The sequence below is a fragment of the Mesorhizobium sp. P170090 genome (assembly GCF_057786115.1).
The window spans coordinates 3786633-3840853 of record NZ_JBYNWH010000001.1 but is presented as its reverse complement, the minus strand read 5'-3'; the positions used below and the strand labels follow the sequence as shown (position 1 = coordinate 3840853).

62 protein-coding genes and 5 pseudogenes (2 of these 67 cut by a window edge) are annotated in these 54221 nt (G+C 59.4%); 26 read left to right on the top strand and 41 right to left on the bottom strand.

Annotated elements, in window-relative coordinates:
• The 4 genes from AC3EML_RS18525 to AC3EML_RS18510 form a co-directional block, all read right to left on the bottom strand.
• Window positions 1–113, bottom strand: the start of a protein-coding gene (locus AC3EML_RS18525) for a type II toxin-antitoxin system RelE/ParE family toxin (RefSeq protein ID WP_031199999.1). It extends 235 nt beyond the left edge of the window; 113 of the gene's 348 nt are visible here — the first part of the coding sequence; the start codon lies at window positions 111–113; its stop codon lies off the left edge, out of view.
• Between the two features lie 356 nt (window positions 114–469).
• Window positions 470–925: a ribbon-helix-helix domain-containing protein gene (locus AC3EML_RS18520; protein ID WP_023673519.1), complete on the bottom strand. Its 456-nt coding sequence runs from the start codon at window positions 923–925 to the stop codon at window positions 470–472.
• Window positions 926–932: 7 nt separating this feature from the next.
• Window positions 933–2918, bottom strand: coding sequence for a conjugal transfer protein TraG (locus AC3EML_RS18515; RefSeq protein ID WP_023690472.1), 1986 nt, complete (start codon window positions 2916–2918; stop codon window positions 933–935).
• Between the two features lie 26 nt (window positions 2919–2944).
• On the bottom strand, window positions 2945–4684 hold the full coding sequence (locus AC3EML_RS18510) for a relaxase/mobilization nuclease domain-containing protein (protein ID WP_023697513.1): 1740 nt from the start codon (window positions 4682–4684) through the stop codon (window positions 2945–2947).
• A 105-nt stretch (window positions 4685–4789) separates the two neighbouring features.
• On the opposite strand from AC3EML_RS18510, the gene AC3EML_RS18505 reads away from it, so the two are divergent.
• Window positions 4790–5209 carry a hypothetical protein gene (locus tag AC3EML_RS18505; protein WP_352557342.1) on the top strand — a complete coding sequence of 140 codons (420 nt, stop codon included), beginning with the start codon at window positions 4790–4792 and terminating at the stop codon, window positions 5207–5209.
• Between the two features lie 58 nt (window positions 5210–5267).
• On the opposite strand, the pseudogene AC3EML_RS18500 reads toward AC3EML_RS18505, so the two are convergent.
• The 9 genes and pseudogenes from AC3EML_RS18500 to AC3EML_RS18460 all read right to left on the bottom strand — a co-directional run.
• Window positions 5268–5786: pseudogene (locus AC3EML_RS18500) on the bottom strand (DUF2840 domain-containing protein); the annotation flags it as partial.
• A complete protein-coding gene (locus tag AC3EML_RS18495; protein WP_156936056.1) occupies window positions 5783–6025 on the bottom strand; it encodes a hypothetical protein in 243 nt (80 codons plus the stop codon). The gene AC3EML_RS18495 and the pseudogene AC3EML_RS18500, both read right to left, overlap by 4 nt.
• A complete protein-coding gene (locus tag AC3EML_RS18490) occupies window positions 6022–7182 on the bottom strand; it encodes a replication initiator protein A (protein WP_023690467.1) in 1161 nt (386 codons plus the stop codon). The genes AC3EML_RS18495 and AC3EML_RS18490 overlap by 4 nt, the downstream gene beginning before the upstream one ends.
• A gap of 17 nt (window positions 7183–7199) precedes the next feature.
• Window positions 7200–7481 (bottom strand): helix-turn-helix transcriptional regulator, encoded by a 282-nt coding sequence (locus tag AC3EML_RS18485; protein WP_023690466.1) that lies wholly within the window; start codon window positions 7479–7481, stop codon window positions 7200–7202.
• Window positions 7482–7621: 140 nt separating this feature from the next.
• The gene (locus AC3EML_RS18480) at window positions 7622–8167 is read right to left on the bottom strand and encodes a DUF2285 domain-containing protein (RefSeq protein WP_023673528.1); all 546 of its coding nucleotides are present in this window, start codon (window positions 8165–8167) and stop codon (window positions 7622–7624) included.
• Window positions 8139–8387, bottom strand: coding sequence for a transcriptional regulator domain-containing protein (locus tag AC3EML_RS18475; RefSeq protein ID WP_084013101.1), 249 nt, complete (start codon window positions 8385–8387; stop codon window positions 8139–8141). The genes AC3EML_RS18480 and AC3EML_RS18475 overlap by 29 nt, the downstream gene beginning before the upstream one ends.
• Window positions 8388–8521: 134 nt before the next feature.
• The gene (locus AC3EML_RS18470; protein WP_023673529.1) at window positions 8522–8782 is read right to left on the bottom strand and encodes a DNA -binding domain-containing protein; all 261 of its coding nucleotides are present in this window, start codon (window positions 8780–8782) and stop codon (window positions 8522–8524) included.
• Window positions 8783–8957: 175 nt separating this feature from the next.
• Window positions 8958–9284, bottom strand: a complete 327-nt coding sequence (locus AC3EML_RS18465) for a DUF736 domain-containing protein (protein ID WP_023673530.1) — start codon at window positions 9282–9284, stop codon at window positions 8958–8960.
• A gap of 613 nt (window positions 9285–9897) precedes the next feature.
• Window positions 9898–10635 carry a hypothetical protein gene (locus AC3EML_RS18460; protein ID WP_023673531.1) on the bottom strand — a complete coding sequence of 246 codons (738 nt, stop codon included), beginning with the start codon at window positions 10633–10635 and terminating at the stop codon, window positions 9898–9900.
• A 351-nt stretch (window positions 10636–10986) separates the two neighbouring features.
• On the opposite strand from AC3EML_RS18460, the gene AC3EML_RS18455 reads away from it, so the two are divergent.
• The gene (locus tag AC3EML_RS18455; RefSeq protein WP_023694917.1) at window positions 10987–11265 is read left to right on the top strand and encodes a hypothetical protein; all 279 of its coding nucleotides are present in this window, start codon (window positions 10987–10989) and stop codon (window positions 11263–11265) included.
• Window positions 11266–11318: 53 nt separating this feature from the next.
• On the opposite strand, the pseudogene AC3EML_RS18450 reads toward AC3EML_RS18455, so the two are convergent.
• Window positions 11319–11538 (bottom strand): annotated as a pseudogene (locus AC3EML_RS18450) (DUF768 domain-containing protein).
• 1445 nt (window positions 11539–12983) lie between these two features.
• Between AC3EML_RS18450 and AC3EML_RS18445 the strand changes: the two are divergent.
• The 5 genes from AC3EML_RS18445 (at window position 12984) to AC3EML_RS18425 (ending at window position 15526) form a co-directional block, all read left to right on the top strand.
• A complete protein-coding gene (locus tag AC3EML_RS18445) occupies window positions 12984–13190 on the top strand; it encodes a CsbD family protein (RefSeq protein ID WP_023690464.1) in 207 nt (68 codons plus the stop codon).
• 70 nt (window positions 13191–13260) lie between these two features.
• Complete coding sequence (locus AC3EML_RS18440) at window positions 13261–13440, top strand: hypothetical protein (RefSeq protein ID WP_023697507.1); 180 nt, start codon at window positions 13261–13263, stop codon at window positions 13438–13440.
• 54 nt (window positions 13441–13494) lie between these two features.
• Window positions 13495–13785, top strand: coding sequence for a helix-turn-helix domain-containing protein (locus tag AC3EML_RS18435; protein ID WP_031203328.1), 291 nt, complete (start codon window positions 13495–13497; stop codon window positions 13783–13785).
• A gap of 84 nt (window positions 13786–13869) precedes the next feature.
• Complete coding sequence (locus AC3EML_RS18430; RefSeq protein ID WP_488505287.1) at window positions 13870–14211, top strand: hypothetical protein; 342 nt, start codon at window positions 13870–13872, stop codon at window positions 14209–14211.
• Window positions 14212–14377: 166 nt separating this feature from the next.
• Window positions 14378–15526: an ATP-binding protein gene (locus tag AC3EML_RS18425; RefSeq protein WP_023690463.1), complete on the top strand. Its 1149-nt coding sequence runs from the start codon at window positions 14378–14380 to the stop codon at window positions 15524–15526.
• 706 nt (window positions 15527–16232) lie between these two features.
• On the opposite strand, the pseudogene AC3EML_RS18420 reads toward AC3EML_RS18425, so the two are convergent.
• From AC3EML_RS18420 to AC3EML_RS18410, 3 genes and pseudogenes are all read right to left on the bottom strand, one after another.
• A pseudogene (locus tag AC3EML_RS18420) lies at window positions 16233–17428 on the bottom strand (IS256 family transposase).
• A gap of 808 nt (window positions 17429–18236) precedes the next feature.
• Window positions 18237–18407: a hypothetical protein gene (locus tag AC3EML_RS18415; protein ID WP_245262835.1), complete on the bottom strand. Its 171-nt coding sequence runs from the start codon at window positions 18405–18407 to the stop codon at window positions 18237–18239.
• Window positions 18408–18547: 140 nt separating this feature from the next.
• Window positions 18548–19288: an SDR family NAD(P)-dependent oxidoreductase gene (locus AC3EML_RS18410; protein ID WP_023673881.1), complete on the bottom strand. Its 741-nt coding sequence runs from the start codon at window positions 19286–19288 to the stop codon at window positions 18548–18550.
• A 359-nt stretch (window positions 19289–19647) separates the two neighbouring features.
• On the opposite strand from AC3EML_RS18410, the gene AC3EML_RS18405 reads away from it, so the two are divergent.
• On the top strand, window positions 19648–19860 hold the full coding sequence (locus tag AC3EML_RS18405) for a hypothetical protein (protein ID WP_023695016.1): 213 nt from the start codon (window positions 19648–19650) through the stop codon (window positions 19858–19860).
• Window positions 19861–19949: 89 nt separating this feature from the next.
• On the opposite strand, the gene AC3EML_RS18400 is transcribed toward AC3EML_RS18405, so the two are convergent.
• A complete protein-coding gene (locus tag AC3EML_RS18400) occupies window positions 19950–20189 on the bottom strand; it encodes a hypothetical protein (RefSeq protein ID WP_023695015.1) in 240 nt (79 codons plus the stop codon).
• A 219-nt stretch (window positions 20190–20408) separates the two neighbouring features.
• Between AC3EML_RS18400 and AC3EML_RS18395 the strand changes: the two genes are divergently transcribed.
• Window positions 20409–21407 carry a hypothetical protein gene (locus tag AC3EML_RS18395; protein WP_460221720.1) on the top strand — a complete coding sequence of 333 codons (999 nt, stop codon included), beginning with the start codon at window positions 20409–20411 and terminating at the stop codon, window positions 21405–21407.
• A 146-nt stretch (window positions 21408–21553) separates the two neighbouring features.
• On the opposite strand, the gene AC3EML_RS18390 is transcribed toward AC3EML_RS18395, so the two are convergent.
• From AC3EML_RS18390 to AC3EML_RS18380, 3 genes and pseudogenes are all read right to left on the bottom strand, one after another.
• Window positions 21554–21859, bottom strand: a complete 306-nt coding sequence (locus tag AC3EML_RS18390; protein WP_023673877.1) for a hypothetical protein — start codon at window positions 21857–21859, stop codon at window positions 21554–21556.
• Window positions 21856–22014: a hypothetical protein gene (locus AC3EML_RS18385; protein WP_155929886.1), complete on the bottom strand. Its 159-nt coding sequence runs from the start codon at window positions 22012–22014 to the stop codon at window positions 21856–21858. The genes AC3EML_RS18390 and AC3EML_RS18385 overlap by 4 nt, the downstream gene beginning before the upstream one ends.
• A gap of 275 nt (window positions 22015–22289) precedes the next feature.
• A pseudogene (locus tag AC3EML_RS18380) lies at window positions 22290–23155 on the bottom strand (ATP-dependent DNA ligase).
• Between the two features lie 126 nt (window positions 23156–23281).
• Here AC3EML_RS18380 and AC3EML_RS18375 point away from each other — a divergent pair.
• The 3 genes from AC3EML_RS18375 (at window position 23282) to AC3EML_RS18365 (ending at window position 24124) form a co-directional block, all read left to right on the top strand.
• Window positions 23282–23467: a DUF3606 domain-containing protein gene (locus tag AC3EML_RS18375; protein WP_023815822.1), complete on the top strand. Its 186-nt coding sequence runs from the start codon at window positions 23282–23284 to the stop codon at window positions 23465–23467.
• Window positions 23468–23660: 193 nt separating this feature from the next.
• A complete protein-coding gene (locus AC3EML_RS18370; RefSeq protein ID WP_023699326.1) occupies window positions 23661–23855 on the top strand; it encodes a hypothetical protein in 195 nt (64 codons plus the stop codon).
• Window positions 23856–23896: 41 nt separating this feature from the next.
• Window positions 23897–24124, top strand: coding sequence for a KTSC domain-containing protein (locus tag AC3EML_RS18365; RefSeq protein ID WP_023673160.1), 228 nt, complete (start codon window positions 23897–23899; stop codon window positions 24122–24124).
• 134 nt (window positions 24125–24258) lie between these two features.
• Here AC3EML_RS18365 and AC3EML_RS18360 read toward each other — a convergent pair whose 3' ends face one another.
• The 6 genes from AC3EML_RS18360 to AC3EML_RS18335 form a co-directional block, all read right to left on the bottom strand.
• Entirely contained in the window at window positions 24259–24543 is a 285-nt protein-coding gene (locus AC3EML_RS18360; RefSeq protein ID WP_023673895.1) for a hypothetical protein, read from the bottom strand.
• 825 nt (window positions 24544–25368) lie between these two features.
• A complete protein-coding gene (locus tag AC3EML_RS18355; RefSeq protein WP_352522209.1) occupies window positions 25369–26247 on the bottom strand; it encodes a YihY/virulence factor BrkB family protein in 879 nt (292 codons plus the stop codon).
• A 1140-nt stretch (window positions 26248–27387) separates the two neighbouring features.
• A complete protein-coding gene (locus tag AC3EML_RS18350; protein ID WP_023669677.1) occupies window positions 27388–27630 on the bottom strand; it encodes a DUF982 domain-containing protein in 243 nt (80 codons plus the stop codon).
• Window positions 27630–27860 carry a hypothetical protein gene (locus tag AC3EML_RS18345; RefSeq protein WP_023690600.1) on the bottom strand — a complete coding sequence of 77 codons (231 nt, stop codon included), beginning with the start codon at window positions 27858–27860 and terminating at the stop codon, window positions 27630–27632. Before AC3EML_RS18345 ends, AC3EML_RS18350 begins: the two co-directional genes overlap by 1 nt.
• Before the next feature lie 574 nt (window positions 27861–28434).
• On the bottom strand, window positions 28435–29190 hold the full coding sequence (locus AC3EML_RS18340) for a Crp/Fnr family transcriptional regulator (RefSeq protein WP_023706251.1): 756 nt from the start codon (window positions 29188–29190) through the stop codon (window positions 28435–28437).
• A gap of 464 nt (window positions 29191–29654) precedes the next feature.
• Complete coding sequence (locus tag AC3EML_RS18335) at window positions 29655–29777, bottom strand: hypothetical protein (protein ID WP_245261978.1); 123 nt, start codon at window positions 29775–29777, stop codon at window positions 29655–29657.
• Between the two features lie 368 nt (window positions 29778–30145).
• On the opposite strand from AC3EML_RS18335, the gene AC3EML_RS18330 reads away from it, so the two are divergent.
• The gene (locus AC3EML_RS18330) at window positions 30146–30418 is read left to right on the top strand and encodes a hypothetical protein (protein ID WP_023690703.1); all 273 of its coding nucleotides are present in this window, start codon (window positions 30146–30148) and stop codon (window positions 30416–30418) included.
• Between the two features lie 646 nt (window positions 30419–31064).
• On the opposite strand, the gene AC3EML_RS18325 is transcribed toward AC3EML_RS18330, so the two are convergent.
• The 6 genes from AC3EML_RS18325 to AC3EML_RS18300 form a co-directional block, all read right to left on the bottom strand.
• A complete protein-coding gene (locus AC3EML_RS18325) occupies window positions 31065–31433 on the bottom strand; it encodes a VanZ family protein (RefSeq protein ID WP_245261975.1) in 369 nt (122 codons plus the stop codon).
• Window positions 31434–32136: 703 nt separating this feature from the next.
• Complete coding sequence (locus AC3EML_RS18320) at window positions 32137–32382, bottom strand: hypothetical protein (protein ID WP_023673947.1); 246 nt, start codon at window positions 32380–32382, stop codon at window positions 32137–32139.
• A gap of 663 nt (window positions 32383–33045) precedes the next feature.
• A complete protein-coding gene (locus AC3EML_RS18315; protein WP_023690706.1) occupies window positions 33046–33426 on the bottom strand; it encodes a hypothetical protein in 381 nt (126 codons plus the stop codon).
• Between the two features lie 381 nt (window positions 33427–33807).
• On the bottom strand, window positions 33808–34218 hold the full coding sequence (locus AC3EML_RS18310) for a TadE/TadG family type IV pilus assembly protein (protein ID WP_023716265.1): 411 nt from the start codon (window positions 34216–34218) through the stop codon (window positions 33808–33810).
• Window positions 34208–34648: a TadE/TadG family type IV pilus assembly protein gene (locus AC3EML_RS18305; protein WP_031204579.1), complete on the bottom strand. Its 441-nt coding sequence runs from the start codon at window positions 34646–34648 to the stop codon at window positions 34208–34210. Before AC3EML_RS18305 ends, AC3EML_RS18310 begins: the two co-directional genes overlap by 11 nt.
• A 4-nt stretch (window positions 34649–34652) precedes the next feature.
• Window positions 34653–35894 carry a pilus assembly protein TadG-related protein gene (locus tag AC3EML_RS18300; RefSeq protein WP_488505285.1) on the bottom strand — a complete coding sequence of 414 codons (1242 nt, stop codon included), beginning with the start codon at window positions 35892–35894 and terminating at the stop codon, window positions 34653–34655.
• 111 nt (window positions 35895–36005) lie between these two features.
• Between AC3EML_RS18300 and AC3EML_RS18295 the strand changes: the two genes are divergently transcribed.
• The gene (locus AC3EML_RS18295; RefSeq protein ID WP_084013115.1) at window positions 36006–36230 is read left to right on the top strand and encodes a hypothetical protein; all 225 of its coding nucleotides are present in this window, start codon (window positions 36006–36008) and stop codon (window positions 36228–36230) included.
• Between the two features lie 581 nt (window positions 36231–36811).
• On the opposite strand, the gene AC3EML_RS18290 is transcribed toward AC3EML_RS18295, so the two are convergent.
• Together AC3EML_RS18290 and AC3EML_RS18285 are read right to left on the bottom strand one after the other, a co-directional pair.
• Complete coding sequence (locus AC3EML_RS18290) at window positions 36812–37024, bottom strand: hypothetical protein (RefSeq protein ID WP_023690461.1); 213 nt, start codon at window positions 37022–37024, stop codon at window positions 36812–36814.
• A gap of 132 nt (window positions 37025–37156) precedes the next feature.
• The gene (locus AC3EML_RS18285) at window positions 37157–37315 is read right to left on the bottom strand and encodes a hypothetical protein (protein ID WP_245265714.1); all 159 of its coding nucleotides are present in this window, start codon (window positions 37313–37315) and stop codon (window positions 37157–37159) included.
• Between the two features lie 414 nt (window positions 37316–37729).
• On the opposite strand from AC3EML_RS18285, the gene AC3EML_RS18280 reads away from it, so the two are divergent.
• The 3 genes from AC3EML_RS18280 (at window position 37730) to AC3EML_RS18270 (ending at window position 39353) form a co-directional block, all read left to right on the top strand.
• Window positions 37730–38365 (top strand): class I SAM-dependent methyltransferase, encoded by a 636-nt coding sequence (locus tag AC3EML_RS18280; RefSeq protein WP_023670654.1) that lies wholly within the window; start codon window positions 37730–37732, stop codon window positions 38363–38365.
• Between the two features lie 585 nt (window positions 38366–38950).
• Window positions 38951–39175, top strand: coding sequence for a hypothetical protein (locus AC3EML_RS18275; RefSeq protein WP_023690459.1), 225 nt, complete (start codon window positions 38951–38953; stop codon window positions 39173–39175).
• Window positions 39165–39353 (top strand): hypothetical protein, encoded by a 189-nt coding sequence (locus tag AC3EML_RS18270; protein ID WP_245261925.1) that lies wholly within the window; start codon window positions 39165–39167, stop codon window positions 39351–39353. Before AC3EML_RS18275 ends, AC3EML_RS18270 begins: the two co-directional genes overlap by 11 nt.
• A 109-nt stretch (window positions 39354–39462) precedes the next feature.
• Here the strand turns inward: AC3EML_RS18270 and AC3EML_RS18265 are convergent, their stop codons facing one another.
• The 3 genes from AC3EML_RS18265 to AC3EML_RS18255 are packed head-to-tail and all read right to left on the bottom strand — an operon-like array spanning window position 39463 to window position 40684.
• Complete coding sequence (locus tag AC3EML_RS18265) at window positions 39463–39741, bottom strand: hypothetical protein (protein ID WP_023670652.1); 279 nt, start codon at window positions 39739–39741, stop codon at window positions 39463–39465.
• Window positions 39742–39783: 42 nt separating this feature from the next.
• Window positions 39784–40152, bottom strand: coding sequence for a LysR substrate-binding domain-containing protein (locus tag AC3EML_RS18260; RefSeq protein WP_084013112.1), 369 nt, complete (start codon window positions 40150–40152; stop codon window positions 39784–39786).
• Entirely contained in the window at window positions 40058–40684 is a 627-nt protein-coding gene (locus AC3EML_RS18255) for a LysR family transcriptional regulator (RefSeq protein WP_023690457.1), read from the bottom strand. Before AC3EML_RS18255 ends, AC3EML_RS18260 begins: the two co-directional genes overlap by 95 nt.
• Window positions 40685–40796: 112 nt before the next feature.
• Between AC3EML_RS18255 and AC3EML_RS18250 the strand changes: the two are divergent.
• From AC3EML_RS18250 to AC3EML_RS18240, 3 genes and pseudogenes are all read left to right on the top strand, one after another.
• A pseudogene (locus AC3EML_RS18250) lies at window positions 40797–41334 on the top strand (VOC family protein).
• Between the two features lie 584 nt (window positions 41335–41918).
• Window positions 41919–42092, top strand: a complete 174-nt coding sequence (locus AC3EML_RS18245) for an exopolysaccharide production repressor protein (RefSeq protein WP_023690455.1) — start codon at window positions 41919–41921, stop codon at window positions 42090–42092.
• 294 nt (window positions 42093–42386) lie between these two features.
• Window positions 42387–42689, top strand: a complete 303-nt coding sequence (locus tag AC3EML_RS18240) for a DUF1330 domain-containing protein (RefSeq protein ID WP_023670645.1) — start codon at window positions 42387–42389, stop codon at window positions 42687–42689.
• A 1568-nt stretch (window positions 42690–44257) separates the two neighbouring features.
• On the opposite strand, the gene AC3EML_RS18235 is transcribed toward AC3EML_RS18240, so the two are convergent.
• The 3 genes from AC3EML_RS18235 to AC3EML_RS18225 form a co-directional block, all read right to left on the bottom strand.
• A complete protein-coding gene (locus AC3EML_RS18235; RefSeq protein ID WP_023694064.1) occupies window positions 44258–44989 on the bottom strand; it encodes a hypothetical protein in 732 nt (243 codons plus the stop codon).
• A 1068-nt stretch (window positions 44990–46057) separates the two neighbouring features.
• Window positions 46058–47134: an FAD-binding oxidoreductase gene (locus AC3EML_RS18230; RefSeq protein WP_084013113.1), complete on the bottom strand. Its 1077-nt coding sequence runs from the start codon at window positions 47132–47134 to the stop codon at window positions 46058–46060.
• A gap of 90 nt (window positions 47135–47224) precedes the next feature.
• The gene (locus tag AC3EML_RS18225; protein WP_488505284.1) at window positions 47225–48082 is read right to left on the bottom strand and encodes a LysR family transcriptional regulator; all 858 of its coding nucleotides are present in this window, start codon (window positions 48080–48082) and stop codon (window positions 47225–47227) included.
• Between the two features lie 129 nt (window positions 48083–48211).
• Between AC3EML_RS18225 and AC3EML_RS18220 the strand changes: the two genes are divergently transcribed.
• The 6 genes from AC3EML_RS18220 to AC3EML_RS18195 all read left to right on the top strand — a co-directional run.
• Window positions 48212–49294 carry an amidohydrolase family protein gene (locus tag AC3EML_RS18220; protein ID WP_031201701.1) on the top strand — a complete coding sequence of 361 codons (1083 nt, stop codon included), beginning with the start codon at window positions 48212–48214 and terminating at the stop codon, window positions 49292–49294.
• Window positions 49295–49305: 11 nt separating this feature from the next.
• Window positions 49306–49659: a Rieske (2Fe-2S) protein gene (locus AC3EML_RS18215; protein ID WP_023690448.1), complete on the top strand. Its 354-nt coding sequence runs from the start codon at window positions 49306–49308 to the stop codon at window positions 49657–49659.
• Between the two features lie 22 nt (window positions 49660–49681).
• Entirely contained in the window at window positions 49682–51388 is a 1707-nt protein-coding gene (locus AC3EML_RS18210; protein ID WP_245262808.1) for an ABC transporter substrate-binding protein, read from the top strand.
• Between the two features lie 87 nt (window positions 51389–51475).
• Window positions 51476–52522: an ABC transporter permease gene (locus AC3EML_RS18205; protein ID WP_352522207.1), complete on the top strand. Its 1047-nt coding sequence runs from the start codon at window positions 51476–51478 to the stop codon at window positions 52520–52522.
• On the top strand, window positions 52519–53403 hold the full coding sequence (locus AC3EML_RS18200; protein ID WP_023690446.1) for an ABC transporter permease: 885 nt from the start codon (window positions 52519–52521) through the stop codon (window positions 53401–53403). Before AC3EML_RS18205 ends, AC3EML_RS18200 begins: the two co-directional genes overlap by 4 nt.
• Window positions 53393–54221 carry the 5' portion of an ABC transporter ATP-binding protein gene (locus AC3EML_RS18195; protein ID WP_023694068.1) on the top strand. The gene runs 803 nt beyond the window's last position, so the window shows 829 of its 1632 coding nt (coding positions 1–829); it begins with the start codon at window positions 53393–53395; its stop codon lies beyond the right edge, outside the window. Before AC3EML_RS18200 ends, AC3EML_RS18195 begins: the two co-directional genes overlap by 11 nt.

The following is a 54221-nucleotide window of genomic DNA, read 5'->3' as shown; positions in this document are numbered from 1 at the left end:
AGGGCTTTGACAGCCGGGTGCTCCTCACCATTCTGGGCGTCGTTGATTGCGACACCCATCAACCGGCGAACATCGACCGGAAACTCGCGCAGGTCGCCCTTCGAGGATCCCATCCACACCGTGGGCTTTTGGTTTTTCATTCGCCCTTTGCCTTATAGCATACAGACTATAATTTTCAACGAAAAGATCCTGACACCGCCTAGCCACTGAGATAACTGGTTCGGCTCAGACGGCTGCTTTTTCTAGAAGCTCATAAAGGCGTGGTCCCTCATGCAATCACGGATCTTGAATTGCGGATTTCGCGCCCAACATGGTTCCCGTATCAGCGACCCTGCCCTGCGGCTGTCTAGCTCTTGTCTGCCAAACCCCCCGACAGGTTGGCAACGCGAGTTCCATGACAACATATCGTTACAATACTTTGATATGCTTGACATATCGATGCTTGCAAAATCTCGGTCCGCCAGTCCGTTCAGCGCGCGGGCGTGCCGGGCTGGTGTGTGTCCAGACCGCCATCGATGTCCTCGGAGATCTCCTGCCGAAGCTTTGGACCTCTCGCCAGGCGCCGGCCGAGCGCGGTGACGAAGGCATCATAGCGCTCGCCAGCCTTGGAGTGGGCTGCCTGTGCCGCGGGCTCGGGCAAAGCCGGCGTTGTCGCCAGCCAGAAGCGGACGAAAACAGCGAGCGTCTCCACGGCAATCGCGACATCGCGCTCCTGGCGCGTCATACGGCGGTCCAGCTGGTCAAGCCGCTTGGTGATCGCCGCCTCCTGCCGCTCGGCGGCATCGGGTGAGAGGAACGACTCGATTGCCGCCTCCGCGACGAGCGACCGTGAAAAATCACGGCGCGCCGCATGTTCGGCCAGCCTGCTCATGACCTTCGGATCGAGATAGACGGACAGGCGTTGCTTGCGAGGTGGCTTTACCATGGGAGCCTCACATATCCACGCCGTCGCCGGGGTCGAGCGACGCCTGCCGCGCAACGCCCTGCATCAGGCGCGTCAGTCGACGGTTGCGGGCAACCTCGTCCTCCACGTCATCCAGGTGATCGATCTCGAATTCGTTCTCGGTCGAAGGCTTCACGACCTGCTCGACGCGACTGAGCTCGGGTTGCCGACGACGCTCGGAATCAGTTGTGTCGTCATCCGTGGCCAACGGCGCCGACATGGCTTCAGCAATCTGCGGACGAGAAGGCAGAGGCAGGTTCGTCCAGTCGTCCGGCCTCCCCTCCTCCGCCGCCGCCCTCAGCAGCGGCGGCGGCAGGATACGTTCCCGGAAGCGAGCATCCTCATGATAGCGCGCCTTTTTGGCGCGGATCGGCGGCGCACCCGCGACCATGACGATCTCGTCGGTCGCCGGCAGCTGCATGACTTCACCCGGCGTGAGCAGCGGGCGAGCCGTCTCCGAGCGGGAGACCATGAGATGACCGAGCCACGGAGACAGCCGGTGGCCGGCATAGTTCCTCATGGCCCTCATCTCGGTCGCTGTTCCCAGCGCGTCGGACACGCGCTTGGCGGTGCGCTCGTCATTGGTGGCAAAGCTTACCCGGACATGACAGTTGTCGAGGATCGAATTGTTGGCGCCGTACGCCCTCTCGATCTGGTTGAGGGATTGAGCGATCAGGAAGCTTTTCAGCCCGTAGCCGGCCATGAAGGCGAGCGCCGATTCGAAAAAATCGAGGCGGCCAAGCGCCGGGAACTCGTCGAGCATCAGGAGCAGCCGGTGCCCTTTCGCCCTGACCTGCAGATCTTCAGTCAAGCGGCGGCCGATCTGATTGAGGATCAGGCGAATGAGCGGCTTGGTCCGATTGATGTCGGACGGCGGCACGACGAGGTAGAGTGTCGTCGGATGCTCGTCGTCGATAAGGTCGCTGATGCGCCAGTCGCAGCGGCGCGTGACCTCTGCCACGACAGGATCGCGATAGAGGCCAAGAAATGACATGGCGGTGGACAGCACGCCGGAGCGTTCGTTGTCTGATTTGTTCAAGAGCTCTCGCGCGGCGCTGGCGATGACCGGGTGCGGACCAGCCTGCCCCAGATGCGCGGTTTTCATCATCGCGGACAACGTCGATTCGATCGGACGCTTTGGATCGGAGAGGAATCCGGCGACGCCGGCAAGCGTCTTGACCGGCTCGGCGTAGAGGACGTGCAGGATCGCGCCGACCAGCAGGGCATGGCTGGTCTTCTCCCAATGGTTTCGCCTCTCGAGCGAGCCTTCGGGATCGACCAGGATGTCGGCGATGTTTTGAACGTCGCGGACTTCCCATTCGCCGCGACGCACCTCGAGCAGCGGGTTGTAGGATGAGGATTTGGGATTGGTGGGATCGAACAGCAGGACCCGCCCATGCATGGCGCGGAAGCCCGCGGTGAGTTGCCAGTTTTCGCCCTTGATATCGTGAACGACGGCGGAGCTCGGCCAGGTCAGCAGCGACGGGACGACCAGGCCGACACCCTTGCCCGAACGTGTGGGCGCAAAGCACAGCACATGCTCCGGTCCATCGTGGCGCAGATAGGCGCCGTCAAAGCGCCCAAGCACCACCCCATCGGAGCCGAGAAGGCCCGTTGCCTTGACCTCCTGCTTGTCGGCCCAGCGGGCGGAGCCGTAGGTCTCGACCTTCTTGGCCTCTCGAGCCCGCCAGACCGACATGCCGATGGCGACGGCGACGCAGGCGAAACCGCCGAAAGCCGCGATAAAGGCTCCCTCTACGAAGATCGACGGCGCGTAGGCATCGAAGCCATACCACCACCAGAAGAATGACGGCGGAAGGTAGAACGGAAAGCCCAGGACACGGAACCATGGCCTGCCCAGCTCGGGCTGGAATGCCAGGCGCCAGGCCACCCACTCCGTCGCGCCCCAGGTCGTGAACAGTACGATCATCAAGACGGCGAGGATCTGGCCCCAGAGAATTTTGGTGGCGGACATGCTGCAGTCCTTTCTTCAAATTGAGACTAGATGCCGAGGCCTCGCTTGCGGCCAAAACTCCAGTCGATGCCGTCGTCATTGCGAGCGACGCCAGAGACGTGGCTGCCAAGATGTTTTTCCAGGGACGGCGTCCAAGGCACCAGTTGGAAACCGAGGCCGTCATCGATCATGGCGAAGCGGCCGGAGGCGAGCGTGAAACGTTGCCGGTAGGAACCGGCCACAAACTCACCACTGCGAACGCGGTTGAACGGCTGGCCGGTTTCGGCCGAGAGCTTTTCGCCGAGCGCCTCCAACTCGCAGCGACGCAGCGTGTCTATCAGGTTGCGGGTGAAGGTTGTGCGTTGGCCATGCCGCTCGCCGAGGCCCCGTTGGACGAGGTGGTCGGCACGGAGCTGCATCGCCTGCCGCACCTCGGCGCCGAAGCCGCCTTCCGACAACGCAGTCGGTTCGCGGGCGATGTTCTGGCGATCGAGCCAGGTGGCGCCGGCGGCGGTAACCTGCCGCTCAATATCGAGATCGGAACGGACAGCGAGTGCTGCGCGCCCATGTCCCTGCGCGTCATGGAACTTGCGCAGCTCAACGATGGAACCCGGAGCGCTGTCGCCGGCGGCATCGAGATCGGACAGCTTGATGTGATGGGTGCGGCCGTCGGTGCCATCGATCACGGCGTAGGCACTGCCCTTCAACTCGTCATCGAGACCACGGTCGACCAGCCGACCGACGATTGGCGTGTCGAGGCGCTCCGCCGCGAGCACATAGGTCGCCGACCCGCGCTCGATGCCCTGTTCTGTCAGGGCGCGGTGCATCCGCTTGATGATGTCACCGCGTTCGCCAAGCTCGCGCAGCGTCGCCTCGGCCTTTTCGTCGATCCTCCATTGGCCTGGGCCGACCTGTTCGGCAAGGCCAAGCGTTTCGAGCTTGCGCGCCCGCCCGACCTTCAGCACGTGATACTCATCGGGCTGAGCGCTCGCCGGGGACGCAAGATCGACAACGCCTGTGTCGCGGCAATCGCGAACAAGCTGCCGGTCAAGCTGGGTCCAACGTTCGGCCTCGACCTGACGCTGCAGATTGCGGCGGATGTCGAGATCGGTGCGCGGGCCGAGCTCCTGGGTAACGAGGTCGGCGGCGCGGGCGCGCATTCCCTCCTTGATGTAATCGCGGGAGATCACGAGATCCTGCCCGTCATCAGTGCGGCCGCGCAGGATGATGTGAAGGTGCGGATTGTCGGTGTTCCAGTGATCGACGCCAGCCCAATCCAGTTTCGTGCCGAGGTCCTTTTCCATCTGACCCATCAGATCGCGGGCGAAGGATTTGAGGTCCGCCATGTCGACGGCATCTTCCGGCGAGACGATGAAACGGAAGTGGTGCCGATCATCGCCGCACCGCTCGGCAAAAGCACCGCCATCCACCTCCCCGTCCTCCGGCCCGAACAGCCTTGCCTTCTCCCCGTCCCGGGTGACGCCCTCGCGGCGCAGATAGGTGAGATGAGCGGCAAGCGGGGCGCCGCGCGCGTGATGGCGCACCAGCCGTGTCTTGATGATCACGGCTCGCGAGCGGCCGGTGAGGAGACGATTGGCGCGCACGCTCGCCGAGCGGCCACGCCCGAAGGTCGAGCGATTGCCCGGGCTGATCCGGCCGGAGCGAGAGATGCGGGCGCCGGCCTTCCGGGCGGCGGCAAGCGCCTGCGCGATGAAGGGCCTGGCGCGCTGGGCACTGGGCGAGCGGATGCGGCCGGGCCGGATGCGGAAACCATCCTCGTCAGTCATCGTGAAGATCCGCACATCGTCTCAAGGCACCGAAATCACAGGTGAAACGGTGTTCCGGCGAGGTGCGCCACTTGTTCGCACCTCGCGGAAATGCCACATAACCTCTTGAAACAGCACAACCGATCGACGCCGCACCTCGCGGCCTTTTATCTCGCCATCCTTCGGTTGTTCTGCACATTTTCCGCCTCCACCCACGCCATGGTGCGCTGGAGCTTGCGGTTGCGCAAAGACGCCCATGTGCGCTCATGGCTGTATCCCTTCGCCCGCTCGCGCCACGAAGAGGCCTTCGGACAGCGGCACGATGGCGGACACATCGCGCACGGTGGGCGCAGAGCTCGCGTCATTTGGTGGTCGCTCGGTTGGCACCCGAGCGACAGCTTGTTTGCGATCCGGCTGACCGACGAACAGCGAGCCGCGCTTCCAGGGAATGGCCTCGACAGACGTAACGGCGAAAGGGCGCATACCCTCGCTTTCACCGATCAGGGGCGCAAATGCGGCGACATAGGCGCGGGTCTCGGCCGGTAACGGACGCCCAGTGAGGTAGGCCTGGTAGCGTGCAGGTCCCGCATTGTAGGCGGCCAGAAGGCTCAGTCCTCTTGCGCAGCAGGAAGGCACGATGTTGGTCGAGTGTGTAGCTGCGCGGCGCATTGCCGGCGGTTATCCGGTTGTGGATGTGCCGCCAATGATCAGGCGACACCAACTCAGGCTCGATGCCGAGGCGCTGGATGGCGTCAATCGCCTGCAGCACGCGTTCGACCTTGGGCCAGCTCTCGACCTTCAGCAGGATGTCGCCGCCGGGTCGCACGAAGGGCAGTGTCTGATAGGCTTCGCCAGACGCGACCGCACGCACGATGTCGATGCGTGAGATGATCGTTCCGAAGTCGTTCGCCGCCCATCGCACGAAGGCGAAGACCACGCCGGGACGATAGGACAGGATCCGCCGGCGACGATCGACGATCTGTTCCTGGGCGGGCGTGCCGAACCGTATCCAGTTCTCGATCCTCTTCTCGACCCAGGTCAGTTCGACATGGACGAGATTATCGGCAGCGTGGTGCGTGGCCGGGAATGCGCCGCGCGTGCGGGGAGCCGCAATGCCAGTCATTTCGGTTCTCCTGATGTGGTGGGAATTTCGCGCGCGAGCCTCGCGCGCAGCGTTTCGGCGACGATGACGTCGTTCTCGAAAGCGGCGATGCGTGCGCGCTCCTGAGTCGTCATGTCGGTGGTGGGGCGCACGACGAAGGTCGCGAACTGATTTCCCTTGCAGGCCAATTCACCGGCGAGATGCAGCGTCAAAGTTGCCTTCCCGACACGGCTCTTTCGATTTAGGGGTGCGGCGCTCATCGGGCGGCTCCCGAGCGCGGATCAAGCGGCGGAGTCGGACCTTCGGAAGCGCTGGTTGCCGTGATGCGACCGCCAGAAACCGTCGACGTGTTGGGGGTGTTGTTGGTGGTTACGCTGAGTGCGTGGCTGGCTCGCCGTACGAGCCTCTGCCCATCTTGCGCACGCGCTTCAAAGTTAGAATCTGGGTTAGAGTCTAAGTTAAGGGCGCGATTTCGGCTTTGCTTTCCCAGGGTTAGGCGCCGTTTCGGTTCCTGATAGCACGAGCCTGCGGTTCCCGATGGCACGATAGGTCCGGTTCCCGATAGCACGAGGCCGTCCACAGGCCTTCCACAGGAGCCGATCCGCTCGAAGGCAAGCAGAACCCGGCCGCCAATCTCCACTTCCAGCGCAAGGGTGTAGCCGGGCAGCGGCTGGCGGCGGATGATGTCGCGCAGCTCGAAGGCAAAGCGCTTGTGGGGCGACAGGCTGCCGGATTTCTGGTGAAGGTGACGGAAGTCGAAGCGCCAGCCGTCGGGCTGGCGTCCGCCGTGCTTGCGCACCAGCCGATAGAGCCAGCGCTCCAGCCCGCCAGTCAGGTCGAAATAAGCGCGGTCGATCGTCAGCACGAGCGCGTCATCGAGGACTGCCTGGTAGAACCAGTCGGGGACGATCAACTCGATCCCCGCGGGTTTGCCATGGCGATCGATGCGCTCCTGCCACTCATTGATCCATGAGAAGCGGTGACGCCGGCCTTCGGCGGGCTGACGAATCGTCGTCGAGACGGTGGTCGACTGCAGCCGGTCAAGCCCCGCCTTCAGGCGCTGATAGTCGCGCAGGCTCTTGCCGCGGCCGACGAAGGTGAGAATCTCATAGGGTGTGGCGGCCATCAGGCGCGAGGTGCGAAGGCCCGCGTCGCGCGCCTCGACGATCTGGCTTGCGGCCCAGATCAGGATGTCGGCGTCCCAGATGGTCGCCATGCCATGATCGGGCACGGCTTCGACCCGGATCGTGACGTTGCCGGCCGCAAAATCGATCGGGGTGATGCGATGCGTCTTGGAAAGGGAGAAGAACGGATAGGCCATGAGATCCTGCGCGTCTCGTGGGGCGAAGTCGCCAGGCAGCGCCCGGAACAGGTCGAGCTGCCCGCGCTCCGAAAGGGATTGGTTTCGAGCCACCATTGGAAATCCGCGCGCGGTCAGCGTGCGTATCGTCCGCCGTGCGTCGGCGGCGTCGGCGTGTGACGCTTGGCCGGCAGGACCGACCCCCGCGGATCGGATGTAGACGTGACAGCGCCGCGTTCGGCCCACGCCTGAAGATCGTCGACGGCATAGACGACACGGCCGCCGAGCTTGCGGTAGGAAGGACCAGTGCCATAGGTCCGGTGCTTTTCGAGCGTGCGGGCGGACAGGCTGAGGAAATCCGCGGCCTCCTTGGTGCGCAGGAAGCGCGGCGGCAAAACGGCGATATCGGGTCGCATGGGTCGAACCTCCGTGGGGTCTTGGGCAGCCGCTGGCGTTCAGCGGTGGGCGGAGACCACGGTGGCGGAGAGTAAGCTTCGTCAGGGATGGGGAAGTTGAGGGGGGCTAAAACTCCACCCCTTTTGCGCGGCCAGACCCGCTAGGATCGGCGGCGATGACGCAGGATTTGCAAATAGCCACCGCCGATCATGGCGGTGGCACCTTCGACCAGGCCGATCACCGCGTCGCGCAGTGCGGAAGTTTTCCAGGGATCGGCAGCGACGCGCTTAGACCCGTAAAGGGCGACGGCAATGTCGCGGTAGCTCGCGCCATTCGAATGGCCGTCAGCGGCCTGCATCATCAGACGAAAGCGGCGGCGCTGCTGCGGGGTCATCCGCGTGTCCGAAGGTTTGGGGCGCCCCTGCAACGAACGCCAGAAACGGGTGAGTGCTTCGATCCGTCCCAATGTTTCTGCGTCCAAGGGGATCAGCGCCGCCAGGTGACCGTGCGGGTCACTGCCGGGCAGAAGGAGAAGTTGGGTGACGACACCTGCACTATGGACAGTGTGGCGTCCTTCCGGGCTGTCGTGGACCACGCCCAGGCCGGTCAACGGCGCCGATCGCAAGGACGACAGGAATTCCGGCGCCGGCACGAGAGAAACCACAGCTGGATCGACGTCAGGCGACCACAGAACGTCTTGCGCCAAGGCGGACAAATCCGGCGTGGCCGGGAAATCGCAACCCCCACTGCCGCTGTGCCTCAGGGTGGAAGGGTGCTTTTTCGGATCTTGTGGTAAGGAGCGCTTGGTAGTGCCGTTGATAGGGTTGGTGACGCCGCAGACACTCCCAGGCGAGCCCTTCGATAGGTAATGTATCAAAATAATCATAGCTGGCATTGTCTCGCCAATGCGACGTATCCGGCCTCATCCAAGAGCTCCTCGCAAACAACGCGTAGACCCCGCCTCCAAACGATTCCGGGTTGTAGCGATTGGCGGAAGACCCTTGCCGGGCATCGGGTGATGCCACTTCGGCATCACCCGCGAACCACAGGCGCTGTGGTGCTAGTTGCCGGGTCGACGCAAGAGATGACGGTAGCCTGCACGCGCCATCCAGCGCGCTCGCGCCAGATGGCTGTCGTGGATGCGCCGGGCGCGTTGTGGCTCCTTCGTCAGATCAATGCCGAAGAGGATTTCGACCACCTCGCGCCAGTCCGCGCCGTCGTCGGCGGCGTCAAGCAGGCGCACATAGAGCTTGACGTGTTCCCGATCGTATTCGGTGAGTTCGTCACTGGTCGGCGCGGTTTCGTCAAACGGCTCGATCATCGCTTGCCTCGTCTTCACAGTGAAAGCCTGCATTTTATAGAAACAACAGCGCCGATGGAGGACGGTTGATAAGCATCAGGCGATGCGGTTTCGGCATCGCTCTCGGCTTGAGTGAATCGAACCGGACGTCCGCGGAAGAAGGCCCCGGCCTTCCGGCCGGGGCCTGCGCGGGTCCTTAGTCACCCCGCCGCGCGTTCGGGCGGGACCAGATGAGCGAGAAACCCTCCCCTTCCTCGTCGTCGAAGAGGTTGGCGTAGATCGGGGCGTTGAAGCTCGGATCGTCGAGCTTGAGACCCAGGTAATCGCGGCCTTCGTTGGAGGTCTTCGACCAGGCGGCGCCGATCTCGGCGCGGCCGACCAGCACCCGGTGGCTGGGAGCGTTCTCGCCGGTGGCGCGTGTGTCTGGGACGATGCGCACGTTCTTGGCTTGGACGCTGAGGGTGACGATGTCCCCGGTGAATTCGTTCGAGGCGGTCTTCTTGAAGGTGCCGATGGTAGCCATTGTAAGTCTCCGTTTTCTGTTCCCGAGCCCGCACCATGCGGCCTCGATGGCGATCGGGTGGCCGAAGGCGACCGACGACGCATCGCTTGCGACCGGAGCAACGCGGAGGACGGCGCAGGAACGACTTTCTTGTCTCGCGAGGAATGGCGGCGCTCGGGGTCCCCATGCGCTTGCGGCATGCGGTGGGAGCCGGCAGGGGAAGAAAGTCGAGATGCGCCGTTGCGGCCTAGGCGGTCGAGGCTTCAGCCGTCGTTCGGCCAGATCAGCCCATTGAAGAGGCCGTTTGGAGCGCTCTTGGGACAGATTGGGAACGGAGACGTTGGCGTGCAACGCGCCTCCGGCAGATCGCTACAGGCTTCACCGGCATCGCCCACGCATTCCAGGCACAGATTCCGCGCACCTGCAACGCCGCCGCCACCGCGCGCGCTGCCGTCCTGCTACCGACTTGTCGGTCTGCCATGGGCATCGACCAAAGAAAGTCCAAGTCCCAGACGGGGCCGCGCCGGCACGTGGCCGTTGCTCGATCCTGGCATGGAACCCGATTGCTCCAACCACCGATAATGAGGAGGCTAGGCCTTCGTCGGTCTGGTCCACCTGCGCCGCCCGCGGGGGTCTAGGCTCGAACCACGTCCCTGCCGGATTGGTCGGCTGACGTCATGCCCGCGACCCGCAGATATGCCGTGACGCCGACGGCGGTCGCGCCAATGACGGAGAAGACGACCTGCCAGGTTTCCGAAGGCATCATGTGCTTCGCGATGCCATGGGTGGCATGGTAGCCGGCAACCATCGCAGGCGCGACGAAGACAAGCGTGATCGCCAGCTTCGCCCACATGGAGCTGATAACGCCGAGGAGGATTTGGCCGACGCCGAGCGTCAACCCGGCTGCCAGGATGCCGACGAGGATCGCGCCAAGCCAGCCGGCGCCGGTGTTGAATGCCCACGTACCTGCGCTGACCCCTGCGAACAACGGAAGGGCGAAGATAGCAAGCGTGAAGAGCAACCAGCACAGGATGCCGATGGCCGCGATACAAACGAACATGCCGAGGATGATCATGGTGGTGTCTCCGAGAATAGCTCTGGCGATTGCGCCTTCCACCACCACCGCAACGCCGCGCAGAGCATAGCAACGAAAAGCACCGGCGAGATGCCAAAGCTCTGTTTCGCCAGCGGCAATGTTAGCCCCGTCCTGGGGCGAACGGTCGATTTCGCCGATGATGGCGGTGTCGTCGCCGTCATACTCGTTCGCCGGCACGACCGAGAGAGTGCCGTCGCCGGCACGAAAGATGACGATGGCGACCATGAGGGTGGCGGCGAGGCTGAAGGCGAAGGCATGCGCGTCGGCGAGGGACATCGATCCGGCTCCTGTTTGAAGCGGAGGACCCTCCCCCGCTGACAGGCGCCCGATGTGTTCGGCGGATGGCCGCAATCACCGCGAAGGCGAAGCCGGAGCGGCGGCACGCTTCGCGTAGTCCGACCCCTTGCGGGTTGATGGCGTCAGGCCGTCGGCTGGACCAAGGATCAGCGCAATGGATCGCGGGGGTGGGGTCATCTTCAAGTCAGGAGCAGCGGCGTCGTTAGCGCGACGCTTATGTTCCATGAGAGTCTGAGCAAGCCGCCGCGCGATGTGGCGGGCGTCGAGCGATAAACCGGACGGCCATGAACGCGCTGGGTCCCGTTGGAAGCCGCCACGCTGAAAATGAGGATGAAGCTGGGCGATGACGCTGTGCAGTTGCGGTGGCAGGCCCAATCCAGCTCTCTCGGCGTAACGAGCGGCCTTGCCGAGATCGTGCCCGATATGGCGGCGATTCCAGCGATCGTCGGTCGCTGTTCTGAGAAGATGCGACTTCAGGAGCAATTCAATGGCGATGGCGATGGCGTGAAGGGCCGCATTGCGCCTGCCCAGATCCGCCGCCCGGTCAGCGCCATCGAGGCACACTGCGGCATTGCGCAAGAAGGTGTCGGCCAGCGCGATGTCCGGTGAAGCTATCGGGAAAGGATAAGAGCGACGGCTTGAAGAATGCCGTGCCTCCCCTGCTAATTTATAGGGGGGGTAAGTTCCGAAGGCGCATCGACCAGCGTCCGATATAGGCTGTCAACTTCTTCGTCGATCTCTTCGCGCCTGATCCCGAGCGCCTTAGCGTCGGCGTACAATTTGTGTGTGTACTCACTTATCGAAACCGTGTCGGCCTTCGCCGTTTCGGGGAGATTGTTGCCGATCCCAGCGATCGAGGAAATTGATACCGCGTGTACTCATGGAGCCTTAAGCTCCATTAAGCGCTTAGGTTCCGGCTGTTCGGTGGCGAGGTCATAGACTAGGCTGTTCGCAGCCGCCGAAGTAGCTTTTGACCTTCAATCAGGCCGCACGTCGGCCCAATCACTATGAATTGGCTTCGCACCAAAAATCCATGTGTGAGATGTAAGGCAAGAACCCCCATCGGAGTCCGTGAGTTCGACCTGGAGGATGATACCACCCCCGAACAGGCGTCATCGATCATACAGAAAGATGACGCACGACAGTCGCCAGTGATCGGGACCGACGAGACCGCGAAACAGATAGTCGCTCTGCTTCAGCGCGTCTCTCGCTGATTTCGTCAAGTTGCTCGCTTCGGGGGAGCTTCCAATCCTAGACGAGAAGACTGATCGCCAGCGAAAGCGACGGCATCTGCTTCATATTCGAATGCTCGGGAATACGTTTCACCGTTCCTCCCTATGATGCGAACAACCCACTCGCCCAACGAATGGCGGATCTCTAAGAAGAGGGAAGACGAAGGCGGCGGCCGGTACGTGACGCTGTGCAATGCCCTCGGGAGGCCTGTCCCGCCAAAATCGGCACCATCGGAGGAATGAACTTCACGCATGCACTGACTCCCGAGACCGCGAGTCAATTAGCGCGTGCTTAATTAGTTCCAGAACGTTTTAACGAATCGTTGACCGCGCTGTCCCATTATAGGACGGCGCGGTCAAACCCCAACCTTGGCTGCGCAGGCGGCTTCGGCATTGAGTTCCACCCCGAACTGTCGGAGCCGCCACCCACATTTCACAATTTACCAGCAATGGTTGAATCAACCGTTACTGCACGTGCTTTCAATGGCGCTTCCCTGATCGTTAGACTTTGACGGAACAAACAGGGGATTCACAGGTTCGGCGTTCGAGACTCGACCGATGGAAGCGATCTTCGATGACATCGCCAACGCCCTCAGAGCGCCCCGCCAAGACGTGTGGCGCCCTGTCCGGCGCCTTCGCCATCGATATGGTCGGCGAACTCAACTCCCCACGTACGCCGCGTCCTGGCTGCGTCAAGGAAGCTCTTGGAACAGATGGCCGAACGCGAAGACCCCCCGCCGCCAAGTTGAGGCGGCTTCTATGGAAATCCGCTCATCTGACGCCAGAGCAGCGCTGGCAGGTCCATCAACCGGCTACCCTCAGAAGCAGTGCGGCACCGACTCCATAAGGGATGAACACAGCCGCCAACGCGACCCAGATGCCCGGATCGGCGAGCACGTGCATTTCCTTGCGAAGCTGTTCCAGACCAACGGCAAAAGGCCGGCTGTGTTCCCAAACCGGAAAAGGCCGGCGCACACATGCGGTCGACGGGCATTAGGTTCCATTGCTAGATCACAAGCAAGCGCGCTTACCTGCAGCGGAACCTGACAGCCATACGACCGTTATTCGAAAGGACAACGAAAGGAGATCGCCATCATGGACTGGAATCGCGTCGAAGGAAATTGGAAGCAATTCAAAGGTAAGGTCAAGGAGCAGTGGGGCAAGCTCACTGATGATGATCTCGACCGCATAGCCGGCAACCGCGATCAGCTCGAAGGTACGATCCAGGAACGCTACGGCATTGAGAAGGATCGCGTGCGGCGAGACGTCGACGACTGGTATGGTCGACAAGACTCGTATTAGGACGGTGCGCCGTTCGGATCGACCTTGTCGGCTTCCAGCCGCGTTGATCTCCACAATGGAGATTGTAGAAATGTCCATCCACAAAGAAGACTATCGAACGAACAAGGCTGACTACCTGATAGCGAAAAGGCCAGATCTGGTTGAGAAGACCAAGCCGAAAAAGAAGACGTTGCGGCGTGACGATCAGCGTTCCGCAAAGTTATTGGAAAACCCCGCCGCGTTACCCGAGAGGCCGGCATCACGCCGTTAGAAATCGCAGAAGGTCAAGAGGAACATTTAAGCGATATTGAATGTTCGACTGTTTATGGACAGCCGAACCGTACTCTCAGCAGATCAATCCAGAGCAGCACGAGCCCTACTGAACTGGTCGCGTGTGCGACTTGCCGCAAAGGCAGATCTTAGCGAAATGGCCATCAGCGATCTTGAGAACGGATTCAGGAAATCGCGTCCCCACAACATCGCGGCGATCCGCAAAGCGTTTGAAGACGCCGGAATCGTCTTCACCGTCGAAGGCACTCCATCGCTCGCCCGCTCAGAAGGTGGCAGCGGCCTCGCCACCGACAATAGACAGTGGCGCCGGCGGCAGAGAAAATAATAAGGGCGAAAAGCCTACTCAGGAGCGTCTTAGGCTCGGAACTCATACCGGAAGGCTCGCAATGCGGAGCGCTGATTTACGGCTTTGAAGATTGCCGATCTCGTCGACCAAGGTCAGGCCGCTCAATCTGCGATCGAACTCTATGGGCTTGAAGCGCCGACCGCCGTGGCGCACTGCGCTTTGGAGGCACATTTCGACGGCCGACCAAATGACTTCCGCTTTTGGTGCGATGTCTTTCACCAACTGAGAAGACAAACTGACGGAACTTTTGCCGCGGAATCGTGTTCGTTCGAGCATGACCAGAATAGCAGCCCTTGGCCCACGCATCCCCGGCAAACCACATTCGCCGGCAGACGGACAAGACCGTTTCGACCTTTGGCCCGATATGCGGCCAGCAGGTTGACCGCCGCGACTTCCGTCAAGTGATGTGGCACGAGCAACCAGATCACGAGCCGCTTGAATGGACGCTTAGAGCAGTTCAGATTTTGACTGAATCTGCGGGATTCCCGTGAGAGTGGTTTTGTGATTCAAGATGCTGGCTGGATCGGCGGCCAGCATCAGATGACGGCTCCCCCTCAACGTCCGCAGGAATTTGGAGGATCAGCTGCGCCAAAGCCAGAAAATGGAGGCGGTGGGGCAACTCACGGGCGGTATCGCGCACGACTTCAACAACATGTTGGGAGTTGTCATCTCAGGACTCAACTTGATCCAGCGGCGCGTCGACCGCGGCGAGCCCGGCGTGCACCAACTGATCGCAGCCGCGACCGAGGGTGCCCACAAAGCTGCCATGCTGACGCAAAGGCTACTGGCTTTTTCCCGGCAGCAGCCGCTTTCCCCTGAATCCCTCGACGTCGGCCGGATGGTGCAGGATATGTCGGAGCTTTTGCGCCGGACCCTGGGCGAGCACGTAACACTCAATACGGTCGTGCAATCCGATGACGGTGCAGTGCTCGCTGATCCCAGCCAACTCGAAAATGTCCTCGTAAATCTGGCGGTCAACGCTCGCGATGCCATGCCGGAGGGCGGAACCCTGACAATCGAAACCTCTGCACTCCTGGTCGACCAGTCGGTTGCTGCAGATCATGGCATTTCCCCCGGCCCCTACGTCCTTATTGCGGTGAGGGACACGGGCTCGGGTATGAGCGCGGAGGTTCTGGAAAGAGCCTTCGAGCCGTTTTTTACCACCAAAGGTGTCGGCAAGGGAACCGGCCTTGGGCTGAGTCAGGTGTTTGGCTTCGTCAAGCAGTCCGGTGGCTATGTCAAAATCGATTCAAAACTGGGGGTGGGGACTACCATCAGCATCTGGTTGCCAAGGCACAATGGTCCCGCCGATGGAGCACGGCGGGCGAACAGCCAAGACGTTGCCAATGGCAAGCCAGAGGAATTGATCCTCGTCGTCGAGGACGAGGCGAGTGTAAGACAACTGACAATGCAAATGCTCGAGGATCTCGACTATTCGGTGATTTCTGCTGAGAATGGGGTTGAAGGCCTGCGCATTCTTGAGGATCGAGGAGACGTTTCCTTGCTGCTGACGGATGTTGTCATGCCCGGAATGAACGGTCGGGAATTTGCGGATGCTGCCGTTGAATTGCGGCCTGACTTGAGGGTGCTCTTTACGTCCGGTTACGCACGTGATGCCATAGTTCGCAATGGGATCATCGATCCAAACGTTCAACTCCTGCAGAAACCCGCTACCCTCCAAGCTCTCGCCCAGAAAGTCAGATTGGTTCTGGATAACTAGCCATTCGGCAACCGGCCGTTCCGGTTTTCAGGCAAGAGGGTAGCGCGCTCGACCTGTCATATTAGACGCAAAGCGGTCATTGAGCTCTATTGAGAGCTTCGGGTCACCACGAGCGTCCGCGGTGATGCCGCCGACATTTCTCCTCGGGTCTCTACCGACGTGGTCGCGGGTGCAACAATCTGTTGCACAACTCTGCTATCTGTCCCGCCAATGCCTGACCCTCAACTTGCTCACCCCTGAATAAGTCATCGCTCGCTGTCACGGCCAGGTAAGCGACGGGACTCTTCGAACGGGCGCGTTGCATGCGGATCAGGCCATCGTTCCTCAAGATCAGCAAAGCAATCATCTATCCCAGCGGCGAGTGGATCGCTGGGACAAATCGATCGTGGTCGTCTGCAAACAAAGACGCGAACTGCCGCGGGAGAAGAAGACGGCACGGCCAGAGTAAGCAGAGAGGCGGTTCATTCGCCCGAGAGGCGTGGGTTAGAGAAATATGCGTGCGAATCCGTGCTCGATCGGGGCGTCACAGTTTTCATACATAACTAACCCGCTCGATACCCTTTGCGAACGCAGCGTCACGTCTAATCAGAATGGCTTTGAAGAGCGTGACTTGAGCATCTCTGTCGCGGGTGTTTTGGGGGTTAAATCCGCCCTTCCCTACGGTTGTGTGCGTCAAGTTCTGCAAAATGGGCGATCATGAAACTGGTCATGCGGCTTGGCGTAGAGCGAGCTTCTTGTGCTCGCGCAGATCATCCATGTTGATATAGCGGTTGGCCTCCATCCAGTTTTCATTGGTTTCGACGGCCAGCTGACCAGGCGCAGGCGCAGGCAGCTTTCGGCGTTCGGGAAGATGCGCACGACATAGGTGCGCCGGCGGATTTCCTCGTTGAGCCGTTCAAGCATGTTGGTGGACTTGAGGTGCTTGTGATGCTGACGCGGCAGCCGGAAGAAAGTCAGCGTCTGTTCTATGGCTTCTTCCGCCCAGGTGGTCAGCCGCGGGTAGCGGGCGGACCATTTGGACAGCCATGCGGCAAGATCAGCCCTGGCCTCTGCGAGATCGCGCCGGTCGTAGAGCCAGCGCAATTCCTGCAGGCAGTCGTCGCCGTGCTTCCTCGGCAGATGATCGAGCGCGTTCCTGAGGAAGTGCACGTAGCAGCGTTGCCAGGCGGCTTCGGGGATCACCTCGCCGATCGCCGCGACCAGGCCGGCGTGATCGTCGGACACAACCAACTCGACGCCCTTGAGGCCGCGCGCCTTGAGGCCGACGAGGAAGTCCCTCCAGGCCGAGCGGCTCTCGCGATTGGCCATCTCCACGGCCAGGATCTGGCGCCTTCCGTCCCAGTCGATACCGACCGCGATCAGCACCGCCTGGCTCATGACAACACCGGCTTCACGCACCTTCTCGTAGCGCGCATCGAGGATGAGGTAAGGAAACGGCTCCTGAGGTCGTTCGGCAAACGCCTTCAGGCTCTCGTCCAAGCGCTTGTTGATGGCCGAGATCGACGAAGCCGAGAAGGCATGACCGCACAGCTCTTCCGTGATCGCCTTGACCTTGCGGGTCGACACGCCCTGGACATACATCTCCGCAAGCGTTGCCACCAAGGCCCGCTCCGAACGCTGGTAGCGCTCGAACAGCTCGGTGGAGAAGTGACCCGCCCGGTCCTGTGGAACCCGCAGCTCAAGCTTGCCCACCCGGGTGACCAGGGTGCGGCCGTAGTAACCCGAGCGATAGCCAAGGCGCTCAGGCGTGCGTTCGCCCTTCGAAGCACCCAGCGCCTCCTCCATCTCGGCCTCGAGAACCTCCTGCATTACCGCACGGATCACTTCGTGCAGCCCCTCCGGGTTCGAAAGCAGAATGTCTTTGACGGCAGCGCTGGTCGATTTACCTTCTGTCTTGGTCATGGTGGCGTTCCTTCCAGGGAATCGGTGACGTTGAACATCACCAGCCTGCCATGACCGCCCTCTCTCAGCGAATTGCAGAACTCTCAGCACACTACCTTCCCTACTCGCAATGCGACGCGCGCTTCACGCCCTGCCTGTGATCGGTATGACTGAGATGGGGCCGCAAGCGGACCGTCAGCTTCGCGGTGAAAATCCTCAGAAAGCGGCCAGCATGTAGTCGTCGCACGGCTGAAAGAGAGGCGTGACGGGCGAGGAATAGGTCTGGTTTCACCTGATCACCTACGCAGGCAGTTCGACGATCATTGAGCGGCGAGAACGCGGCCCGAGGCAGGAGCTTTGAGCGTCCGATTTTTCACGATCGACCTTCAGGCTCGTCGAGCGCATCGTCTCGACGTTACTGCCGAAACCGAGCCTCCATGCCGGCGCCCTGGGGAGGCAAGACAGCCAGCAACTGGACGGCTCGGGGATTTAGCACCGTTCACCCAGAGCTTTTTGTCGAGATGCAGGCGTATCCGCTGGCTTTCTGCGAAGGACAGCGCAAACGATTCAGGCCGAATGAGCGTGTAATTTCCTGGTCGGTCTCTATGATGCGGACGACCCTACCCATTCGCCACTGGCTCCGACTACTTCCACGCAAGGCGTGGCCCTGCGAATTGGCACCACCTTGCCCATCACATCCTCCCTACGAAACGCAATGGGAAGTCGATTTAAGACCGTCGTAGTCGGTAGTTCAATAACTAATGCTTGCTCGGAATCGGACGAGCCATCCTGGATGGGCAGTACGAAGGCTGGTTGAATGGCTAACTTGTCATGCCACCTCGGTCAGGCGAACCTTCGGGGACCTCCCGTGATATAGCCTATGCTTCAGGTTGTTGGCATTCAGGATGGCTGCCAGCTCTTCAGCATACTCCATGTCGGGAAGGTCGACAGAAGGGTGGCCCACCATAATAGCCGGCTGCCCGGTGAACACGTCGAACACCGTCCACGTCCCATCCGGTTCCCGCCTTACCTCGTACCGCAGAGTTGCCATGAGGGGATCACATAGGTCGCCGTTTAGGGGTGGGAGTATTTGGTCCACGGTGACGCCGGGCCACCTGAAAGCACCGAGACAGTCGGCGCTTAGTAACGCGCCCGCCCACCCGACATGTCGAATACCGCGCCGGTATTGAAGTTGCTGGCGTCCGAGCACAGCCAGGCCACCATGTGGGCAACTTCTTCGACCCGGCCGAGCCGGTTCATTGGACTATCGGCGATCATTGTCTCGACAGCTGCGACCCCGAGGTTTCGGATCATGTCAGTATCGATTGGCCCAGGAGCGACGCAGTTCACGCGTATGTTTGTATTGGCAACCTCACGCCCAAGCGCCTTTGTGAAGACTACGATACCTGCGCTGGAGGCTGAATAGGCGGCAAGGTTGGCAAGTCCTTCCTTGCCCGCCAAAGAGCCCATATTGACAATGCGGCCAACACCCCATTTTCGCATGTGGGGCAAAACCAACTGCGTCACTTGCATCGTGCCGATCAGATTGGTTTCGATGATGCTTCGCCAGTCTGCAGGTTCGTGTTGGTCAAACGGGTGAAGGGTTCCTAAATAACCGGCGTTGTTAACCAGAACGTCTATACGCAGGCCACGATCGACGATCATGTTGATCGCATGGGTTACCTGATCGCGGCTGGTAATATCGACCTTCGTAGACACCACACCCTTCAGTTCGATCTGATCTCGATCCCACACGTGCACTGAAGCACCCGACGCTACAAGGCGCTCTACGATTGCCTTGCCGATACTCTTTGCTCCGCCGGTTACGACGGCTGTCTTGCCAATGAGGTCATATGATACCGGCACAAAGCCCCCATTCATGTGTGTTCACACGGGATAAGTTTAGCAGGATCGCATATTTTCGCCAGCGGCCAGATGGTCTGGGGGGCGCCGGAGCCAGCTATGACCTGATCGGTAGCGAGCTCCAGATCGTACACAGCTTCGCCTTGCGGCGCCGCCTGGCGCTTTTCGTCACCTTTTCCTGTTCAGATGCCTCTTGGCAGGTCAAGGGGGCTAGACGATGTTGTTCTTTGTCCCGCTCTCCTGCGGCGACACGCCATTGCCCAGTTTGAAAGAACCAAAGAGACAATCAGGACAGGCCGGCGATATTTCGATGAAGGGCTTTCGCCATTAGTTAGCGCAGGCTAATATGCGTTCTTCGCGGTCAGAGAGCCGCCTGCATGTTGGGCAGAGATGCTTTAGCACCTGATACAATCGTGCCAGCCGCGATGCCTATCCCAATTTGCCTTGGCGTCTTCCCCGACGGGCTCTGGCTAGAAGCATTCCAAACCGATCAGGATATCCGTGCCTATTGGAGAGGCTATGCCCTTGCGGGCACGGTGTGCGCCGTTTTGCTGATCATCGAGCTTGTGACAATTCACCTGCTGCTCTGACGTAGCAGCGCTGTCTTGATGGCGCTATCGCTGTAGCGGTCGGACCGCTCTAGTGCGCCTTCTCCGCCTCCATCGTTGAGCAGTCAATTTCAGCTCGAGCGGGCTGGACGAGGGGAGCGCGGGCGCATGACCGTGGTGCCTACATTCGTCGTGACCACGCAGCCCACCTCATATCGGCCGACCACCACGCTTCCGCTTGCATAAGCCTCGGCGCGAATTCGATCTTGCAGCGTTTCGGGACCGAGTTCTGAAGCTGCGATAACGCCCATCTGCTCCATGACCGGAGCCATGGTCGCTGCGAGATTGGAGATCAGATCAATGCCGCTCATACTGTCTGATCCACCTCCGGCGAGAGCACTTACCGCCTGGCCCCGGCCGGCGTTTCGTTCGATTGGAAGCACCGGCGCAATGTCGCCGCGGACTAGCGTCCGTCATCTGCCCTGCCGTATGCATTCGGGGTAATGCCACCAACTGCGGTCCATGGTATGGTCCCGAGCGCACGCAGTGGCGCCTGATAAACAATCAGGAGTGAACGGGAGTGGCGGCCATTGAGGCGCTATAAGAAGTTTATTTTGCATTGCGGAATTCACAAGACTGGAAGCTCTTATCTTCAGGCGAGCCTGGCCTCCAATCGGGATCTGTTGGCGGGGAACTCGATCCATTACCCCGACCCCCACGACCCGGCCAATGAAGCGTTCGGGCCGCAGCACAGCATAGCCGCAATCGGTTACGACGACAGCAAATCGTTTGAGCAGAACGTTGGCGCGTTCTTCGCACTCGATTCCGATTGCGAGACGTTGCTGATGTCAGGCGAGGAATTTTCGCGAGCCAGCACTCATCCATCTTTTTTTCAGGGTCTGTTGGATATTGGCGCCGAGGTGAAGGTGGTGTTCTATTTGCGGCGCTTCGATCACTTGCTTGAGAGCGTGTATGCGCAATGCGTCAAAGACTACCTGACGGGCCCCATCGAAGTCGCGGAATATCAACTTGATTTCTACGAAATCCTGCGACCGTTTGTTGAGGCGCTCGGACCTGATCGTGTTGTCGTTCGACCATACAACCCTAAATTTTGGCCCGGCGAATTGATCGGTCAGGATTTCTTCTCTGCAATTGGCTTGCCTCACCTCTGGGGCGCCATGAGGAAGCCGGCCGGCCGGATCAACGAAAGTCTGTCACGGCCGGAAACATACATGATTTCAGTTACTGAAGGCATCGCTGAAAAGCAGCGCTTGATGGACCACTTCCGAGCCCGGCCTTTCCCGGACTGCGACAGGGCCAAGTTCTTCCGGTCACCCGATTTTCGCTTTGACTTCAACCTGAGATACATCGGCTTGAACTCTGGCGTCGCCGCCCTCAATGGCGGGGTGGACATCACCGAGTTTCTCGATCTGGCCAACGTCGATGATGATCCACATTGGCAAGCGTTCGACCCGAACGACCCTCAGATAGTCGACTATCTTGAAACCTTCAGGGCCAAGCATTCGGACTTAGACGGTGGGGATGATTGGGAAGTGCGTGAAGATGGCATCGAGGGGATGCGCTTTTAGGGCGCGGATAATCGGGCGGAAACACTTACCCAACCGTAGGGTAAGGGCCGCTAGCTAAAAGCCCGCCAACCTTTCGGTGGGCGGGCCTCTACTGTCGGAACTGGAGAGTGTCATGTCGACAGCTCCGGCACTTGCGAACGGTTTGGTTAGTGGCGCCAGATCAGCAGGCAGAGCTGGCGCAGGTCACGATCATAAACGCCCCGGCTCTCGATCACGTCGATGCAGCGCTTCTTGAACCGAGTGATTTCGGCGCTCGACATAGCGTCGACAATGCGAGGCAGATCCGTATTGGTCGGATGGTCGGGGGACTCGGTTCCGACAGTGGCACCGCTCGTGCCAGTGGGGGCAGTGGTTCCGTCGTCGCCAACTGCGGCGTTCGCCGGCATGCAAAGATTTGCGAGAACGGCTCCAATCGCCATGCTTCCCACCAGGATCTCAAAAATCTTTGTCATAATTCGCATCCAGGATGGCCCCTTTTCCAAACCAAGGCCGGCGGGATTTTGCTCGCAACCAGCGGGACGGTGACAGTCGTTGAGTGATTGATTGGGTATTGATCGAAAAACGGGAACGCGATCAGATAGGCGTAGTCGGCGGTAAGATGTGCCATGCGGAAACCTCCGCTGGCGGCATCAATTATCATCCACGACATCCTCCAATATCCGGGTGAAGGTGCTGAAAGACATAGCTCATTAGAAAGCACGGATAGATGAATGAATGTCTAAAAACTCCTTTCCTATTCTTTGCAATGACAGTGTTAGGCGTCCTTAGCCGTGTTAACCGTTGATCAGCGTGAGGCGAGTTCCTGCGGTATCGCGTTCAGCTCGGCCTTTGCGGCGTTGGGATGCGCGCCTCTCGCAAAAGCGATGGCCAGTTGTGGAGCTGCTATTTGTTCTCCTCGCGGAAGTCCTGCAGCGATGCATGCCGCAGGTCATCCTCCACACGCAAGTGCTTCACGCGGCCGATCAGCCCGGCTTGACCCATTGCGTCGCAGGCCGCTTCATGACGCCCTTGGGCGCCGTGCCTGGGTGCTCCTGGACGCGTTTCCATAGCCTCTCGCGCATTTCCCGGTTCAAGGTGACGAATGCGCTGCCGACATAGCGCCCGGTGCCGCGCTCAGCCATCAGAGCGAAAGCCGGCTTGCCCGCTTCACGCTCGACGCCGAGCAGATCGAACTCGTCAATCGCATAGCACTTGGCCTTCAGCCAGTTGGTCGACGGACCGCTTCGGTATTTGCTGTCCTTCCGCTTCGACACCATGCCTTCAAGTCCGGCCTTGTCGAGCAAGTGAAAGATGGCCTTGGCTTCCCCCGGCAAGGGCTCGCTGAACTGAATACGCCCGCCGGGCTCGATCATGCCGGCCAGGATCTCGCGCCGCTCCTCTAGCGCCATATCGCGCAGATCGTGGCCGTTAAGATGAAGCAGATCAAAGGCAACAAAATACAAGTCGTGCTGCCGGCGGGTAATGGCTTTGCGCAGCGCTGCGAAGTCCGAAAGGCCCTTGTCGTTCAGAACGACTATCTCGCCGTCGACAATGGCGCTTTCGGCACCAAGGCGCTTGGCCTCTCTCACCAGGTCGCGATATTTCGCCGTCCAGTCGTGGCCGTTGCGCGTATAAATGCGTGTGCCGTCTTCATCGATGATCATCTGCGATCGGTAGCCGTCGAACTTGACCTCGTGGGTCCAGCCTTCACCCTCGGGAGGGTTCTCCACAAGGGTCGGCATCAACGGCTCGATGAACTTCAAACGCATGCACTGATCCGCCCTCCGGCGATTCAATAAGATTAAGCTAAAATAGTTCCGAAACTGGAAATCAGCCTCTTGGGTGCAACAAACTCGTCAACTCGGCGTTGCGGGATGAGCGAAGGAGGAATCGATATGGCCGACGACAAGAGCAAGCGGGACTTCCGCGATCGGGACCGGGTCTCGGCCGATGAGGATTATGAAGTCGAGTATTTCGCAACAAAGACCGGCATCACACCCCAGCAGGTGAAAGAGCTGATCGCGAAGCACGGCAACCAACGCGAAACGCTGGAGCGAGAAGCGAAGGCTCTGCGGAAATAATGACCAGGCTATCGGATCTCGGCAGACCAATAATTGGGCACCGACATGAAGGCCCGCCCGCGAGCGAGCTCGATCATTTCATGCCTTGCCCTGTTTGCGGCCAACAGATCGACATGCGCGATTTTCGCCAGGTCGCTTATCATTCCGATCCGGATCACGATCAGCCTATCGAACTAGACGCCTAGGAACAAAAGTGCCGAAATACCACGTTGAGGAAATGGACGGCGATACCGTGACGGCTACCCACATCGTCAACGCGACAACGCCGATCAGGGCGGCGCGGGAAGCGACAGAGCGCGACATCACTCTGCGCACCACCGAGCCCATCTGGATCAGGGTTGCCGACGAAAAGCGCGGCCACATATTCGAATACAGTTTCAGCCTGTAGCTGGCGATCCAACTCGGCTAGCTGAGTTTGGATGGCATACCATGCCGTCGACTTCGATACGCAAGTTCGACTATGACCCGAACACCAGGGTTCTCTCGGTTTGGTTTGTAGCGAGCGGGAAGCATTACGAGTTTTTGGACGTACCTGCTGAGGCCGTTGCCGCGTTCAAAGCTGCCTTTGCCAAGGGCGTCTATTTTAACAGCCACATCCGCAATCGTTATGCATTCCGGCTCGCGGCAGGGAGGGCAGCAGCCGCGTCGGGCGATTGACAGAATTTCAGATTCGAGGCGGCCCGCGCCATCGCAGGGGAGCAACTGTGCGAATTGACCAGGTTCCGAGGGCAAACGAAAACGCCCGCCGGCCGGGCCAGCGGGCGCGTATTATGTTAAGCTAGGTGCTGGGCCTATTTGCCCATCATCATCGCAGCTTTGCAGAAGTTCTCATGGGCCTTCGCAATATCTGCGTCAGCGCAGTCCTTCATCACAGCGTCCTTATCCTCCTGAGACATAGCCGACCAAGCGGTTTTCGCTTCGGCCTCAGACTTCATGGTCTTCATGCTGCTGTCCGTGAAGAAAGGAGACATTTTTGCAGGATCGTCGAGCGCAGACGTGCCAGTGGAACTGCCGGCAAAGGCCGATCCGGTCATAAGGGCAAATGTCGCGCCGAGAATGAGCATTTTCGAATTCATCAAAATTCCTCCGAATGCAACTGCTTGAATGCAGCCGTGCTAATTCAACGCTTGCGGGTAGAAAGGGTTTCCAGCCAAATTGAAAATTGTAGAAATTGCTACCGATATTTCGTCGTCAACCTAGGAGGAATTGGCCCGCAAGTTCGGTCAAGGCGGCCGGCGGCCACCATCGATGCTGCAATTGCCTGGCCGGTTGCCCCGGACTTGTTCAGGGATGGCCCGCGCTTGCTTCCGAGCGCGGGCCGACCATGATGAGTGAGGGGCGATCTTGGTCACCGGCAGGACCGCTTAAGAACGAGCCGGGTGTGACCGAACAGCCTCAGGGTGAGGATGTTCCCGACTGACGCAAAAAAGCCCGCCAGCGTGAGCCAGCGGGCAATCGGCCTTGAGTATACTAGAACGAGTTCCCCGGCTCGCTCGTTGAGAGGCATGAAAGACAAATGGGAATCTGACCACCAGTTCGTCGAAGGCGCCCGCCGTAGCCAGCGATGGGCGGAGAGAGAACTTGAATCCCTACAATCGACCATCCAAGAGACGCGCCGTGTCCTAGAGGCTTCACGGAAGCTCTTGGAAAAAATTGCCGAGCGCGAAGACCATACGCAGCCGTAGGGAATGGCCGGTGCAGTTGGGCATGCTTGTGGGCTTAACCGCACCGATATTGCATAAGTCACGGCTGATGGGCAAACCCACGGCCAGTACTTTCCGTGCAGGTGGACAGCTCGCCGGGCGAAGACCCCAACCACCTCGATCCCGGCGAGCCTAGACCTGATCAGAGTACGCGATCAGGACCGGGGATCAGCCGGCGATAGTGGCATCTCTTGCAGGTCAACCATTGTGAAGCACAGCTTCCTGATCGGACCTGCTGCCGTGTCGAATGGAATAGGCGCGAGTGATTTCCGCACCAAAAAGAAAAATTTCCGCCGAGTAGTAAGCCCACAACAGGATGACGAGCAGCCCACCGGCGGCCCCATATGAGGCCGCGACCGCGCTGGAGCCTATATACCAACCGATAAGCGATTTCCCGAGCGTGAACAGGGCAGCAGTCACAACAGCGCCAATCCAGACATCCCGCCATTCCAGGGTTCGATCAGGCAAGATCTTGAAGATGGCAGCGAAAATAGCTGCGAGGAGGACAAAAGAAACGACCGCGTTGATAACGCCCAGGACAAGTGTCCCGAACGGCAACTGTGCGTTGATGAGGTTGCCTAGGGCCGAAATCGCCGCGCTCGCGACTAGAGAGACGAGCAACATGAAGCCAAGTGCGGTGACCAGTCCCAGACTTACCGCACGTGCGCGCACCAGGCGCGACAACGAACTTCCCTGCGCTTCGACCTTCCATATCATGTTCAAAGACTGCTGTATTTCGCCGAAGACCCCGGAAGCGCTCACAAGCAAGGTGATGATGCCAATCACCGCCGGCCAAGTGCCGCCGGATGGCTTTTCGGATGCGCTCTTCAGTGCGGTTTGCAGGATATTTGCGCTTTCTGTACCCATCATCCCTGTGATTTGGGCGGACAATGCCGCTTGCGCTGCCTCGTGACCGAATGCGAGACCCGCAATTGCAACCACGATGAGCAGAATTGGCGCCAACGATGTTGTGGCATAAAAAGCGATTGCTGCGCCATGGCTGAGAGCATTGTCGTTGACGAACCCAACGACGGCTTCTCGCACCATTGCCCATGCATTTGTGATCCCGCGATGCATTTTTCGCCCCAGTCGAATTGGCGTTCACTAGCAATGCACCAGCACATGTGATGTTCCGGTTGCGGGCTGTGGCAGGAGTTTCGCACCGACTTCCGCGGAGGGTCGCCGGCATAGAACTTCCGCTCCGATGCGCTCGCATCGCCTTCGCCCCCATTTCGGGACGCGCATTTGATAATGGTTTTCTCAAGATCATTTTAGTTCGTTCGGAAACCATAGAAGCGGAGGCTGGCTCGTTTGCACCGACAAGGACAACAGCACGGAGGAGGTGTTGGAGGCGGCGCAGGAAGCTGGCGTGCATCCTGCGATCTCCGCCGGCCGCTGGCGGTACGAGCATCCGGACTATCGCCGCTTTTCCAAGCTGATTGGTCGAGGTGAGATTAAAACCGTCCTGAGCCTCAATATCGCTTTGAGGCGCCAAAGCTGCCAACGCGGTACCACCGTGTCTGCTTTCAGGCAGCGGCAACCAACGTCGTTGCGGCCAAGATCGCGCCACCAGCGGAATGGCACCTTTCCGCTGGTTTGCACCAGAAGCAGACCTTCTGCTCTCGTTCCATATACTGCCGGACCGCATGCGCCTCATATCGGTCATTCAGAATTAGCAGCCGCCTCTTTTCCGATGCCAACGCCTGAGCCTTTTGTGAGACCTAGGCGCAGCTTGCCGGCCGCAGCCTGTCCCAATTGGGACGAATAGTTGGCACCCATATTGCAAATCTACTACTCCTAAAGCTGCCGGACCGCTCTCGTGATGAGCCGCCAGTCGGCTAAGCGCCTCGTCGGTCTTTGAGCTGGCCCCAGCGGATCCCAAAAGCAGAAATTCGAGCGTACAGGCGACGTGAGGGAGGATACCCGAACCCGCGTGAACGAGGCTGTAAGGTCGATCGGATTTCAGTTCAATCGACAAGCAATTGATTTTCGCCGGGGTCGTTCCGATTCGCTTATTGTTCTGGTGTCGGACATCGCGAACCCGTTCTTTCCGGTATTCTTCAAGGGATCGAAAAGGAAGCTCGGGAACGAAGCACAATAGGTAACACAAAAGGTCAAAACAGAGCAATGGCCACAGCCGTTTGCGTCAGATTATTCAAGTTAATTCGCCGACCGCCAACGCGAACAGACGCGCATGGTCCCGTCCGTATAGCGTTGTTAATCCGGCAGTAGCATCTCCTCTTCATCGGCTGCGGCTTCGAACAGCAGCCGGAAGTCGTTACCCGGCATTTTGCCATCCATCGCAGATAGGCAAGCCTCAGCCGCCAGCCGCCACTTGGGGCCACGATTGGACCACTTTAGAAGCTCCTCCGCGGCGGCATCAACTCGGTTGACACCAAGGCGAAGCCCCGGGCGCTCAGTCTTCACATAAACCGGAGGGTTGAACCAGCGGTGGGGCATCAAGCCTCTCGAACGTCAAAGGCGATGAACAGTCCCCAAACGGAGGCTGAATTGACGATCATTCCGACCAACTGGCAGTCAGTCTCACGAAGATCATGGCCGCGCTCGCGCACCGCTGCAATGGTCGCCTTCAGGGAAATTATATTGCCCGGTTGAGAACCCAACAGGACCTCGCGGACCAGCTCCTTGGCCGTTTGCTGCACAGGCCGAACAGGTGCTTGAACGTCCATCCCATCCTCCCAGAGAGATAGAACCTCACCAGCTATTCTGTGGGTCACTTTCCGAAAAAGGCAAGAGCCGGAAACGTACAAAGCAGGTTGCCGCAAACACCCCATTTTGGAACGGGACCCGCCCTTTGTTCATTATGGGTGGAATCAATTTTTGAATGCAAATCCAAGGAATTTACGCCGTGCTCGCCAAGGATGGACAAAGCGGAGGAGTTCTATACCCGGCTTTTCGAGCGGAGGCCTGATGATCGTCCCATGGACGTGTTGATCCAATGGCGCAACGTCGCAGGCGCGAACTTGCAAATCTTCCATGATAAACGGCGAATGATAAAAAGCCCGCTGACGTCTGGCGACGCTGCAGGGATGGCCCGCGCCTGCTTCGGAGGCTGCGCGGGCCGACCATGACGAGTGGAGAGGACATCTTGGTCACCGGCACGGACCGCTGAAGAACGAGCCAGCTGTGGCCAAACAGCCTCAGAGCGGGAATGTTCCCGCCTGACGCAAAAACACCGTGGCTCAGCCGGCGGGCTCCGTTGCAGGGGCACTCAGGATAGTGCCACGGGCGCGGCGTCTGGGGTCAATGCAGTTTGCCGACTAGCCGAGCGTATTCGGCTTCAGCCCTGCCATATGACCCATCAGCCAGCGCAATCAGACGCGCTCGGTCAAGAATGACTACCTCTCCTCGCATTGAGCGTATCAGACCTTGGCCCTCCAAGGTTTGCAGCGCTATGGTGACGCCGGGCCGCCTGACACCGAGCATAACTGACAAGAACTCGTGCGTAATCGCAAAGCTGTTCCCGTCGACGCGATCATCGCACATCACCAGCCATCTTGAGAGCCTGTCGACGATGTTCATCCGGGCATTGCTGAGCGCGGTGAAGCTTGCCTGGAGGTGAAAGTAGTGAACGTAGCGGAGCAGAAAACTTCGCAGGGTTGGGCTTGTCAAAAGCGCCTTGGTGAAGAGGCCCGCGTCGATAACAAAGGCTCGGGCCTCTAATTGGACGTAACAATCGTGCGTTGACCGGTCATCGCCCATGATAAGCGCTGAGCCGGTCATACCCTCACAACCTATGATTCCGATCTCAGCTTCAATACCAGGCCGCAGTTCGCCCACCACTGACCCGAGACCGCTCTCGAAGAAGTACACGGTTCTGATTGGAGACCCCGCCACTTCGAGATGCGTCTTCAGTCCAAGGGAGACGCTTTCCAAATGAGGTTGCAGCAAGGCCAAATCTGCCGAGCACATTCGAAGCAGCAGCGAATTGCGATAGATGGAATTTTGGCGGGTGTCGCATTGCGCGGCAGTGTGAGTTCGTGAACTGGAGTCTGTCATAGCTCCCTCTCCCTATTGGGGCGGAAGCATGTTGATCGCTCACAGCCGACGGACGCCCTTAGAGTTGCCGTCGATAGCACACTGTATGCCTGCGGGCCGCGGATGTCCCATTTATTAACAACTGCGTTGATCAGCGCGAGCCAAGCTTTGGCGCGCCCGCGCTAAGACGGCATTCAGATACTCCAGGAATTCGTCATCGCTTTTCGTTGACAAGCCGACTTGTCGAGCGCGAGTCACAATGCGCTCCTGGAGTGAAACCGCTGTCTCATAGTGGTCCACGATCATCTGAAATGAAGCGCTCACTGGGGCGGATTCAAAGAGCTGTGCCATTGTGGCAATGTAGTTCCAAGATGATGAGAGTCGATGCGGCCGCTGCTTTGCGTAACAATCGTACAATGTGCTCAAGAATGTGCGGTTACCGGATCTAGACGGCCTATCCGGAGGTGGTGTGGAATTCTGCTGACTTAGCAGCACGGATAGAACTCGTGATCCGCCACGCAGCACGCGCCAGATAGGACCAATAGGGCGTAACTAGCGACGCGAGCGCCGCCGCTGCGATGCAGTGAGCCGAATGCGCCGAGGCCCATCAACTTCCACCGGGTCACCTCGGCAGTGGCCGCCTTCACCCCGGTCATGTCTTCGCTGAGCGATTCACCGCGTCTTCAGCCTTGGCAAAACGCTGCACCAGCTTGTCGGTCTTGGCGTACATCTTCGATCGGCTGGCGGCTGGGCGCTGCTCGGATTGCTCGTAAGAGAGCGCGGCTCAAGCATCGCTGTCGTTTAATGTCGCGCCGGATCTCGGTTGCGTCTCGCTGAACGCCCTCCATGGACGCCCTTCATCGTGGGTCCACCAGGGCTTTCTTGTTGTCTGAATAGCCGCCTTCGTGCGCGAGCACCTTGGCAGGCGCTTTCTTTTCGCGCGAAATTGCCATCGTTTTCAAGCGGGAGGGTCGGGATGCAGATTTTCGATGACATCGAGGCGCTGCTGGATGCGGGTGAAGCCTCGACGGCACTTAAGGAAGTGCGGGCGCTGGTGCATCAATTTGGGCGCGGGTCCAGTGTCTTGGCGGGCGCGATCGACGACCTCATTATTGACCTGTCGACGCTATCATTCGTCGCCGATGCTTACGGAGGCCGCATCGCAGAGGCGGCGCGCATGTTGGCCCGAAAAAGACTATTGAAAATCAAGTTGCTCGCACCTCGTCAAAGCGTTGAAGTGGTCAGCTAGAGATTGGTGGTCGCTACGAAAAACGTGTAGACCTGCTCGGTGCTCCGACGCATCGAAACCTCTCGCCATCATCGGTTCCGTGCGGACGAAAGAGCCGCCTGACCCTGCGACCAGATGAAAGCTTGGACTTGCGGCAGACCGCAAGCAGTTGGAGCTTGAATTGCCGACACACTCTCAGGAACCGTTGCCGGGATCGCACTCCATTGGTCGTCGGCCCAGATCCGGCGCGCCTCGCTTAAGGTGCCGGTCGAATATGGCCAGCTTCTCTTCGTAGCCGATCCGCACTCTGGACCTGCAACTATCGCATTTGAAACCGGCAATCGTTTTCAGCCAGGATCCCCTTCTCACCATAGGGCGTGAACAGGAGGGGCATTGGAATTCTAAAGGTACGTCGCGCAGTTCATTTGATAGAGGCACTGTGCATGTTCTCCTCAGCGGCACGGCCACTGCAACAAAGTGGAAGGAGAAATGTTTCCGGATTCGGCCATTTGCGGGAAAGAATCGGACCTAAGTCTAAATGGTGAGCGGCCCTGAAACCCATCGGCCTTTGCGTCGGAAATTAAAAATAGCGAGGGTTCGAAGGCGGCCGCGGGCGTGAGGCTGGCAAGTGGGCCAAGACGGCGGCGGTAAGGCGGAGCTGTGGCGATCAAATAACCGGTTCGCCCAGAATCTCGTTCACCCAGCTCATGGTTCTCAGCCCGTATGCCATTCCGGCGCAGTCGGCAAACCAGTCGAAGACACTCATGTCACGCCCTGTGACGCTTTGAAGGATTTCGATCGCTGCGCCCGTAAAAGCAAGTAGAACCGCCAGCCGGACCACCTGTTGGGGCCAGCCGAGGCTACCCAAAGCCGACAAGGTGGCGAACGCGGCGGCGTGGTTGAGCTTGTCGTGATGAGACGTAAAGGCCAACGCGTGCAGCAAGTGGTCTGGCAATAGCGCGAGCAACAGGACGACCGCCAACGTGGAGAGAAAGGCAGCCCTTGCCATGCTCTGATAAAAGCTCGACTGCGGCAATCTATCCGCAGCACTCCCGGTTCCTAGTTCTCGCTTCCGATACTGGCGCACTAGGCAGAGCTCCAACCTGCATCTGAGCTACGAGCGCGAACAACTGGCATGCTTAACAGGCCTCCTGATGTCATCAGGAAGTTCCATGAAACAGCCTATGTCACTCTGGATGGTTCCATAGGGCGCTGCGAATGTCGCCCTCCATTGTGATGAGGCCGAGGGTTTCCTGCCGAAAAGGCGCGGCGGAATAGGCGAGCCATTGGTACCGCTTGCGCCCAGGTGCGATGCGTATCGTGCTGGGCGGGAGCGGAACTCTTTCCAGCCTTGGCCCAGCTGTGCAGCCGGGCCGACGCCCTTCTGAATTCAATTATCGCCGGCGTCGCGGCTAAAAGACGAAACCGCTGTTTAGTCTGGTCATCCCTGCCTTGGTGATCTCGCCTCTACATATTCCAATCCTAGACGCTAGGCCAGCAGCGGCCACTCGCGGCTGTCCATCAACAATCCCAAACATCAGGTCGCGGTTATATACAAAAAAGCCGGCCACCTTTCGGCAGCCGGCCAGTGCAAACAAGGAAGGGAACGTTGCACTGATGGGGCAGTGCACCGTCCGAAGCGTTTCCAGGCGACAATGTTCCACCGATGAGAGAACAAAGAAGGCTTCACCGCCAGCGCACATTCCCCTTAGCTGCGCTGTATTGCCAGCGGCTAGTCTCTAAAGGCCTTTAACCAGCCACGGATCGGTGTCGTATCCGAGGCGCGGCTTTTCCGGCGTTCCATCGGCCGGCAATTTGGCGGTTCCGGTCGGCCTGCAGTCCAGTTCGAGCACCTGCTTCTTGGCAGAGTGCTTCGTAGAGCAAAGGTCCGTGGCGTCACTCACCACCACCTTCTTCTCCTTGGCTATAGCGACACCAGTCCCAGCGATCACGATCGCCGCGCAAAACACAGCTACTCTCATCATACTCCCCACCGTTGCTCCTCCCCAAAAATGCTGAGCATGACGTTACGGCACATTTAAATTAGCGCAAGCGAATATTAGCTTGACTAGTCCCCTTCACATCGGCTCTGGTCGCCTCCCCTTGCTGCTGCGCCTTGCGAAACCGGCAGCGCGATATGCTAGGATGGGCGCATGCCTGCTCATGACCGGGCGGCCGCTGTTAACGACTTGAGCTTGACATGGCAGAAGGCTGCAGCCGTCAAGTTTCCCAAGTCGTCGTGGCGATGAACGATCGCGTCGAGGATCGCTTACCAAGCGGCGTTTACTAAGTTCCGCTGGTGCAGCCCTGCGCGAACACCATAACCACGTGATGACAAATCAGCCATGTGTGTGGCGCGGCGGGCTTGTTCCGCTTGTGGCCGGCGCCTACCCACCCGGGTTCCCCAACCATGGCGTCGGCCATTTTCGTTCTCTCAGCGATTATAGGCCTTTGCTATCGGCCTATGTGTTGGCCTTGGATGGCGAGATCGCGGTTAGATCGCCTCGTTCGTTTGGATGTTTCGCTGGCGTTGGCAGGAGGCGCATATGTTCGCCAGCCGGCGGATACCACACCGCCCCACCGGTCAGGCCCAGCGCGTCCGCTGCAAAGTCCCCGCAGACCGCTGCTGGGCCGCTGGCGGGCAGCGGCTACTTGCTGACGATCCAATCCACCAAGCCAGTTTCGATCAGCTCGCACCCAGTGAAATCGCGCACCAGGGCCTTGGCTAAATCGCGCCATTGACACTCAGGCGTACCCGTTTCCCCTACTAGGGCTCGGAATGCACATCGGAGAACGTCGGCTTGAAAGGCGGAGACGGCAACAGTAGACGGGTCGGCATCTTCCCAGCCTAGCGCCACGTCGCGACGACGTTGACCAAGGCGCTTCAGAAGCTCGCGTGAGGCTCGGATGGCCCTGCGCGATTGATCCATGTCCCGGCGAAATGTGGCGGGTTCCGCCATGGACTTCTGGCGCATCAGCAAGGTGGCCGTAGTGGCCGCTCGAGCGATATCTATGGGCGTTGCAACCATCGCAGCCTCCCAGAAAAGGCAATGGCAAACGACACATTAATAAGCTCGCCGAAACTCTCTCCGCAATGAAAAGAGTTGTACGAATTTTACCAACCCGCACCCTTTCAGTGATGCCGGGCCGCTGCTGTCCTCGCTCTTGTTCTGTCATCGTAATGAAGGACGACATCTCCGAGCACCCGTAGCACACCTGTTGCATGGAAAAAGCTGTAGGCGTTTATAGGTGCCCGGGCACTCCGCCATTTGTTTGCGTTGTGGAGCGGGACAAAGCAGGTTTCCTCACTCAGGCCGCCTACCGTGAAGCGGGGCACAAGCCCGACTTCGACGCATTGCCTTGGGAAGCTGAATACAGGGCCGCCAACTCAACGAAAGCCGGTCGTACGCCTAGCTAGCAACCAGAGGCACCGTGACGGTCGTGGCGTAATTTATCGGATACTGGTCGAAATACGGGAAAGCGATGACGAAGGCATAGCTCGCGGTCAGATGCGCCATCTTGAAGCCGCCGCTGGCAGGGTCGATCGCGATCGTCACAATGACGTTCTGCAGACCCAGGTTCACCAATTTCTGCGTGGCGATGGCCTGGATGTCGCTCTGCGAAAGCGTGTTGTTCAGCTGCAGCGCCCGAGAAGAGGTTTCCAGTGTATAGCGGACGGTCGACACGGCATTCATGGCCCAGCCGAAGGCGAAGATTCCGAACAAAAGCATCACCAGGAAAGGCGCGATCAAGGCGAATTCCAGCCCGGCTGCGCCGGAGCAGTCACGGCGCCACCTGGATCCGATCCTTTCAGCGGACACGGATCACCTCCTGATGGCTGATCGCGCGCGGGTCCGGGAAAACACCGAAGTTGAACGGGGGCACCCAGGTGCCCGTGGCCGTTATCTGGACGAAGACAGTCGGCAGCTTTGTTCCGCCGCAGATGGTGGTCTCATCCACGACCGTGGCGCCGCACAAATAGGAGCGGATCAGCACGACGGCGGCGTCCTCGGGCTTGTCGTTCCAGCTCGAAAGCGCGACCGCCTGCGTTCCCGTGTCATTGGACGCGCCGGCCATTACGAGATTGGCCGCGGTTTTAACGCCCGCGCGCATCTGCAGGTAACTCGTCACGTAGGACCAGCCGTCGGCGATGCCGAGGCAAACGAGGCACAGGACCGGCAGCAACATGGAAAACTCCACGGCAGCTATCCCGGATTTGTCCCGGACAATGCGCAAGGTCCGCCCACCCATCCGGCTACTCGACGAGCTGAACGGACTGCGTCGCCGGAATGTCTTCCATCCCTAGACTGGTGCAGTTCTGCTTGATCGTCGTACTGCCTGACCACTGGATGGTGTCGGCGACGACCTGAGTGCAGCCACCGTTCCCCGAGAAGTTGCCAAGATAGTTGACCTGCTGCCTGGGAAAATAGATGGCGCCGGTCAAAAGCGAGTCCGCTGTGCCATTGAAGGTGCTCTGTGCCGCAGTCCCGGTCCTGTCGCCGTAGAACAGCACGCCGGAATAGGCTCCGGAGGTAGGCGCGCTCAGCGTCACCTTGGCGTTGCCGTTCATGCTGACAGTGTTGCTGCCTGCCATGAAGATGGTTACCCCGCTGCCCGCGACGACCGCGTTGGCGTTGACCTTCATACCGCCCTGCACGACGTAGACGCCGGGCTGCAGGGTGACGTTGCCGCTGAGGCTCATGCCGCTACAGTAGGTGCCAGGCTGGAGTGTTTGCGACGTCTTGTTGCCGTTGACAGACTTGCACGGGTTCCCGGCCGTCGGCGCCGCCAGGCTGGAGAAAGGATCGGCTGCCGGCAAGGCCTGGGTGATGTTGGACTTGCAGACCGTGGTCGCCGGATTGTTCAGCACCATGCCGCCGACCGTGATCAGGCAGTCGGCCTTGAGCACCGCCGAGCCCTGCGTCTTTATGGCGTCCGAGGCAATCGAGTCCGACATGACCGAACAGCCGGTGAGGTTGACGGTGGTGTTGCCGGAAAAGAGCGCAGCCTGGGAGGCCGACTGACTGAGCGCCAGCACGCAAGCCTTGGAGGCGTCATTGATCAGCGCCACCGCCCTTGCCTGTTCGGCAACGGGCGCCTGGTTGAAAATCGCCGTGAAGTAGCGATCTAGGTTCTGCTTGACGATGACCTCCACCGCCTTCTTCGCGGTGTTCGGGCCGGACAATGGCGGCGTGTTGACCTGGATCGTGCCCGGCGTGGCAAAATTGTTCGAGGTCGCGGACTGCGTGGCGGCGGCGATGATGGTCGGGTTATCGGAACCCGCGACTTTCTCGAGCGCACCGGCATAGGCCGCGGCATCGGCAACGGCCTGCAGCTTAAGGCTGCTGTAATACCAGAAGGATGTCTCCACACCGAGGCCGGCGCCGCCAACCACGACCGGCAAGGTGAAGGCAACGATGACGGCAACGTTACCGTTCGTGGCGCGCCTTAGGCGGCTCAAAGCAAACCAGATCCGGGTGAACGCGTTGGATGCCATATGTATTAGAAACCATGAATAGATAAACGAATGTGTAAAAAACCCATTCCGATTCGATGAAGTCCGACCTGCCAGACGAAATAGGTGCGCTGCAATTCCTCCTCGCCTCGCATGTACCGAGATCAGGCCGCTCAATCTGCGGTCGATCTCTACGGGTTGGAAGCGGCGACCGCCGTGGCGCAGTGCGCTTTGGAGGCTCATTTCGACGGTCGACCAGATGACTATCGCTTTTGGTGCGATGTCTTTCACCAACTGAGAAGAGCAACTGAAGGAACTTTTGCCGCGAAATCGTGTTCGTTCGAGCATGACCAGAATAGCCGACCTTGGACCGCCTAAGCCCGGCAAGCCACACCAACCGCAGGACGGGCACGATCGATTTCACCCATGCCCGATCTGCGGCCAGCAGGTCGACAAGCGCGACTTCCGCCAGGTCATGTGGCACGAGCAACCAGATCATGAGCCGCTGGAGCTCGATCAGTGAGGCAGGAACAACTGGGCCGCCAGCCAGAAGCCGACGGCCATCAAAGACAAAACAACGAGTGCGACGAGGAACAGCCTCATCGCCGGTTCCTACCACGCGTCAGAACAAAACCCGCCGACCGAAGCCAGCGGGCTTTTGTTGCAGGGCCGTGGTTTGCTTAGGATGTGGATCGCGGTTCAACACTGGGTGCCAATTGCGCAGTCACTGCGCTCAGACGCCCACGTTTGGTCAGTACTGGCTTGCTGTATTCTTTCTTCATGCAGTCCCTCCAGTGGAAATTTGAGGCAAAGCGCATTTACAGCCAAAGGTTGTCAATCAGCCCGCGCCTTGTCAATTCAAAAGGTGCCCGCCGCCCTTGCGTCCGGCGGACGAGAGACGTCACACCGCAAGCATCTCACCAGCCATGGAATCGTCCAACACCGTCCAGGTACTGAGGTTACCTAGCCGCAGGAGGGTCCTGAAGCCGCACAACCTTGTCGAGATGTAGCCGTATCCGCTGGCCTTCAGCGAAGGACAGCGCAAACGATTCCAGGCCGAATGAGCGTGTAATTTCCTGGTCGGTCTCTATGATGCGGACGACCCATTCGCCACTGGCTCCGACCACTTCCACGCGAGGCGTGGCCTTGCGAATTGACACCACGTTGCTCATCACATCCTCCCTACGAAACGCAATGGCAAGTCGATTTAAGACCGTCGTAGTCGGTAGATCAATAACAAATGCTTGCTCGGATCGGACGAACCATCCTGGATGGGCATACAACGGGGGCTAATGCCACTTCAGTCAGGCGAACCCTCCGGGGAACCTCCCTTGAGATAGCCTCTGCTTCAGGTCGTTGGCATTCAGGATGGCCGCCAGCTCTTCGGCATACTCCATGTCGGGAAGGTCGACAGATGGGTGGCCCGCTACAATAGCCGGCAGCCCGGTGAACACGTCGAACACCGTCCACGTCCCATCCGGTTCCCGCCTTACGCCGTACCGCAGAGTTGCCATGAGGGGATGCTAATGGAAGCCGCGAATATATGGTACAAAAAATGCGAGCGGGCGATCGGACAACGGGCACGCCTTGCAGAAGTTTTGCCGCTACGACGGGTTCGGTCGGGCACGGCCAGAATAGCCAACCTCGGACCGCCCATCCCCGGCAAGCCACATGACCTGACTGGGAAGAGCATTTCTATGCGCGCCCCATTTGCGCGCAAAAGGTAGACCGTCGCGACTTCCGCCAGGTGATGTGGCACGAGCAACCGGACCACCAGCCGCTGGAATGCGACGCCTAAGAGCGCAGCACAACCCAACTGGTCATCGCTATCGAAGCAGCGTTTGCGGGGCGGCCGCTTCTAGGCGCATGGTGGCTAGATGACCCGAATATGGGTGGGATCGGATGGCGCCACGATTTATAGCGAAACCACTGTCCTGGCCGACCGAACCGGCGGCTGGCTGGTCCGGGCCGGAATGAACCGGGGCAATGCCCGGCTCAACGGCTACGCTCTCGATCAAGTGCACCTGGTCCCGGTAGATCGTGCCGTGGAGGTCGGTTTCGGCGGCGCAGTTTTACTGCCGCAACTTATCCGTGAGGCAGCATTCGTTTGCGGTGTTGACCGCTCGCAGGATGTCGTGAACGCTGCCTCCCACCGGTTCGCCGATGCAGTGCGCGTCGGACGAGCCGAGTTCCGAACCGGGCTAGTCGAGGACTTGCCCTTGCCGGATAGCACATTCGACAAGGCTCTCAGCGTCCACACAGTGTACTTCTGGCAAAGCCTTAGAGCTGGATCCGCAGAGCTCCATCGCGTCCTCAAACCAGGCGGTCGCGTCGTGCTTGGCTTCCTCCCGAAGGCACATATGGACCGGATGAACATGCCGGCCGATATTTTTACACCTCGCGAGCCGGATGAGGTCATTGCTGCCTTGCGAGAGGCAGGGTTCAGCGACCCTGAAGTGCGGAGACCGAGCACGGAAACCGCATGGCTCGTTGTGACAGGCACGCGAAGATAAGTTTCGGCGCCTGGAAGCGGAAAAGCCCGCCGCCGAAGCCAACTGGCTTTGTTGCAGGGGTTTGCCTAGGCTCCTCTGGGTTCAACACTGGGTGCCAATTGCGCCGTCACTGCGCTGAGACGCCCACGTTTGGTCAGTACTGGCTTGCTGTATTCTTTCTTCACTGCAGTCCCTCTCTAGCGAATTTCGGCAAAGCGCCTTGGGCCTAAAGGTTCTCACTCATCGGTGCAGGTTGATGGCGTGCACACAGCCGTTACGGCCGAAAGCTTCTCGCGCTTCTTTAGTTCCGGCTTCTGATAAGGCTTCTTCATGCAGGGTTCCCCACGTTTGTCCCTCAATGCGAAAATGCGGTGCGCCGACCACGATTGTCAACCGGAAACACTGAAGTAGCGGCCGAGCGACGCCAGGGGCCGGCACGCGCGGTCAGGGCGGCGTGCGCAGCGTGGATGCTGCAATTGCCTGGCCGGTTGCCATGGCCTGCTAACGAGCGCACACTGCTGCGGTCGCCTCGAAAAATCAAAAACAAACAGGCACGAGGCGCTTGGGAGCGATCATCAGGCTTTCGCCCGACCAGGGAGAAGGCCCATGCCCACACCGGCACAGAGCCGGCTCATATATTTTATGGGCCAACTCGTTCACAACGAGAGCATCGTTTCCAAGCAGGATATTATCGTCGGCTTACTGGATCACGAAGGCAGTCCGACGGCCGACGCCGACGAATTGCTGGCGAACTTGCATCGATCACTGCAACAGGCCCGACAGAGCTTGCACGAGGCGCAAGAGATCTATGGAGTCAGAAATGCGGAGTAGCGAAAAAACAAAACTCGCATACACAGCCGCAGAGTTCGCCGAAAAACACGGTTTGACCGTGAAGGCAGCCGAAATCATCCTGTCCGTGAACGGCTCCTCACGTGTCGCTTGCGATGCAGCAGCACGCGCATTCAAAGAAGCGGTTGCGCACCGAGCACACAGCAATGACGGCGAATGAGGCCCGCGCCTGCTTCCGAGGCTGCGCGGGCCGACCATGACGAGTGGAGAGGACATCTTGGTCACCGGCAGGAATCGCTGAAGAACGAGCCGGGTGTGAACGAACAGCCTCAGAGCGAGGTTGTTCCCGACTGACGCAAAAAAGCCCGCCAACATGAGCCGGCGGGCCAAGTAATGGGTCGCTGTCCAATGAACGCGTTAGGTGTCTTCAGATGGATTTTGGTCGAGAAGCCGCCGCGCGTCAGGCGCAACAAATCGGGCGCCGATTGAACGCCCTGCGGACGCAGGAACGCCTTCGTCTCGCGGGCGCTCCGCGTAAGCAAATCTTCGCCGCCGAGAAGCTCAATCGTCTCGGCCCAACCGTCGTCTGCAAGCAATTCGTGTGTCATCGCAGTTAGAATCCCACCCGATTCCGCAGGGCAATACCTATCTTATCGCCTAGGCCCTTTTGCCCCTACCGCCGAGACATGACCGCGCACCACGGAGCTGTCGAACATCTGCACCAGGTGCGACCGGTGTCGTTGCGCCCACTTCTGTGCCGGATAAGCAAAGACTAGGCCGGTAAACGGTGAACGCAGTTCGGGGAGTACCCGCACCAGATCGAGCTGATGGGCGAGATAGCCTGGAAGAAAGCTGATGCCCAATCCTATCGCCACGAGCGCCCTCACCGTTAGCAGATCATCGCAGGTGAGGCCCCCTGTCAGGTCAACACCGATCTTCCGGTCGCCCGCCAGCATCGGCAGCGGTCGCGCCCATGCCTTGCTGAGGGCGATTAGATCGTGATGTTCGAGTTGCTCCAGTGAGACAGGTGTGCCCCGGCGGCCGAGGTAGGCCTTGGAAGTGTCCTGAAGGACCCGTCACGAAAGCGCGTGAGATCAGGCTGGAATCGCGCAACGGGCCGACGCGCACGGCGAGGTCGATGCCGTCGGCGACGAGATCGGCAACGCGGTCGGTGACGACGAGATCAACGGCGACCGCCGGATAAGCCTTACGGAACGCTGCAATAACAGGCGGTAGAAGCGTCTGCGCGATATCCACTGACGCCGTCAGCCGAAGCTGTCCGTCCATCCCCGCCGACTCTGCGCGAAGCTCAGCTTCGACGGTCTCGATTTCTCGCAGCGCGATGCGACACCGCTCGAAATAGGCTTGGCCCTTGGGCGTAGCGCGCAGCTTTCTGGTCGTGCGCTGGATCAACGAGAGCCCGAGCCGTCGCTCCAGGGCCGCGACCTTGGCGCTCACTGTCGTTGCAGGCATGCCGAGACGGCGCGCCGCGCCGGCAAAGCTCCCTGCCTCGAGGACGTTGATGAAGACACATATCTCGTCGATGCGCATTCCCGGATTATGCAGAAAACGGGATGCTCATTCCAGTCATCTCATATTTTCCGGGCAATGCATTTGCGCGATGATTTCGCTTGTGGAAATCGCCAGCAGGGGAGCGGAGGCCATGAACGATCAATCGATCAATCCCAATGACGCCGCCAGCGTCGTCGAAAAATATGCCATCAACCCGCGCGTTCGGGTCGGTCACGTCCATCTCAACGTCGCCGACATCGAGCGATCGCTAGCCTTTTATTGCGGTGCCCTCGGGTTCGGCGTCACCATGTCGCTAAGCGAGGAGGCTGCCTTTCTCGCGGCGGGCGGATATCACCATCATCTGGCGCTCACTAACTGGAAAAGCCGCGGCGGCGCCGCGCCCCCGATTGGCACGACGGGCCTACACCATGTCGCCTTTCTCTATCCGACACGGGCGGCGTTGGCGGCTGCGCTGCGCCGCCTGCGAGCAGCAGGGGTGACGCTCACCGGCGCGAATGACCATGGCGGCTCGGAGGCGATCTATGTGCGCGATCCCCGGCAACGGGGTAGAACTCTATTGGGATCGCCCGGAAGCGGAATGGCCGCGCAACCCGGACGGCGCGCTGAAACTGGTCAGCAATCCGCTCGACGTGGACAATCTCGCCCGCGAGGGGGCATCAGACTGCTAAGCCGGCCACCGCCATGGCGGGCTGCGTTCGGAGGACTGCTGCGACAGTGCTAGCCATTCACCGAGCCACGGAGCCGGTTGGCTGCGAGCGGAGGGCAACCACTCGGCTGGCGGGCTTCGCCACCCCAGGTATTAAAGTGTACGCTTCGAGAAGACCGTCGGCAAACTCAAGCGCTTAAAATGCGTCGCAATACCCTGCGGGAAGAGAAGCGAAGCTTCGCATCCGAGCTTATAGGACTTGACCGGCGGCTAGCCAGACGGCTCCCGCGCGGCTGAGACGGCCCTGTCCCGTTCCTTTGGATGAACTGCGCCTTGTGGCCGGTGATGTTCTCGATCGCCTTCAAAAGGGGTCGATGGACCTCACAGAGCTTGGCATGCTCGCTGTGGTACGCACAGCGACCCGAATATGCTCTTGTGCAGCGCTTCGGCTGCCGCCAGGAAGCGCTCGATTTCAGCCCGGGAAAGCTGTTCGGAAGGTTTGGTTCTGGCCATTGGTGCTTGCGCAATTACTAATTTAGTGAAACCTTACGTTCTTCTGGGGAGTAGACGTGAGACCGGTCGGTCCAGCTACGGGCGGCATTGAACATGATGTTTTTTCCGCGATTACTGATTGGGATGTTTGCCACGTCGACCGTGGTAGCGACCTGGACTTACCTAGCAACCGATTCGTTCTGGAAGTCCCTTGCATGGACCTTGCTGATTTTTATCATCTTTCAGGTTGCATATTTCCTATTTTCATTCGCGCTTTTCTACAAGTAAGTTTTGGATGAAAAGAACCGAAGAAAAACCGAACACTGCCGAGCCTACCTGTCGAGACGGCGGTGTCTCATCTGAAGGGCGCTCGATGACGCTTCTTTGAGGGAGACCGCCAGACACGAGAGCAGCGATCATGCTAATCTTTGCGAACCATGCGAAAGAAGGAAAGCCGTGGCAGCGCCAACAATCATCGAAAAGCGCGCTGGCGCTGGATGTCGCCACGGAGATCGTCGTTAGGGTGCGGACCGACGACGCCGAAGCCGAGGAGGGCGAGCGGGGTCTAAGGAGGAAACACAGATGGCTGCCTATCTGATAGCGGATGTAGACGTAAAAGACGCTGCCTTGTTCGAGGAATATCGGCGGGACGTTCCCGCTACCGAAGAGCGGTACGGTGGGCGGTACCTGGGCCGCGGTGGCGCCACCAAGGTTTTGGAAGGTGATTGGGATCCACACCGACTGGTCATTGTCGAATTCCCCGACATGGCGTCATTGATGGGCTGGTATAATTCGCCGGAATACGCCCGGCTGATCGAGATCCGCAAACGTTCCGCTAACACCAGGATCATCGCTTTAGAAGGGATTGCAACGCCTGCCGCGTGACCCATAAGCGCGGCCAGCGGACCCGACGACAGTTGGGCATCCTCAGCGTCATTTCTTCCTCACGGCGAGATGCCGGAGCAGCAAGACCACTTAGTACCGTCTATGATCAATTTGCCGCTGCGCCGGCGAGCGAGCAAAAGACGCGGGAACAGGTGTCTCGTGACCGCCGTGTTATCCCGATCATCCGAAGACGTTCGCTCTGGTGCGGGACGACTTCAAGTTCTTTTTCAAGGGTGTTCGGAGGTTGGCCCACGGCTGAAGGGCTGCACAACCAAGGGGCGACGATCAGCTTCTCCACCTTCAGACACATCGTGATAACCTGTCGGCCATGAAATCGGTGGCTTGAGAGAAACGTGGGCGGGCCCCAGGAGACTAATTTCTGCCCATGGGGAAGGCGATGTCCGCGCTAGCCGGAATGTCAGCTACCGAAGATCCGCCGTGTGAAGGCTGCCAGTCCGCTAACGGCCGCCCCAAAGCTGCCGGTCAAGACAAGGTCGCGTTGGAACCGATCCTTCGCATCCCCCGTTATCGAATGGAAGGGACATTACTTGCCATTAGGAGATGAAGAATGAAACGGCTTCTTTTTGCCACTGCCATGATGGCTCTTTCCAGCGGGCTTGCGTTCGCGGGGACGACAGGGACAACAGGGACGACGTCGAGTGGCTCCTCCACTACCACAACGATGCCGACGACAGATAACAACACGGATTCGACCACAACGAAGTCGACCAATTCGAACTCAGCGAAGGACTGTGCGCCCGGCCAGCAGAGTGGCAGTGCTAAGCAGGCCGCTCCTGGTCAACAGGATGACACCAGTGCCAAGTCCGCAGCCCCTGGACAGATGAAAACGACTGCCGAAGGTTGCTAATTGTGGCGGGAGGGGCTGGTTGCACCGGCCGGAATGGATGCCTCCCGCTGCCGACCGGCGGCAACGGACCGGCCCGCGCCCTTCGATCAGCGCGGGCCGTTTTTCTGAAAGAACCTCCCTTAATCGTCCAAGGAGCCTGCAGCCTTTTCTTGGGCGAGCCGGAATGCATAGTTGGTTGCGGATGTGATTGTTGAATAGCGGCCCTTGGTGGGGCAGATTTGAACGCGACAAACGCCTCAAGCGGCACGCCCAGGAAATCGTATTGCTTCCCCCCTCGCTCAAACAGACCGAGAGAACCCTGGTCCGGGTCAATAGTCGAACTTGCGCATCGAGGTCGACGGCATGGTGCGTTTCAAGAAACCAGCGTGAGCCGCGGCCAGCCGGGTATGGACCGCCCTACAGGCTGAGCTGTATTCGAAGATGTGGCCGGGCGTAGAATGACCTCGCGTTCCGCCGCTTCGCGCGCCGCCCTGATCGGAGTTTTCGCGTTGACGGTGTGGGTGGCCGTCACGGCATCGGCTGCGATCTCCTCAACACGGTATTTCGGCACTTTTGTTCCTAAGCGTCGGTAGCGACTCCGCTTGTTTAGGGGTCGCCCTCAAAGAGGAGAAAAGGTGGCAAGCTCGTCGTCTCCCTGCCGCCGGGGGTGTGACCCGGCGGCTTGCACGTTCGACTAGGGTCGTTTCAGCGGTGACCGGTCTTACGGCGTTGGCGCAGGATCCTGTTTGGAAGCCATCTCGTCGATCTTCTCGGCAAGCACGCTGTTGGCCCATTCGGTGACCTCGGCGTCGACCGGCTTGTTGGCCATATCGGCGAGCGCGTCATCCAGCGATGGGACGGCGGCAGCAGCATCGGCCGCCGCTATATTGGCGGCATCGAGCGCCGCCTGCGCTGCATCGATCTGCTCCTGGGTCGGGACTTGGTCGGCCGGAGTATTCGGGTCGTTCAATTTGGCGTTCAACGCGTCGACTTCCGCTTGGGCGGCATCTACCGCGGCTTGGGCGCCCTTGGCGGCAGCCGAAGCTGTCACATAAGCCTGAATGCCGGCGAATTTCTTGCTCTTGGAGTTCATATAAGCGTTGATGTTGCGCTGCAGCGAGTTCAGCCGGCCAAGCTTGGCGTGAATGTTCTTGTCCTTAGGCGTCGCGGCGACCTCAATGTCGTCGACGGCGACCTGGTCTTCGCCCGAGGCCTTCTTTCCGGCGTGAGCCGATGCCGACTTGCCGTGCGAAGCGCTGTTGCCGGACTTCCCGCCGCCGTTGCCGGACTTGCCGCTATTGCCGTGACCACCGCCATTGCCGTGACCACCACCATTGCCGTGACCACCACCATTGCCGTGACCACCACCGTTTCCACCCGCACCAGCGAAAGCAGGAGCGGTCACTAGCGCAAGCGCGGCAAGCGCCGCCAAAAGGGTTTTTCGGGATGTCATGGTACCTCCTCAGGCGAATAGCCACCTCGCCGATTCGTTATAGAGCGGCTTATAAGAGTTTCCTAATTCGACTGAATGAACTTTAGATAAATGCTTGTTGCAATGAGCGACTGACGACTGCGAAGCGCTTTGTAACCCTCTGAAATCTAGCAAAAAATCCGGAGTCGCAGACCGTATCCCCCTTTAGCGCGACTGAAGTCCCATACCGATCGACCTTGGTCGGGCGATGCACAACCGCGGAATGCTTGCGGCATTTCGGAGTATGGCGTCACCATGTGGCTGTGACTGCGCATTGGCAGACAACTCGCCGGGCGAAGACCCCAACAACCTCGAGCCCGGCGAGCCTTACACCTGATCAGAGTACGCGATCAGGACCGGGGATCAGCCGGCGAAAGATGTGGGTGCAATATGGGTGCCAAACTATTCGTCCCAAATTGGGACCATGCTGCGGCCGGCAAGCTGCGCTTAGGTCTCATAAAAGGCTTAGGCGCTGGCATCGGAAATGGCGATCGCTGGTCGCTCTGCGCCAAGCCGCAGGACCAGCATCATGGTTGCCCCATTTTGCAGAACTTGACGCACACAACCCCCCGCGACAAAGGCTGCTGGGCCGTCGTAGCGCCGATCTGCTCCGGCATGGCCGCGTGAATGCCCGCTCGACTCCAGCAACAGCTTCATCCTTGGTTGCGACGTTCCCGCGCGCGCCGCCGTCATCGAGCGTATTATCTTACTCGCCTAACCCGGATCGTGCCGCGTCCGCTTTCCGGGACGCACGGATCTATGCTCAATACCTAATGTCAGGCGCGTACCTGAATGGGTCCTCGAGCCGAGATAGCGCGTTAGTCCATACCCGACATTGCGATGTCCAGAAATCGACCGTTTCGCGAACAGCGATGACTACTCGGAGCTGCTATCTCGTTTGCGCCACGAACTGTCCCCTGCCCTCAATGCTTCCAACGTCTCATTTGGGGGCCGATAACGGACTGACAGCTTCGAGCGTCGAGCCGTTGGGTTAGACCCTGACGCCGATGCGTGCGCCGACGGAATCTTCCAACAGTCAACAACGCCGAGCTAAGCATCGAGCAAAACCGTCCCTCGCGGGCGGCTGCAACATGCCAGGACATAGCCGGCAGATTTCTCTTTAGCATTCAGTCCGCCCAAATCGTCCATGGTAACCTCGCCGGATAGTTTGGCTATTCGGCACGTTCCGCAAACGCCCTGCTGGCAGGCGGTTGGGATGTAGATGCCACAGTTCCGCGCCGCGTCCAGCAGGGTCTCTCCGGGCGCGCAGCGATGCTCCACACCCGAGCGGACAAAACGGACCGAAGACGAAATCGCCAAGCCCAATTCCGACCGAGAACCATTGCTGCCTCCGAAACTCTCCTCGTGATACTGCGCCGGCGGGAAGCCTATTGCATCAAGGCAGGCGCGTGCCGTCTTCATGTATCCTTCGGGCCCACAGGCAAAAACGGTGCGCTTGTGAAGATCGGGAACCAGGCTCAGCAGCATCCGACCATCAATTCGGCCGGTTGAACCCGTCCAAGCGGGACCTCCCTGGCCGCAAACCAAAGTCACTTGAACATTGGGAAAGCGAGCGGCAAGTGCTTCCAGTTCCGCTCGGAAGATGATGTCGCCTGGGGTTTTCGCGCTGTGAATGAAGCGGATCTCCCTGTCGTCTGCGCGGTCTGTAAGCGCACGCAGCATTGACATGGTCGGAGTCACGCCGCTCCCGCCCGAAAGGAAAACAGGTTTCTCCGACGGCAATTTATCCAGATTGAACGAACCGAGCGGCCCTTCGATCTCGATCTCGCTGCCCGGCGTCAAATGGTCATGGATCCAGTTGGAAGTGAGCCCGCCCTGCGTTCGCTTCACGGTGATCTGAAGATCAAGCGGTCGCGTCGGCGGTGACGATACCGAGTAGGCGCGCGTTATTGTGGCGCCGTTGATCCTGAGGTGCACGAGAACATACTGGCCCGCGCTGAAGCAGAACATCCGACCAGCGGCAGATGTGAGAACAAATGTTTTCACATCGTGCGTCTCGTCTATCACGCGACGGCAGAGCACTATATCTCGCGTCTTTTGTGCCCATCGCCGCTGACGCATGGTGGGCACGACATCTGAGGCTTGGATGGAGGCGTATGCATTCATCGTGCGGCTCGGCGTTAGGTCGAGCGAACATGCCAGTTCTTACCCCGCTGAACAGCAATATTATCCCAGCGTTATGATCGGGAATATCGATTAAACCTCCAGCGACATAACAGCGAGATGGAGAGCACGGATGCCTTTGCGAATGATCGGTTCGTGTTTGCGGCGTGCCAGTATCGCCGTATGGACTGGCTGGTGCAAGGTCGGCGCTCCTTCGACCAGGAACGATGGAATCTCACCGGTAAACCTGCGCGCATCATCGCTGCGCATGTAGCAAGTGCCGCCCGTTCGCCGGAGCATGATCTCCGCCAGAGCTTCCGATCCGGTCGAAAGTCGGCAGATCGCCAATTGAGCCAGCATCTCTGCGTGCGTTTTCTCCAGCACGACGGTGTAGCCTGGGCGGATGTAGGTGTCGGGATCGACGTCCGACAGGTTTCTGGCGGCAGTCGAAACCATTAAATATTCCTCGACCATCAGGTGCTCGTATGCGATCTCAGGCAAGTAGCGGGGGGCATAAAGCACCGCGATATCCAGGTTTCCCATGCTGAGGTCGCTGACCATCTGGTTCGAATAATCCGACTCGACATGGATTGAGGACTTCGGAAGTGCTTGGCACAGGGTTTCGACCCACCCGGGCAGGACTGAGCGGGTCATGCCCACTTGGGCGGCAACGCGCAAGGTGCCTTCGAAACGGTTGAAGGCCCGGACATCGTGGCGAGCCTGCGACCAAGTGGATACCAGAGATCTTGCGTAGGCTTCGAACCGGCGCCCTGCGGCAGTCGGCTCTGCCCCGGCGCGTCCGCGTTGGAACAGTTCAGATCCGATTGCGCTCTCCAGGTTCTTGATGCGGGTGCTGATTGTCGATTGGGTTAAGCCCAACCGATCTGCGGTGCGATTGAAATTTCTCAATTCGATGATGTCGAGAAAGGTTTCGATGTGATCAAGCTGCATGGAAATCCCGATCGAAAAATTCGATCATGTTCCTGCCTACCATAAGCTTGATCAAACAATACTCAAGGGGGAAGCTGCACCAGATCATCGGCCGGCGCACCGCCGGGACGGGCCACGGAGCGGAACAAAGTGTTCATAGTTGATTGCGACTGTCACAATTACTGGTCAAGCGCCACCGTGTTGACGCCATACCTTTCCGGCTTGTGGAAAGACATGTTCACCGAGGGCGAGAAAACAGGTCCAGTCGGCGCATTTCCGCATGGCCATCGCCCCTGGTTTCATCCGCAGGACTTCTCCCGCAAGGACGTCCGTCCGAAGACGGAAGCCGACAATTATCTCATCATGAAAGAGAAGCACCTCGACAAGTACAAAGTCGACGTGGCGATCCTCACCGGCGATGAGCCGATCGAGGCGTCGACCCTCGCCAATCCTTACTATGCCAGCGCCCTGGTCAGCGCCTACAATGACTATCAGATCAACCAATGGCTGCCGAAAGACGATCGTTTCATGGGTTCGATCATCATCGCACCACAGGATCCGAAGCTCGCTGCCGCCGAGATACGCCGTCTGGGCAGTTATCCGCGTATGGTCCAGGTTCTCGCTTCCCAAGGGTCCGTCAAGCCGTATGGAGACCCGTTCTACCATCCGATCTACGAAGCTTGCGCTGAAGTAGGGTTGCCGTTCGCCATACATCTGGGCGGGCATGGCGGCGTGAATTCAACTGCCATTGCGCCTGCGCCCACGACATTCTTCTGGGAAACGCATGCCATTTTGCACATGTCCGCGATGTCGCACGTGGCAAGCATGATCGCCCATGGCGTCTTCGAGAAGTGGCCGGACCTCTACTTCGTGATCATCGAGTGCGGTGTCGCCTGGGTTCCGTCGGTCCTGTGGCGCCTGGATGCCGACTACAAAGCGCTGCGTAAAGAGACGCCATGGCTGAAGATGCTGCCATCGGAATATTGCCGGCGCAACATCCGCTTTTCCACGCAGCCGCTGGAGCAACCTGCAAACATCCAACATCTCTGGTCCACGCTCGAAGCGATGGACGGGGAAAACACGCTGATGTTTGCGTCGGACTATCCGCACTGGGATTACGACGATGCCAACACGCTGCAAATCCCTCCTGCCTGGAAGAGCAAGATCATGGGACTGAATGCGTTGGAAGTCTACAAACGCATCCCCCGTGCGCAAGCCGCGAATGCTGCCTGAGGAACCATACGATGCCCGAGAAGACATATATCTGCCGCGTCCACGAGATCGAAACAGGATCTCCGTTTATCGCCAAGATCCGCAGCCTTTCGGTCGGGATTTTCCGCATCGGAGATTCATTCCACGCGCTGCTGAATGTCTGTCCGCACCGCGGCGCTCCACTTTGCGAGGGACCGCAATGCGGGACAACCGCGCCCGTTGAACAAGCGCAATTCATCTATCATCGCGAAAACGAGATCGTTCGATGCGCCTGGCATGGCTGGGAATTCGACATCAAGTCAGGTGAAGCCTTGGTCGATCCGTCCATTCGCGCTCGCACATTTCCAGTCACCGTCGAAGCCGGCAGCATCTATGTGACGGCCTGATTGGCCCAAAAGCCGATTGGGATTGGAAAAATTCGAAGAAAGATGGCCGAAGCCAACTAGCAGATTTGTTCGCAGGTGCTTGAAAAAAATAACGCGGAGAACTCCGCAATGGGAGAGTCAAATGTCAGAATCTGAATACAAGCTTGGTCTCGCGCAAAGCCTGGTCGGTGGCAGCAAAGTTTCCCGCCGCGACTTCATTCATCTTGGGATAGCCGCAGGCCTGACGGTCGCCGCCGCCGACACGCTCTTCGTCGCCAGGGCGCGTGCCGAACCGATGCACGGCGGCTTCGCCAAGCTCGGCATGGCTCATGGCGCGACGACGGATTCAATCGATCCGGCCGGCTACCCCGATACGTTCACACAAACCGCGTTTTCGGGCTCGCTATCCAACAGCCTCACTGAGGTCGACGCCAAAGGCAATGTCCAACCGGACCTCGCCGAGAGCTTCGAATCTTCGGATGGGGCCAAGACCTGGGCCTTCAAGCTGCGCAAAGGCGCAACCTTCCACAACGGCAAGACTGTGACGGCGGATGACGTCGTGACGTCATTGCAATATCACATGGGCAAGGACACAAAATCGGCGGCGAAGTCGCTGTTGGAGTCCGTCGCCGGGATCAAGGCCGACGGCCCGGAAACGGTGGTCTTCACGCTCAAGAGCGGCAACGCCGATTTCCCTTACATCATGAGTGACTACCATCTGGTCATCATGCCAGCCAAGGACGGCAAGGCGGACTGGGCTTCAGGGGTTCGCACCGGCGCTTTCCTCCTTGAGAATTTCCAGCCCGGCGTTTCGGCGAAACTCAAGCGCAATCCAAACTACTTCAAAAACGGCAAGCCCTATCTCGACGAGGTGGAATTCATCGCCATCACTGATCTTGCCGCTCGCATGGCGGCCTTGTCGACGGGCGAGGTGGACTATATCGGCCGCGCCGACCTCAAGACCCTCGGCATGTTGAAACGCAATCCGAAGGTGGAAATCGTCGAGGTCACCGGCTACGGACATTATACCTTGCCGATGAATGCCGCGATGGCGCCGTTTGATAATCCAGACGTGCGAACGGCATTGAAATGGGCGATCAATCGCCAAGAAATCGTCGACAAGATCTTTCTCGGCCACGCCACCGTGGCTAACGACAACCCGATCGCGCCAGCGATCAAATTCGCCAAGGATCCGCAACCGCAACACAACTTCGATCCGGAAAAAGCCAAGCACTACCTGAAAAAGGCCGGAATGGAGAACCTGAAGGTGGATCTCTCGGTCGCCGATGCCGCTTTTGCAGGCGCGGTGGATGCGGCTTCGCTCATTCGCGAGACGGCAGCCCAATGCGGCATCGACGTCAATGTCGTGCGGGAGGCCGAGGACGCTTATTGGGACAATATCTGGCTCAAGAAACCCTGGTGCGCATCCTATTGGAGCGGTCGAGCGACGGCCGACTGGATGTTCACGCAAGCCTTCGCCGCGGACTCCAGCTGGAATGAGTCGTTCTGGAAAAATCCCCATTTCAACGAATTGCTTGTTAAGGCGCGGGCCGAGACGGACGAGGCCAAGCGAGCGGGAATGTATGCCGAGATGCAGCAACTAACCCACGACGATGGCGGCAGCATCGTGCTGGTCTTCAACAATTTCGTCAGCGCCCAATCCAAAAAGCTCGCACATGGCGAAGTGGCGCCCAACTGGGAGAACGATGGACTGAAAATGGCCGAACGCTGGTGGATCGCCACGGCATGAAAAGGCGGCCGGGGCCACGATGGTTGTGAGGCTCCGGTCGGCTTGCTCCGAGTGCAGGACTGCCGCCCAAAGGGAGACGGCACTCACATGAACCCCGTCGCAAGAACGGTTCTGCAGCGCCTTGGCCTCGGCCTGGTCACTTTGTTCATCGTGTCCATCATCATCTTCTCTGCCATCGCGATGCTTCCGGGCGACTTCGCCAAGGCCACGCTCGGGCAGTCGGCGACGCCCGAAACGGTCGCCGCCTTTCAGCGGGAAATCGGCATCGATCGTCCGCCTGTCGAGCGCTATTTCGTCTGGGTCGCGCAAATGCTTCACGGCGACTTCGGCTCTTCGTTCGCGAGCCGCACCGGATATCGGCGTACCGTGGCCGAGATCATCGCGCCACGCCTCTACAATACGATGTTTCTTGCAGCGGTGACCGCGCTGATAGCGGTTCCGCTGGCGCTTGGGCTTGGCATTCTCGCCGCGCTGTACCGCAACGGCTGGTTCGACCGGCTGGTGAATGCCGTGACACTGACAACTATTTCGTTCCCGGAGTTTTTCGTCGCCTATATGCTCGCCTACCTGGTGATCTCGCGCGACACGTTCATTGCATCCGATTTCGCTCAATCCCTGCCCAATTGGCTCAGTATCTCACTGACCTGGGCACTCAATGCGGTTCCCAAATTTCCGACATTGTCGAATGTGAACGATCAGACCCCATTTTGGGAGCACCTCTGGAAAGTGGCGCTGCCGGCAATCACCCTTACACTCGTGATCGTGGCCCACATGATGCGCATGACCCGAGCGGCCATCATCAACATGCTCGCAAGCCCCTACATCGATATGGCGCGCCTCAAGGGAATGTCCCCGATGGTGATCGTGCTGAGGCATGCCCTGCCCAATGCCTGGGCTCCCATCGTCACTGTCGTGGCGTTCAATATGGCATATCTCATCGTCGGAGTGGTCGTGGTCGAGGTCGTTTTCGTCTATCCCGGGATCGGCCAACTGATGGTTGATGCGGTAAAATCCAGGGATGTTCCGGTTGTCCAGGCCTGTGCCCTGATTTTCGCCGCGACCTACATCCTTCTCAACCTGCTGGCCGACATTATTTCCATCGCCACCAACCCCAGGCTCTTGCACCCACGATGACCAGATCCCAATCTATCGCGGCGGTTCAGAGGCTGAGGCGCTCGCGTGCCAGCCGGGCGACAACAGCGCTGAAGAAGGCACCGCTTAGTGCATGGTTCGGCATCGTGGTGATCGTTGGCTACGTCCTTGTTGCGGTCTTCGCGCACTGGATAGCCCCATATGGCGAGACGCAGGTCTTCAGCGAAGCCTTCGCGCCGTGGAATCAGGAATTCGAATTGGGAACCGACCAGCTCGGCCGCGACATGCTCACCCGCTTGATCTACGGTGCGCGCAACACCATCGCTATCGCGGTCGCGACTACATTGCTCTCCTTCGCGGTAGGCGTGTCGCTCGGCCTCCTTGCCGCATTGTATAGGGGGTGGCTCGACCAGATCTTGTCGCGTGCGGTGGACGTGCTGATGTCGATCCCGAGTCTGATCTTCGCGCTGGTGCTTCTGTCGATCTTCGGCTCGTCGATCACCAGCCTGATTGTTATCATTGCGCTTCTCGATTCCACCCGTGTCTTTCGGCTTTCTCGCGCCGTTGGGCTTAACGTGGCCGTGATGGAATATGTCGAGGTGGCGCGATTGCGCGGCGAGGGACCGAGATGGATTATCGCCAATGAAATCCTTCCCAATGTCATGCCTCCACTGGTCGCCGAGTTCGGCTTGCGATTCTGCTTCGTGTTCCTGACAGTCGCGGCGCTGTCGTTCCTCGGAGTCGGTATTCAGCCGCCGACGGCCGATTGGGGATCAATGGTGCGCGAGAACGCAACCCTGATCACTTACGGCGATGTCACGCCGCTGCTTCCGGCCGGCGCGATAGCTCTTCTTACCGTATCCGTAAATTTCGTTGTGGACTGGTACCTGCACGCAACAAGCGGGTTGCGGGATGAAAAGTAGCGATCCAGGCTCACGCGAAAAAGGAAAGGATCTACTGCAAATCCGCAATCTGCATGTGGAGGGATCCTCGGACGAACAGTGGCATCCCATCGTCCGCGGGATCGATCTTACGCTGAAGCGGGGGGAGGTTCTTGGCCTAATCGGCGAGTCAGGCGCCGGCAAGTCCACCATTGGCCTTGCCGCAATGGGCTATGCCAAACCGGGCTGCCGGATCACACAGGGCTCGGTCCTGTTCGACGGGATTGATCTCCTGGCAGTCAATGAAAAGGGGCGCCGTCGTCTCCGGGGCTCCCGCATTGCCTATGTCGCGCAAAGCGCGGCGGCCTCCTTCAATCCGGCACATCGACTTTTGGAACAAACCATCGAAACCGCGGTGGCGCATCGAATCGTCAGCCGGGAAGAGGCGAACCGGAGCGCCGTGGATCTTTATCGGCGTCTTCAGCTCCCAGTACCCGAGAGCATAGGCTTTCGCTATCCTCATCAGGTCTCAGGCGGGCAGTTGCAACGGGCCATGACAGCGATGGCAATGGCTTGTCGACCGGACCTCATAATATTCGACGAGCCAACAACGGCGCTCGATGTGACCACGCAGGTTGAAGTCCTTGCCTCCATTCGCAACATCGTTGAGGAATTCAGTACTGCTGCAATCTACGTAACGCATGACCTGGCGGTGGTGGCGCAAATGGCGGATCGCATCATGGTTCTGCGACACGGAGTTACCGTGGAGGTGGCTGACACACGCCAGATGCTGGCCTCCCCCAGCCAGGAATATACGAGGACGCTCTGGGCAGTCCGCAAGCTCGCCAAGCCCGAAGTTC

Bases quoted from the DNA above. Each gene is read 5' to 3' on its own strand.
- AC3EML_RS18520 (WP_023673519.1), bottom strand. From the start codon at position 925: ATGGTAAAGCCACCTCGCAAGCAACGCCTGTCCGTCTATCTCGATCCG.
- AC3EML_RS18515 (WP_023690472.1), bottom strand. From the start codon at position 2,918: ATGTCCGCCACCAAAATTCTCTGGGGCCAGATCCTCGCCGTCTTGATG.
- AC3EML_RS18510 (WP_023697513.1), bottom strand. From the start codon at position 4,684: ATGACTGACGAGGATGGTTTCCGCATCCGGCCCGGCCGCATCCGCTCG.
- AC3EML_RS18495 (WP_156936056.1), bottom strand. From the start codon at position 6,025: ATGAGCGCCGCACCCCTAAATCGAAAGAGCCGTGTCGGGAAGGCAACT.
- AC3EML_RS18490 (WP_023690467.1), bottom strand. From the start codon at position 7,182: ATGGTGGCTCGAAACCAATCCCTTTCGGAGCGCGGGCAGCTCGACCTG.
- AC3EML_RS18485 (WP_023690466.1), bottom strand. From the start codon at position 7,481: ATGCGACCCGATATCGCCGTTTTGCCGCCGCGCTTCCTGCGCACCAAG.
- AC3EML_RS18475 (WP_084013101.1), bottom strand. From the start codon at position 8,387: ATGAGGCCGGATACGTCGCATTGGCGAGACAATGCCAGCTATGATTAT.
- AC3EML_RS18470 (WP_023673529.1), bottom strand. From the start codon at position 8,782: ATGATCGAGCCGTTTGACGAAACCGCGCCGACCAGTGACGAACTCACC.
- AC3EML_RS18465 (WP_023673530.1), bottom strand. From the start codon at position 9,284: ATGGCTACCATCGGCACCTTCAAGAAGACCGCCTCGAACGAATTCACC.
- AC3EML_RS18460 (WP_023673531.1), bottom strand. From the start codon at position 10,635: ATGTCCCTCGCCGACGCGCATGCCTTCGCCTTCAGCCTCGCCGCCACC.
- AC3EML_RS18455 (WP_023694917.1), top strand. From the start codon at position 10,987: ATGAAGCTGGGCGATGACGCTGTGCAGTTGCGGTGGCAGGCCCAATCC.
- AC3EML_RS18445 (WP_023690464.1), top strand. From the start codon at position 12,984: ATGGACTGGAATCGCGTCGAAGGAAATTGGAAGCAATTCAAAGGTAAG.
- AC3EML_RS18440 (WP_023697507.1), top strand. From the start codon at position 13,261: ATGTCCATCCACAAAGAAGACTATCGAACGAACAAGGCTGACTACCTG.
- AC3EML_RS18435 (WP_031203328.1), top strand. From the start codon at position 13,495: ATGGACAGCCGAACCGTACTCTCAGCAGATCAATCCAGAGCAGCACGA.
- AC3EML_RS18410 (WP_023673881.1), bottom strand. From the start codon at position 19,288: ATGAATGGGGGCTTTGTGCCGGTATCATATGACCTCATTGGCAAGACA.
- AC3EML_RS18405 (WP_023695016.1), top strand. From the start codon at position 19,648: ATGTTGGGCAGAGATGCTTTAGCACCTGATACAATCGTGCCAGCCGCG.
- AC3EML_RS18400 (WP_023695015.1), bottom strand. From the start codon at position 20,189: ATGAGCGGCATTGATCTGATCTCCAATCTCGCAGCGACCATGGCTCCG.
- AC3EML_RS18390 (WP_023673877.1), bottom strand. From the start codon at position 21,859: ATGACAAAGATTTTTGAGATCCTGGTGGGAAGCATGGCGATTGGAGCC.
- AC3EML_RS18385 (WP_155929886.1), bottom strand. From the start codon at position 22,014: ATGGCACATCTTACCGCCGACTACGCCTATCTGATCGCGTTCCCGTTT.
- AC3EML_RS18375 (WP_023815822.1), top strand. From the start codon at position 23,282: ATGGCCGACGACAAGAGCAAGCGGGACTTCCGCGATCGGGACCGGGTC.
- AC3EML_RS18365 (WP_023673160.1), top strand. From the start codon at position 23,897: ATGCCGTCGACTTCGATACGCAAGTTCGACTATGACCCGAACACCAGG.
- AC3EML_RS18360 (WP_023673895.1), bottom strand. From the start codon at position 24,543: ATGAATTCGAAAATGCTCATTCTCGGCGCGACATTTGCCCTTATGACC.
- AC3EML_RS18355 (WP_352522209.1), bottom strand. From the start codon at position 26,247: ATGCATCGCGGGATCACAAATGCATGGGCAATGGTGCGAGAAGCCGTC.
- AC3EML_RS18350 (WP_023669677.1), bottom strand. From the start codon at position 27,630: ATGCCCCACCGCTGGTTCAACCCTCCGGTTTATGTGAAGACTGAGCGC.
- AC3EML_RS18345 (WP_023690600.1), bottom strand. From the start codon at position 27,860: ATGGACGTTCAAGCACCTGTTCGGCCTGTGCAGCAAACGGCCAAGGAG.
- AC3EML_RS18340 (WP_023706251.1), bottom strand. From the start codon at position 29,190: ATGACAGACTCCAGTTCACGAACTCACACTGCCGCGCAATGCGACACC.
- AC3EML_RS18335 (WP_245261978.1), bottom strand. From the start codon at position 29,777: ATGGGCCTCGGCGCATTCGGCTCACTGCATCGCAGCGGCGGCGCTCGC.
- AC3EML_RS18330 (WP_023690703.1), top strand. From the start codon at position 30,146: ATGCAGATTTTCGATGACATCGAGGCGCTGCTGGATGCGGGTGAAGCC.
- AC3EML_RS18320 (WP_023673947.1), bottom strand. From the start codon at position 32,382: ATGATGAGAGTAGCTGTGTTTTGCGCGGCGATCGTGATCGCTGGGACT.
- AC3EML_RS18315 (WP_023690706.1), bottom strand. From the start codon at position 33,426: ATGGTTGCAACGCCCATAGATATCGCTCGAGCGGCCACTACGGCCACC.
- AC3EML_RS18305 (WP_031204579.1), bottom strand. From the start codon at position 34,648: ATGGGTGGGCGGACCTTGCGCATTGTCCGGGACAAATCCGGGATAGCT.
- AC3EML_RS18300 (WP_488505285.1), bottom strand. From the start codon at position 35,894: ATGGCATCCAACGCGTTCACCCGGATCTGGTTTGCTTTGAGCCGCCTA.
- AC3EML_RS18295 (WP_084013115.1), top strand. From the start codon at position 36,006: ATGTACCGAGATCAGGCCGCTCAATCTGCGGTCGATCTCTACGGGTTG.
- AC3EML_RS18290 (WP_023690461.1), bottom strand. From the start codon at position 37,024: ATGAGCAACGTGGTGTCAATTCGCAAGGCCACGCCTCGCGTGGAAGTG.
- AC3EML_RS18280 (WP_023670654.1), top strand. From the start codon at position 37,730: ATGACCCGAATATGGGTGGGATCGGATGGCGCCACGATTTATAGCGAA.
- AC3EML_RS18275 (WP_023690459.1), top strand. From the start codon at position 38,951: ATGCCCACACCGGCACAGAGCCGGCTCATATATTTTATGGGCCAACTC.
- AC3EML_RS18270 (WP_245261925.1), top strand. From the start codon at position 39,165: ATGCGGAGTAGCGAAAAAACAAAACTCGCATACACAGCCGCAGAGTTC.
- AC3EML_RS18265 (WP_023670652.1), bottom strand. From the start codon at position 39,741: ATGACACACGAATTGCTTGCAGACGACGGTTGGGCCGAGACGATTGAG.
- AC3EML_RS18255 (WP_023690457.1), bottom strand. From the start codon at position 40,684: ATGCGCATCGACGAGATATGTGTCTTCATCAACGTCCTCGAGGCAGGG.
- AC3EML_RS18245 (WP_023690455.1), top strand. From the start codon at position 41,919: ATGATGTTTTTTCCGCGATTACTGATTGGGATGTTTGCCACGTCGACC.
- AC3EML_RS18240 (WP_023670645.1), top strand. From the start codon at position 42,387: ATGGCTGCCTATCTGATAGCGGATGTAGACGTAAAAGACGCTGCCTTG.
- AC3EML_RS18235 (WP_023694064.1), bottom strand. From the start codon at position 44,989: ATGACATCCCGAAAAACCCTTTTGGCGGCGCTTGCCGCGCTTGCGCTA.
- AC3EML_RS18230 (WP_084013113.1), bottom strand. From the start codon at position 47,134: ATGAATGCATACGCCTCCATCCAAGCCTCAGATGTCGTGCCCACCATG.
- AC3EML_RS18225 (WP_488505284.1), bottom strand. From the start codon at position 48,082: ATGCAGCTTGATCACATCGAAACCTTTCTCGACATCATCGAATTGAGA.
- AC3EML_RS18215 (WP_023690448.1), top strand. From the start codon at position 49,306: ATGCCCGAGAAGACATATATCTGCCGCGTCCACGAGATCGAAACAGGA.
- AC3EML_RS18205 (WP_352522207.1), top strand. From the start codon at position 51,476: ATGAACCCCGTCGCAAGAACGGTTCTGCAGCGCCTTGGCCTCGGCCTG.
- AC3EML_RS18200 (WP_023690446.1), top strand. From the start codon at position 52,519: ATGACCAGATCCCAATCTATCGCGGCGGTTCAGAGGCTGAGGCGCTCG.